At 69.0% G+C, this 56,270-nt stretch carries 63 protein-coding genes (2 of these 63 only partly in view); 12 read left to right on the forward strand and 51 right to left on the reverse strand.

The window, feature by feature from the left end; all coding sequences use genetic code 11:
• The 5 genes in view from IEY88_RS33965 to IEY88_RS33985 are tightly spaced (at most 55 nt apart) and all read right to left on the reverse strand, a layout consistent with a single transcriptional unit that may run on beyond the window.
• On the reverse strand, positions 1-554 hold the start of the coding sequence (locus IEY88_RS33965; protein ID WP_189159008.1) for a phage tail family protein. 2,404 nt of this gene lie to the left of the window's left edge; 554 of the gene's 2,958 nt are visible here — the first part of the coding sequence; the start codon lies at positions 552-554; its stop codon lies beyond the left edge, outside the window.
• Positions 551-856 (reverse strand): hypothetical protein, encoded by a 306-nt coding sequence (locus IEY88_RS33970; RefSeq protein ID WP_189159009.1) that lies wholly within the window; start codon positions 854-856, stop codon positions 551-553. The genes IEY88_RS33965 and IEY88_RS33970 overlap by 4 nt, the downstream gene beginning before the upstream one ends.
• Before the next feature lie 55 nt (positions 857-911).
• Positions 912-2,000 carry an L-cysteine desulfhydrase Cds1 gene (gene cds1 / locus IEY88_RS33975; protein WP_189159010.1) on the reverse strand — a complete coding sequence of 363 codons (1,089 nt, stop codon included), beginning with the start codon at positions 1,998-2,000 and terminating at the stop codon, positions 912-914.
• Between the two features lie 27 nt (positions 2,001-2,027).
• Positions 2,028-2,297: a DUF4229 domain-containing protein gene (locus IEY88_RS33980; protein ID WP_229694027.1), complete on the reverse strand. Its 270-nt coding sequence runs from the start codon at positions 2,295-2,297 to the stop codon at positions 2,028-2,030.
• Between the two features lie 4 nt (positions 2,298-2,301).
• The gene (locus IEY88_RS33985; protein WP_189159011.1) at positions 2,302-2,766 is read right to left on the reverse strand and encodes an Lrp/AsnC family transcriptional regulator; all 465 of its coding nucleotides are present in this window, start codon (positions 2,764-2,766) and stop codon (positions 2,302-2,304) included.
• Positions 2,767-2,928: 162 nt separating this feature from the next.
• Between IEY88_RS33985 and IEY88_RS33990 the strand changes: the two genes are divergently transcribed.
• Both IEY88_RS33990 and IEY88_RS33995 read left to right on the forward strand, forming a co-directional pair.
• Positions 2,929-3,135, forward strand: coding sequence for a BldC family transcriptional regulator (locus IEY88_RS33990; protein WP_089915625.1), 207 nt, complete (start codon positions 2,929-2,931; stop codon positions 3,133-3,135).
• Between the two features lie 57 nt (positions 3,136-3,192).
• On the forward strand, positions 3,193-3,360 hold the full coding sequence (locus IEY88_RS33995) for a hypothetical protein (protein WP_090046371.1): 168 nt from the start codon (positions 3,193-3,195) through the stop codon (positions 3,358-3,360).
• A gap of 54 nt (positions 3,361-3,414) precedes the next feature.
• Here IEY88_RS33995 and IEY88_RS34000 read toward each other — a convergent pair whose 3' ends face one another.
• The 4 genes from IEY88_RS34000 to IEY88_RS34015 all read right to left on the reverse strand — a co-directional run bounded on the left by IEY88_RS34000 (position 3,415) and on the right by IEY88_RS34015 (position 8,063).
• On the reverse strand, positions 3,415-4,749 hold the full coding sequence (locus tag IEY88_RS34000) for a MinD/ParA family ATP-binding protein (protein ID WP_189159012.1): 1,335 nt from the start codon (positions 4,747-4,749) through the stop codon (positions 3,415-3,417).
• A 103-nt stretch (positions 4,750-4,852) separates the two neighbouring features.
• The gene (ccsB, locus tag IEY88_RS34005; RefSeq protein ID WP_189159013.1) at positions 4,853-5,770 is read right to left on the reverse strand and encodes a c-type cytochrome biogenesis protein CcsB; all 918 of its coding nucleotides are present in this window, start codon (positions 5,768-5,770) and stop codon (positions 4,853-4,855) included.
• Positions 5,770-7,245, reverse strand: coding sequence for a cytochrome c biogenesis protein ResB (resB, locus tag IEY88_RS34010; protein ID WP_189159132.1), 1,476 nt, complete (start codon positions 7,243-7,245; stop codon positions 5,770-5,772). Before resB ends, ccsB begins: the two co-directional genes overlap by 1 nt.
• Before the next feature lie 41 nt (positions 7,246-7,286).
• Positions 7,287-8,063, reverse strand: a complete 777-nt coding sequence (locus IEY88_RS34015; RefSeq protein ID WP_189159014.1) for a cytochrome c biogenesis CcdA family protein — start codon at positions 8,061-8,063, stop codon at positions 7,287-7,289.
• Between the two features lie 131 nt (positions 8,064-8,194).
• On the opposite strand from IEY88_RS34015, the gene IEY88_RS34020 reads away from it, so the two are divergent.
• Positions 8,195-9,181, forward strand: coding sequence for a M64 family metallopeptidase (locus IEY88_RS34020; RefSeq protein ID WP_189159015.1), 987 nt, complete (start codon positions 8,195-8,197; stop codon positions 9,179-9,181).
• A 369-nt stretch (positions 9,182-9,550) separates the two neighbouring features.
• Here the strand turns inward: IEY88_RS34020 and IEY88_RS34025 are convergent, their stop codons facing one another.
• The 17 genes from IEY88_RS34025 to IEY88_RS34105 all read right to left on the reverse strand — a co-directional run bounded on the left by IEY88_RS34025 (position 9,551) and on the right by IEY88_RS34105 (position 23,978).
• Complete coding sequence (locus tag IEY88_RS34025) at positions 9,551-10,108, reverse strand: TlpA family protein disulfide reductase (protein ID WP_189159016.1); 558 nt, start codon at positions 10,106-10,108, stop codon at positions 9,551-9,553.
• Positions 10,105-10,734: a histidine phosphatase family protein gene (locus IEY88_RS34030; protein WP_189159017.1), complete on the reverse strand. Its 630-nt coding sequence runs from the start codon at positions 10,732-10,734 to the stop codon at positions 10,105-10,107. The genes IEY88_RS34025 and IEY88_RS34030 overlap by 4 nt, the downstream gene beginning before the upstream one ends.
• Positions 10,731-12,026, reverse strand: a complete 1,296-nt coding sequence (gene hemL, locus IEY88_RS34035; protein WP_189159018.1) for a glutamate-1-semialdehyde 2,1-aminomutase — start codon at positions 12,024-12,026, stop codon at positions 10,731-10,733. The genes IEY88_RS34030 and hemL overlap by 4 nt, the downstream gene beginning before the upstream one ends.
• Positions 12,027-12,037: 11 nt before the next feature.
• Positions 12,038-12,388: a hypothetical protein gene (locus IEY88_RS34040; RefSeq protein ID WP_189159019.1), complete on the reverse strand. Its 351-nt coding sequence runs from the start codon at positions 12,386-12,388 to the stop codon at positions 12,038-12,040.
• Positions 12,389-12,393: 5 nt separating this feature from the next.
• Entirely contained in the window at positions 12,394-12,813 is a 420-nt protein-coding gene (gene mce1N / locus IEY88_RS34045; RefSeq protein WP_229694028.1) for a transport-regulating membrane protein Mce1N, read from the reverse strand.
• Complete coding sequence (locus IEY88_RS34050; RefSeq protein ID WP_189159020.1) at positions 12,813-13,547, reverse strand: hypothetical protein; 735 nt, start codon at positions 13,545-13,547, stop codon at positions 12,813-12,815. Before IEY88_RS34050 ends, mce1N begins: the two co-directional genes overlap by 1 nt.
• Positions 13,544-13,948, reverse strand: a complete 405-nt coding sequence (locus IEY88_RS34055; protein WP_189159021.1) for a hypothetical protein — start codon at positions 13,946-13,948, stop codon at positions 13,544-13,546. The genes IEY88_RS34050 and IEY88_RS34055 overlap by 4 nt, the downstream gene beginning before the upstream one ends.
• On the reverse strand, positions 13,945-14,388 hold the full coding sequence (locus tag IEY88_RS34060; protein ID WP_189159022.1) for a hypothetical protein: 444 nt from the start codon (positions 14,386-14,388) through the stop codon (positions 13,945-13,947). The genes IEY88_RS34055 and IEY88_RS34060 overlap by 4 nt, the downstream gene beginning before the upstream one ends.
• A gap of 10 nt (positions 14,389-14,398) precedes the next feature.
• Positions 14,399-14,905, reverse strand: coding sequence for a hypothetical protein (locus IEY88_RS34065; RefSeq protein ID WP_189159023.1), 507 nt, complete (start codon positions 14,903-14,905; stop codon positions 14,399-14,401).
• Positions 14,890-15,864 (reverse strand): porphobilinogen synthase, encoded by a 975-nt coding sequence (gene hemB / locus IEY88_RS34070; protein ID WP_189159024.1) that lies wholly within the window; start codon positions 15,862-15,864, stop codon positions 14,890-14,892. The genes IEY88_RS34065 and hemB overlap by 16 nt, the downstream gene beginning before the upstream one ends.
• Positions 15,865-15,941: 77 nt before the next feature.
• Entirely contained in the window at positions 15,942-17,474 is a 1,533-nt protein-coding gene (locus tag IEY88_RS34075) for a bifunctional uroporphyrinogen-III C-methyltransferase/uroporphyrinogen-III synthase (RefSeq protein ID WP_189159025.1), read from the reverse strand.
• 18 nt (positions 17,475-17,492) lie between these two features.
• Entirely contained in the window at positions 17,493-18,428 is a 936-nt protein-coding gene (hemC, locus tag IEY88_RS34080; protein WP_189159026.1) for a hydroxymethylbilane synthase, read from the reverse strand.
• Positions 18,425-19,738, reverse strand: coding sequence for a glutamyl-tRNA reductase (locus tag IEY88_RS34085; protein WP_189159027.1), 1,314 nt, complete (start codon positions 19,736-19,738; stop codon positions 18,425-18,427). The genes hemC and IEY88_RS34085 overlap by 4 nt, the downstream gene beginning before the upstream one ends.
• A 37-nt stretch (positions 19,739-19,775) precedes the next feature.
• Entirely contained in the window at positions 19,776-20,531 is a 756-nt protein-coding gene (locus tag IEY88_RS34090) for a redox-sensing transcriptional repressor Rex (protein ID WP_189159028.1), read from the reverse strand.
• Between the two features lie 169 nt (positions 20,532-20,700).
• Positions 20,701-22,170: a molybdopterin-dependent oxidoreductase gene (locus IEY88_RS34095; protein WP_229694029.1), complete on the reverse strand. Its 1,470-nt coding sequence runs from the start codon at positions 22,168-22,170 to the stop codon at positions 20,701-20,703.
• Between the two features lie 88 nt (positions 22,171-22,258).
• Positions 22,259-22,498: a glutaredoxin family protein gene (locus IEY88_RS34100; RefSeq protein ID WP_189159030.1), complete on the reverse strand. Its 240-nt coding sequence runs from the start codon at positions 22,496-22,498 to the stop codon at positions 22,259-22,261.
• Between the two features lie 4 nt (positions 22,499-22,502).
• Positions 22,503-23,978 (reverse strand): AMP-binding protein, encoded by a 1,476-nt coding sequence (locus IEY88_RS34105; protein ID WP_189159031.1) that lies wholly within the window; start codon positions 23,976-23,978, stop codon positions 22,503-22,505.
• A 210-nt stretch (positions 23,979-24,188) separates the two neighbouring features.
• Here IEY88_RS34105 and IEY88_RS34110 point away from each other — a divergent pair, with 210 nt between their 5' ends.
• The gene (locus IEY88_RS34110) at positions 24,189-24,764 is read left to right on the forward strand and encodes a sigma-70 family RNA polymerase sigma factor (RefSeq protein ID WP_229694030.1); all 576 of its coding nucleotides are present in this window, start codon (positions 24,189-24,191) and stop codon (positions 24,762-24,764) included.
• A 138-nt stretch (positions 24,765-24,902) separates the two neighbouring features.
• The gene (locus IEY88_RS34115) at positions 24,903-25,895 is read left to right on the forward strand and encodes a DUF5667 domain-containing protein (protein ID WP_189159033.1); all 993 of its coding nucleotides are present in this window, start codon (positions 24,903-24,905) and stop codon (positions 25,893-25,895) included.
• Here the strand turns inward: IEY88_RS34115 and IEY88_RS34120 are convergent.
• A complete protein-coding gene (locus IEY88_RS34120) occupies positions 25,882-26,454 on the reverse strand; it encodes a GNAT family N-acetyltransferase (RefSeq protein WP_189159034.1) in 573 nt (190 codons plus the stop codon). The two genes, IEY88_RS34115 and IEY88_RS34120, sit on opposite strands and share 14 nt — an antisense overlap.
• Positions 26,451-27,536 (reverse strand): ThiF family adenylyltransferase, encoded by a 1,086-nt coding sequence (locus IEY88_RS34125; protein ID WP_189159134.1) that lies wholly within the window; start codon positions 27,534-27,536, stop codon positions 26,451-26,453. The genes IEY88_RS34120 and IEY88_RS34125 overlap by 4 nt, the downstream gene beginning before the upstream one ends.
• Before the next feature lie 161 nt (positions 27,537-27,697).
• Between IEY88_RS34125 and IEY88_RS34130 the strand changes: the two genes are divergently transcribed.
• Positions 27,698-28,594, forward strand: a complete 897-nt coding sequence (locus IEY88_RS34130; RefSeq protein WP_189159035.1) for an HAD family hydrolase — start codon at positions 27,698-27,700, stop codon at positions 28,592-28,594.
• A gap of 292 nt (positions 28,595-28,886) precedes the next feature.
• Here the strand turns inward: IEY88_RS34130 and IEY88_RS34135 are convergent, their stop codons facing one another.
• Positions 28,887-29,624 (reverse strand): ArsR/SmtB family transcription factor, encoded by a 738-nt coding sequence (locus tag IEY88_RS34135; protein WP_189159036.1) that lies wholly within the window; start codon positions 29,622-29,624, stop codon positions 28,887-28,889.
• A gap of 588 nt (positions 29,625-30,212) precedes the next feature.
• On the opposite strand from IEY88_RS34135, the gene IEY88_RS44580 reads away from it, so the two are divergent.
• Positions 30,213-30,953, forward strand: coding sequence for an isocitrate lyase/PEP mutase family protein (locus IEY88_RS44580; protein WP_229694056.1), 741 nt, complete (start codon positions 30,213-30,215; stop codon positions 30,951-30,953).
• On the opposite strand, the gene IEY88_RS34145 is transcribed toward IEY88_RS44580, so the two are convergent.
• The 19 genes from IEY88_RS34145 to IEY88_RS34235 all read right to left on the reverse strand — a co-directional run bounded on the left by IEY88_RS34145 (position 30,922) and on the right by IEY88_RS34235 (position 49,620).
• Positions 30,922-31,881 (reverse strand): lysophospholipid acyltransferase family protein, encoded by a 960-nt coding sequence (locus tag IEY88_RS34145; RefSeq protein WP_189159038.1) that lies wholly within the window; start codon positions 31,879-31,881, stop codon positions 30,922-30,924. The two genes, IEY88_RS44580 and IEY88_RS34145, sit on opposite strands and share 32 nt — an antisense overlap.
• A 15-nt stretch (positions 31,882-31,896) precedes the next feature.
• A complete protein-coding gene (locus IEY88_RS34150; RefSeq protein ID WP_189159039.1) occupies positions 31,897-32,934 on the reverse strand; it encodes an NAD-dependent epimerase/dehydratase family protein in 1,038 nt (345 codons plus the stop codon).
• Between the two features lie 274 nt (positions 32,935-33,208).
• Positions 33,209-33,310 carry a 30S ribosomal protein bS22 gene (locus IEY88_RS34155; protein WP_015105422.1) on the reverse strand — a complete coding sequence of 34 codons (102 nt, stop codon included), beginning with the start codon at positions 33,308-33,310 and terminating at the stop codon, positions 33,209-33,211.
• A 120-nt stretch (positions 33,311-33,430) separates the two neighbouring features.
• Positions 33,431-33,643, reverse strand: a complete 213-nt coding sequence (locus IEY88_RS34160; protein WP_030477960.1) for a helix-turn-helix domain-containing protein — start codon at positions 33,641-33,643, stop codon at positions 33,431-33,433.
• 137 nt (positions 33,644-33,780) lie between these two features.
• Positions 33,781-34,590, reverse strand: a complete 810-nt coding sequence (gene proC, locus IEY88_RS34165; protein ID WP_189159040.1) for a pyrroline-5-carboxylate reductase — start codon at positions 34,588-34,590, stop codon at positions 33,781-33,783.
• Between the two features lie 10 nt (positions 34,591-34,600).
• Complete coding sequence (locus IEY88_RS34170) at positions 34,601-35,383, reverse strand: thioesterase family protein (RefSeq protein ID WP_189159041.1); 783 nt, start codon at positions 35,381-35,383, stop codon at positions 34,601-34,603.
• On the reverse strand, positions 35,380-36,276 hold the full coding sequence (locus tag IEY88_RS34175; protein ID WP_229694032.1) for a proline dehydrogenase family protein: 897 nt from the start codon (positions 36,274-36,276) through the stop codon (positions 35,380-35,382). The genes IEY88_RS34170 and IEY88_RS34175 overlap by 4 nt, the downstream gene beginning before the upstream one ends.
• A 639-nt stretch (positions 36,277-36,915) precedes the next feature.
• Positions 36,916-37,761, reverse strand: a complete 846-nt coding sequence (locus IEY88_RS34180) for a sugar phosphate isomerase/epimerase family protein (protein ID WP_189159042.1) — start codon at positions 37,759-37,761, stop codon at positions 36,916-36,918.
• On the reverse strand, positions 37,758-39,035 hold the full coding sequence (locus IEY88_RS34185) for an Rv0497 family membrane protein (protein WP_189159043.1): 1,278 nt from the start codon (positions 39,033-39,035) through the stop codon (positions 37,758-37,760). Before IEY88_RS34185 ends, IEY88_RS34180 begins: the two co-directional genes overlap by 4 nt.
• Positions 39,035-40,015 carry a Ppx/GppA family phosphatase gene (locus IEY88_RS34190; RefSeq protein ID WP_189159044.1) on the reverse strand — a complete coding sequence of 327 codons (981 nt, stop codon included), beginning with the start codon at positions 40,013-40,015 and terminating at the stop codon, positions 39,035-39,037. Before IEY88_RS34190 ends, IEY88_RS34185 begins: the two co-directional genes overlap by 1 nt.
• 27 nt (positions 40,016-40,042) lie before the next feature.
• Positions 40,043-40,723, reverse strand: a complete 681-nt coding sequence (locus IEY88_RS34195) for a response regulator (protein WP_030477953.1) — start codon at positions 40,721-40,723, stop codon at positions 40,043-40,045.
• Positions 40,720-41,892, reverse strand: coding sequence for a sensor histidine kinase (locus IEY88_RS34200; RefSeq protein ID WP_189159045.1), 1,173 nt, complete (start codon positions 41,890-41,892; stop codon positions 40,720-40,722). Before IEY88_RS34200 ends, IEY88_RS34195 begins: the two co-directional genes overlap by 4 nt.
• 178 nt (positions 41,893-42,070) lie before the next feature.
• A complete protein-coding gene (locus tag IEY88_RS34205; protein WP_189159046.1) occupies positions 42,071-42,817 on the reverse strand; it encodes a phosphoglyceromutase in 747 nt (248 codons plus the stop codon).
• Between the two features lie 241 nt (positions 42,818-43,058).
• Positions 43,059-44,624 (reverse strand): 4-coumarate--CoA ligase family protein, encoded by a 1,566-nt coding sequence (locus tag IEY88_RS34210; protein ID WP_189159047.1) that lies wholly within the window; start codon positions 44,622-44,624, stop codon positions 43,059-43,061.
• Between the two features lie 401 nt (positions 44,625-45,025).
• Positions 45,026-45,862: a DUF4349 domain-containing protein gene (locus tag IEY88_RS34215; protein ID WP_189159048.1), complete on the reverse strand. Its 837-nt coding sequence runs from the start codon at positions 45,860-45,862 to the stop codon at positions 45,026-45,028.
• Between the two features lie 81 nt (positions 45,863-45,943).
• Positions 45,944-46,423, reverse strand: a complete 480-nt coding sequence (locus IEY88_RS34220; RefSeq protein ID WP_189159136.1) for a type III secretion system chaperone family protein — start codon at positions 46,421-46,423, stop codon at positions 45,944-45,946.
• Between the two features lie 5 nt (positions 46,424-46,428).
• Positions 46,429-47,676, reverse strand: a complete 1,248-nt coding sequence (gene mshA, locus IEY88_RS34225; protein WP_189159049.1) for a D-inositol-3-phosphate glycosyltransferase — start codon at positions 47,674-47,676, stop codon at positions 46,429-46,431.
• Complete coding sequence (locus IEY88_RS34230) at positions 47,673-48,437, reverse strand: alpha/beta fold hydrolase (protein ID WP_229694033.1); 765 nt, start codon at positions 48,435-48,437, stop codon at positions 47,673-47,675. Before IEY88_RS34230 ends, mshA begins: the two co-directional genes overlap by 4 nt.
• A 43-nt stretch (positions 48,438-48,480) precedes the next feature.
• Complete coding sequence (locus IEY88_RS34235) at positions 48,481-49,620, reverse strand: L,D-transpeptidase (protein ID WP_189159050.1); 1,140 nt, start codon at positions 49,618-49,620, stop codon at positions 48,481-48,483.
• A 93-nt stretch (positions 49,621-49,713) separates the two neighbouring features.
• Between IEY88_RS34235 and IEY88_RS34240 the strand changes: the two genes are divergently transcribed.
• Positions 49,714-50,445, forward strand: a complete 732-nt coding sequence (locus tag IEY88_RS34240; RefSeq protein WP_189159051.1) for an SDR family oxidoreductase — start codon at positions 49,714-49,716, stop codon at positions 50,443-50,445.
• Here the strand turns inward: IEY88_RS34240 and IEY88_RS34245 are convergent.
• Positions 50,399-51,412, reverse strand: a complete 1,014-nt coding sequence (locus IEY88_RS34245; protein WP_229694034.1) for a chymotrypsin family serine protease — start codon at positions 51,410-51,412, stop codon at positions 50,399-50,401. The two genes, IEY88_RS34240 and IEY88_RS34245, sit on opposite strands and share 47 nt — an antisense overlap.
• A gap of 103 nt (positions 51,413-51,515) precedes the next feature.
• On the reverse strand, positions 51,516-52,616 hold the full coding sequence (locus IEY88_RS34250; protein ID WP_229694035.1) for a UDP-N-acetylmuramate dehydrogenase: 1,101 nt from the start codon (positions 52,614-52,616) through the stop codon (positions 51,516-51,518).
• Between IEY88_RS34250 and IEY88_RS34255 the strand changes: the two genes are divergently transcribed.
• Genes IEY88_RS34255 through purU form a run of 4 tightly spaced genes read left to right on the forward strand, consistent with a single transcriptional unit; the run spans position 52,615 to position 55,513 of the window.
• Positions 52,615-53,103 (forward strand): DUF2505 domain-containing protein, encoded by a 489-nt coding sequence (locus IEY88_RS34255; protein WP_189159053.1) that lies wholly within the window; start codon positions 52,615-52,617, stop codon positions 53,101-53,103. The genes IEY88_RS34250 and IEY88_RS34255 overlap by 2 nt on opposite strands.
• Positions 53,082-53,888, forward strand: coding sequence for a class I SAM-dependent methyltransferase (locus IEY88_RS34260; RefSeq protein WP_189159054.1), 807 nt, complete (start codon positions 53,082-53,084; stop codon positions 53,886-53,888). The genes IEY88_RS34255 and IEY88_RS34260 overlap by 22 nt, the downstream gene beginning before the upstream one ends.
• 10 nt (positions 53,889-53,898) lie before the next feature.
• Positions 53,899-54,624, forward strand: coding sequence for a maleylpyruvate isomerase family mycothiol-dependent enzyme (locus tag IEY88_RS34265; RefSeq protein WP_229694036.1), 726 nt, complete (start codon positions 53,899-53,901; stop codon positions 54,622-54,624).
• Between the two features lie 37 nt (positions 54,625-54,661).
• Positions 54,662-55,513: a formyltetrahydrofolate deformylase gene (purU, locus tag IEY88_RS34270; protein WP_308426034.1), complete on the forward strand. Its 852-nt coding sequence runs from the start codon at positions 54,662-54,664 to the stop codon at positions 55,511-55,513.
• Between the two features lie 45 nt (positions 55,514-55,558).
• Here purU and IEY88_RS34275 read toward each other — a convergent pair whose 3' ends face one another.
• Positions 55,559-56,270, reverse strand: the 3' portion of a protein-coding gene (locus IEY88_RS34275; protein WP_189159056.1) for an aminotransferase class III-fold pyridoxal phosphate-dependent enzyme. Its footprint extends 263 nt past the window's final position; only the last 712 of its 975 coding nucleotides appear in the window; the start codon falls outside the window, past its right edge — the gene reads right to left on this strand; the stop codon is at positions 55,559-55,561.

A 56,270-nucleotide genomic window follows, 5' to 3' on the forward strand; every position in this document is an offset into this window, starting at 1 on the left:
TAGATCTGGTAGGCGTTCCAGACCATCTCGGCGGCCTTGATCCAGCCCGCGACCGGGATCCAGACGGTGGCGGCGGCTTCCAGCAGCTTGTTGACCAGGTAGTCGAGCAGGCGCGCGGCCTGCTTGCCCAGGGCCTCGGCGCCGGACGCGACGGTGTCGAAGCCCTTCGCGATCAGCTGGGCCACGCCCATCTCGGCGAGCAGGCCCGCCTTCCAGCCCAGGGCGATGTACTTCTCGTGGGCCTTGGCCGCGTCGCCGTCCCAGTGGCCTCGGACCTTGCCCACGGCGTCGGTGAGGTTGTACGAGACGTCGTTCATGGCGTTGCCGACCATGCGCCACGCGTCGCCGTCGGCGCGGATCTTCGACCAGTCGCCGGTGATCGGCGTGATGATCGTGGACACCAGCGACTCGCCGGTCACGGCCTCGAACACCCAGTTGACCGCCTGGACGCCCCAGCCCTGGTCGCGCAGGACGTCGTTCAACGACGCCGTGTCGACGTCGGGCTGCTTCAGCGACGCGCTGACCGGACGCGCCGCGTGGTACGCCGTCGTCACTTCAGCAGCCCGTCGAAGATCCGCCGCTGAGCGGCGTCGATGTCCTCGTAGACCTTCGCCGACGCGTCCACCGCCGACGCCGCGCCCTCGAGCTTCGACGTGCCGAAGTCGAGGGTCTCGTCGAACAACGCCCGCACGACGTCCACACCCGGCTGCAGCAACGCGAGCAGGCCCGTGAAGCCCGCCTTGTCGCACGCCGTGGCGTGGACGTACTTGCGGATCGTGTCGAACTCTTTGGCCTCGGTGCGCAGGTACTCGGCGTACGCGCGCAGTTCGGCCGCGTCGGTGAACAGCGACGTCACAGCGTCCCCCCTGCGGACTCAGGTGCTCAGGTCACGCTGTGACGCACGGCTCCCGTCACCAGTTCCCCGAGCGGTGGAAGTTGTTCAGCCGTTCAAGGCACGGGTCGAGGTGCATGCCCTGCGCGGCTACCCATGTGTCGTCGTAGTAGGTGTTCGCGTAACGCTCGCCGCCGTCGCACAGCAGAGTGACCACGCTCCCGCGCGCACGAGACTGCCGCATCTCGGCCACGATCTGGAACGCTCCCCAGAGGTTCGTCCCGGTGGACCCGCCGACCCGCCGCCCGAGCAGGTCCTCCACGTACCGGATCGTCGCGATGGACGCCGCGTCCGGCACCTTCATCATCCGGTCGATGACCTCGCCGATGAACGACGGCTCCACGCGCGGCCGTCCGATGCCCTCGATGCCCGAGCCGCGCGTCGCCACCAGGTCGCGGTTGCCGTCGCGCCACGCGTCGAAGAAGACCGAGTGCTCGGGATCGACGACGGCGAGGCGCGTGTTCAGCTTCTGGTAGTGGATGTAGCGGCCGATCGTGGCCGACGTGCCACCGGTCCCGGCGCCGACGACGATCCAGTCCGGCGTGGGCGACGGCTCCAGCTTCATCTGCTCGAAGATCGACTCGGCGATGTTGTTGTTGCCCCGCCAGTCCGTCGCGCGCTCGGCGTGCGTGAACTGGTCCATGAAGTGGCCGCCGAGCTCGGCCGCCAGCCGCCGCGACTCGTCGTAGAGCGCCGACGGCTCGTCGATGAAGTGGCACTTGCCGCCCTGGCGCTCGATCAGCGCGACCTTCTCCGCCGAGGTCGAGCGGGGCATCACCGCGATGAACGGCAGCCCCAGCAGCCGCGCGAAGTAGGCCTCGGACACCGCCGTCGACCCGGAGGAGGCCTCGATCACGGGCGTGCCACCGGTGATCCAGCCGTTGCAGATCGCGTAGAGGAACAACGAGCGCGCCAACCGGTGCTTCAACGACCCGGTCGGGTGCGTCGACTCGTCCTTCAGGTAGAGGTCGATGCCCCATTCGAGCGGCAACGGGTAGCGCAGGAGGTGCGTGTCAGCGCTGCGGTTCGCGTCCGCCTCGATGATCCCGACGGCCTCGCACACCCAGTGCCTGGTCCTGCTGCAAACGCGGTCAACGGAGGTACTCACAGCCCGCACGATAACCGGGCAGACGTCCTATGCCTGGGTGAGAGGACCTTCGTCACCACGCAGTTCGGAGCGCAGCTTGTCGCGCTCGGCCCTGCGCGTCGCCTGGTGGGCGTCCAGGCCGGTCGCGACCCGCTGCCGCAGCCCCTTGAAGATGAACAACGAGGCCGGCAGCGCCACGACCACGCCGACGGCGAGGGCGGGCAGCAAAGGAACCTTGACCAACATGAGCGCGCCCATCACCACGACCACGAGGCCGAGGCGGGCGAGGACGTAGAGCGTCACATCACGAGCGAGCACCCGTTCAGGTTACGTCGCCTTCTTCGTCTCCGGTGTTCGGGCGCCCCTCGAACCGTGTGGAGAGCACCACTGTCGTGCGCGTGCGTGCCACACCGTGGATGCGTCGCAACCGCCCGAGCGCGCGCTCCAGATCGTCGACCGTCGCCACCCGGACCTTGACGATGAACGACTCGTCGCCCGCGACCCGGTAGCAGGACTCCACCTCGTTGAGCTCGCCCAACGCGACCGCGACCTCGTTGTCGTCCGCGATGTCGGTGGGGTGGATGCCGATCAACGCGGTCACGCCCAGGCCGACGGCGCTGGGGTCCACGACCGCGTGGTACCCGACGATCACACCGCTCGACTCGAGCTTCCCGACCCGCTCGTGCACGGCGGACGCGGACAGGCCGACCTGCCTGCCGAGGTCTGCGTAGGTGGCACGGCCGTTGGCGCGCAGCGCGGCGATGATCTGTCGATCAAGAGCATCCACCCGCGACACCCTATGCCCCACGAGTGCTCGCACGGAGCAACGGTCACATGTCCGGTTCGCCCCGGTCGTCCCTTACTACCTCTTTACCAAAAAACAAGCGTTCGAGTACCTGATGGGTCAGATGCCACGATCAGACCGGAACGTCTGATCTGAGGAGGACGAGTGACTGCAGCCACCGAGCGGCTCTTGACGCCTGGGGAAGTCGCCAATCTGTTCCGGGTCGACCCGAAGACCGTGACCCGATGGGCCACCGCAGGTCGCATCGGGTCGATCCGCACGCCAGGAGGACATCGCAGGTTCCGTGAGACCGAGGTGAAGCAGCTCCTTTCGGAGCTGACGACCGAGGCAACTGAACCCGTCCGCCACTGAAACCGTAGTTACCCCTGTGCCGCGGGTAATCTCGTGGCAAAGGGAGGTGGCGACACGATGATCTACCTGCTGGCGGTGATCGGTGCGCTCACCGTGGCTGTGCTCGTGTGGCGAGCTTTCGCCCCGCAGCACTCGGAGTACACCCCAGGCCGCAAGGTGATCGCACCCGACGACGACCCGGAGTTCCTGCGCAAGCTCGACGAGCAGCGCAAGCGCGAGGAGTGAACGGAAAAGGGGCCCTGATCCCAGGACCCCTTTCCGCCACTGGCCGCCACCCGTTCAGGAGTGCGGGAAGTCGTCCGCGACCACTGCGGCGAGTTCCAGCAAGGCCAGACGGGTCTCCGGCGCGAGCTGGTCCAGCGCGATCTCGGCGCCCTCTTCGAGGTGCGTGTCGAACGGCAGGCGGACCACGGCCCGGCATCGCTGCTGGAAGTGCGCGGCGAGCTTGTCGAGGTCGACCTTGCCCGACTTCGGGCGCACCGAGTTGATCACGCACACGGACTTCGCGACCAGGTCGCGGTAGCCGTGCGCCTCCAGCCAGTCGAGCGTCGCGGCCGAGGTCTGCGCGCCGTCGACCGAGCCGGACGACACGAGGACCAGCGAGTCCGCCTCGTCCAGCACGCCCTTCATGGCGGAGTGCATCAGACCGGTGCCGCAGTCCGTGAGCACGATGTTGTAGAAGTGCTCCAGCAACGCCACCGTGCGCCGGTAGTCCTCCTCGCTGAACGCCTCCGACACGGCCGGGTCCTGCTCGGACGCCAGCACCTCGAGGCGTGCGGGTGACTGCGAGGTGTACGCGCGCACGTCGCTGTACTTCGTGATCCGCGGGGCGTCGCGCAGCAGGTGACGCACGGTCGCCGTGGTCTCGCGCGGGATCTTCAACGCCAGCGTGCCGCGGTCGGGGTTCGCGTCGACGGCGACGACACGGTCACCGCGCAGCGACGAGAACGTCGAACCGAGCGTCGTGGTCGTCGTCGTCTTGCCGACGCCGCCCTTCAGCGACAGCATCGCGATCTTGTAGCACCCGCGCAGCGGCTGGTTGATCCGCGCGATCAGCTCACGCCGGCGCACGTCGGCCGGGCTCTCACCGAGGTTGATCGTGCCACCGGACAGCGAGTGCAGGGACTTGCGCCAGCCGGACGTGGGCGGACGCTTCTCCTTCTTGATCAGCTGCTGCGACGAGACTTCCTGCGCCTGCGAGCGGTACTGCTGCTGCGGGAAGTTGTTCGGGAACTGCTGGCCCGCGAAGTGGCCGTACTGCGCGGTGTTGTCGGTGTTGTGCGGCCCGGACTGGCCTCCGCCCACCGAGTGGGCACCCGACTGACCGCCGCCCACCTGGTACGCGCCGGACTGCGAGCCGGGCACCGGATAGGGGCCGGACGCGGCGCCGGGCACCGGGTACGGACCGGACACGTTGCCAGGCACCTGGTAGGGACCTGAGGCGTTGCCGGGAACCTGGTAGGGCCCTGACTGGCCGGCCAGGTTGTACGGGCCTGATTGGCCGCCGCTGACGTGCTGCGGGCCGGACTGCTGCGGGTCGAGGTAGGCCGCCGCCTGCGGGTCGACGTACTGCGGGCCGGAGCCCTGTTCCTCACCCGGTGGTTGCCATGTCACCGCTGTGGCCCTCCCTGAGCAAGAGGGACCGAGACTTCCCCGACCCCCAGGTTGCGACGGTACGCAACCGGCAACGGTTCCATCGACCTGGGGGCTTAACTCGTTAGAGACCTGCGTACGAATGCAACCCGCTGGTGACCAAGTTGATGAAGAACAGGTTGAACACGTTCAGGGCAAAGCCCGCGATGTTGATCCAAGCGGCCCCACGGCCACGCCATCCGGCCGTCGCCCGCGCGTGCAGGTACGCCGCGTAGACCACCCACGAGACGAACGCGACCGTCTCCTTCGGGTCCCAGCCCCAGAACCGGCCCCACGCCGCCTCCGCCCAGATCGCGCCGAGGATGATCCCGGCCGTGAACAGCGGGAACGCGAGCACGGTGGTCCGGTACGACATGCGGTCGAGCACGTCGGCGGACGGGAGCTTCGGGAAGCGGTCGGAGTTGCCGTCCTTGAGCAGGTAGAGGATCGACGTCACGCCCGGGATCAGCAGCACACCGGACGAGATCGAGATGACCGAGACGTGGATCACCAGCCAGTACGACCGCAGCGCCGGCTGGACGGGCGCGGACTCGGCGTAGAGGACGGTGCCGCCGATGAACAGCAGGACCAGGATCGGCGTGAGCACGAACACGCCGAGGCGGCGGATCGGGAACTTGGCCATCAGCACGATCCACGTCACCACGGCCGCGAGGCACAGCAACGACATGTACTCGTACATGTTGCCCCAGGGCGCGCGCCCGGCCGACAGACCGCGCATGACCAACGAGCCGAGGTGCAGCACCGCACCGAGGACCGTCATCGCGGCACCCATGCGCCCGATGCGCTCGGCACGCGTCAGCTCGGACTTGGGCGCATCCGCGAGGATGTCCGGCCCGCCGGCTCCGACCAGCGCTTCCGCCTTGCGCGGCGCACGGGAGAAGGCCTGCTCCACGCCGTAGAGCAGGATCGCGAAGAAGTAGACGCCCAGCGCACTGCGGTACAACCAGTCGCTGTAGGTCGCAAAGGTCTCGTTGACCGGCATCAGGACTTCTCCTCGTTCAGCACCGCGCGGGCCAGCCGCGTGAACTCCTCGCCGTATCCTGCCTGGTCAGTACGGGCGAGCCCGCCGACCTCGACCAACGTACGCCCGTCTTCCAGACGGGTCGCACGCACCCACACCCTGCGGCGCTTGACGGTCAGCGAGACCCCCAGGCCGAGGATGATCAGGATGGCGAACGCCAGCACGTAACCCTGGGTCGGGTCGTGCGAAACCTGTAGGGACACCCAGTCGTTCACGGCGTCGAACCGCACCTTGGTGCCGTCGTCGAGCGCGATCTCCTCGCCCAGCGCGAGGTTCTTGCGCGCGACCTTCTGCAACCGGCCCTGGTCGACCATCTTCTGGTCGATCGAGAAGATCGACTGGCCACGCCCGTCGTCCACCCCGAGGTCGCCGCGGTACACGTCGACGGCGACCATCGGGTCGTTGAGCGCCGGGAACTTCGAGTTCAGGATGTTGCCGTGCAGCAACGGCGTCGGCGCCAGCAGACCCGTCACCGCGATCTGGTTCTTGCGCCGCGTCTCGGAGTCCGTGATGCCGGGCGGGTCGAACTTCGTGGCGCCCTCCGAGGCCAGCGTGAGCTGGTCGGTCGGCAGCCACTGGATGCCCTGCGTGCGCTTCTCGCCGTTGGGGAACGTCACCGTGAACGTCGGCGTGTAGCCGTGGCCGAGCAGGTAGACGCGGTCGCCCTCGGTGCGCAACGGGTGGTTGACCTGCAGCGCGTACGGCCGCCACGTGTTCGACGCGAGGTCGTCGCCCGACTGGTACCGGATGTCGGCCTTGAAGCCGACGGGCTGGCCGTTGTCGAGGTACTCGGCGGAGAACTTGCCGATCTCGACGCAGAACGGCGTGAGGTCGGTGCCGTCGACCCGCAGGCCGGGCCGGAACTGGTCGTAGTTGAAGATGCCGCCGTTGCAGAACTGGCCGCCGTCGGCCTGGACGATGACCTGGCCCTCGTAGTTGAACATCTTGCCCAGCGCGAACGAGACCAGCAGCCCCAGCAGCGCGAAGTGGAAGACCAGGTTGCCGGTCTCGCGCAGGAACCCGCGCTCGGCGCTGACCGTGCCCTCGCCGGTCTCCATCCGCCAGCCGCGCATGGCCTTCTGAGCCTTGGCGACGGCCTCGTCCGGCGTGATGTCGAGCTCGGCCTGCGCGTGGTGCGGCATCCGCGAGAGATTGCGCGGCGTCAACACGGGCTTCGCGCGCATCTGCTTGAAGTACTCCCACGTGCGGGGCAGCAGACACCCGACGAGGGACGTGAACAGCAGCAGGTAGATCGCGGCGAACCAAGGCGTGGCGTACACCTCGAAGAACCCGAGCTTGAGCAGCAACTGCCCCCACCACCCGCGCTGGGCGACGTACTCGTCGACCTTGGCCGCGTTCAGCGACAGCTGCGGCAGCAACGCACCGGGCATCGCCGCGAGCGCGAGCAGGAACAGCAGTGTCAGCGCGGTCCTCATCGAGGTGAGCCCGCGCCACGTGTTGCGGAGGAAGGCGATCACTAGAGCGGCAGCCTCACGACGTCGACGAACGAGTAGCGCAGCCACCCGACGAACTCACCCCAGAGCCCGGTGACCAGCGCGATCCCGACCAGAATCAGCAGCACGCCACCGAAGACCTGCACCTGCCGAGCGTGCGTGCGCAGCCACTTCGTCACACCCAGCGCCCACCGAGCCCCGAGCGCCAGCACCACGAACGGCAACCCGAGACCCAAGCAGTAGGCAAGCACCAACACGGCCCCACGAGCCGTGGACGACCCAACCTCAGTACTACGCGCAACAGCAAGCACCCCGGCCAACGTCGGCCCAAGACAAGGCGTCCACCCCAACGCGAACACAGCCCCGAGCACGGGCGCCCCGAACAGCCCAGCGTTGGGCTTGGTGTGGAACCGCACGTCCTTCTGCAGCGCCGGAACAAGCCCGAGGAACACCAGCCCCATCAGGATCGTGACGACCCCACCGATGCGCTGGAACAGATCAGCGTTGAGGAACAACGCGTCCGACGCCCCAAGAATCGCCATGGACGCCAACGCAAAGACAACGGTGAACCCGAGCACGAACAGCAACGACGCACCGGCCACCCGCCACCGCCCACGCTTGGCGGGCTCGTTGGCCTCGACCCGAGGCGCCTCCGCCCCGACCAGCCCAGCGAGGTAGGCCAGGTACCCGGGCACCAGCGGCACCACGCAGGGCGACGCGAAGGAGATGAATCCCGCGAGCAAGGCAACCCCGGTGGCCAGCAGCAAGGGCCCGGAGATCGCCAGATCGGTGGGGTTCACAGCCTTCAGAGTAGGTAGTTGCCCAGATCACGCCACGACCGGCATGGCCTTGGCATCCAACACAACGGTTGGGCCAAAAGTACCGACAATTGCCGCTTGTGGGTGACATCACGCTTGCTTAGCGTCAACACATGCACCGCACCCGGCTGGTCCTCCCAACGCTGACGATGGCAGCGCTGGCACTGTTCGCGCAGGTACCAGCCGGTGGCGCAGCCCCGGCGATGGAGTGGCGCGAGGTCTTCAACGAAGACGGCACCATCACCCAAACCCAAACGCCAAAGGCCCCGCGCGAGAAGTCCACGACCCTCCGCGCCCTCGCAGCAGCAGACGTGATCCCAGTCCAGGTGACCGGCGACTCGTCAGACCGCTTCGACCTGGTCTTCGTAGGCGACGGCTACACCACAGAAGACCTGGAAACCTACACGGCGAACGTGAAGAGCAAGTGGGAAGAGCTCTCAGCGGTAGAGCCCTTCGCCAGCTACAAGGAGTACTTCAACGTCTGGCAGGTCAACGTCATCTCCACGGAGTCAGGCGTGGACCACGACCCGACCAAGGGCCTCCTCAAAAACACGGCCTTGGACATGGGCTTCTGGTGCCAGGGCAGAGACGCGAACACAGAACGCCTCCTCTGCGTGAACGAAACCAAGGCCAAGGAATTCGCAGCCCTGGCCCCGCAATACGACCAGGTGATCGCCCTAGGCAACACCACGAAGTACGGCGGCGCAGGCGGCTCAGTGGCCACCGCCTCCGGCTCGAACGCACAGGCGGGCCAGATCGCAATCCACGAGCTGGGCCACTCGATCGGCGGCCTGGCAGACGAATACGACTACCCGTACCTCAACTACACGGGCGCAGAACCACGAGAAATCAACGTGACCAAGGACCCCACAGGCGCGAAGTGGGGCGAATACCTCGGCCAGCCCTCCCCGGACGGCGGCGTGATCGCCCCAGTGGAGGGCGCCCGCTACTACAAGAGCGGCCTCTACCGCCCCACGGGCAACTCGATCATGCGAACCCTGGGCAAGCAGTTCAACTCGATCGGCAGGGACGCCATGATCAAGGCCTTCAAGGCCAAGATCCCGTCCCTCAACACGCCGGTGACCCCGCCAGCCGAGTAGCAGCCGGTTGGGTTTCGCGATGCCGAAGGCGAGCCGTCTTTAGCAAGCGCACTGGGCGGTGGGGTCCCATCACGAGTCGCGCCATAGCTCTTGCTGCATGCAGGTAGGGGTGTCAACTCGACACGCTTTTCGTCGAGTTGACACCCCTACCTGCATGTGGCCCGCTCTTGGCTCGGCTCGTGATGGGACCCCACCGCCGACGCACCCAAACTACGAAACCGGCAGCCGCTCAAAGCAACAGGCGTGCCATCTACCTACGGGCAGCGCGGGCCCCCTGATCAGATTGCCGGGGGTCTGGGGGCAGAGCCCCCAGGGGAAGCACGCAAGGTGACCGCGCCGCCCGCAACAGCCACCCGCCAAGAGCCGCGACTATTCCCGCCCCAACTCATCCAAAACAGCCTGCAAATCCGCAGCCAACACCGGCACCAAGAACACAGCAGCAACCTTGTGCTCCTTGTCCACCACAAAAGTGGAAGGCACAGCATTGGCCGGCAACCCCCTGAACACGTTGATAAAACTACGCGAAGAGGCATCATAAATAGAAGGATAAGTCAACGACCGATCCTTCATAAAATCCCGAGGATGATCCTTCGACGTCTCCTTGACATCAACCCCAAGCACCTGAGTCCCACCATCAAACAATTTCTGCATCTCAGGAGCTTCAGTCCGACAGGGCCCACACCAGGCCCCCCAAATGTTGACGACAACAGGCTTGCCGGCGTAATCGGACAGCCGGACAACAGCACCCTCTTCAAGCAGGGACTCCCCCTCGAGCCCCTTCAACAACTTCCGCTCACCAGCCGCATACCGGATCTCGACCTGCCCCCCAGGAGCAACGAGATAAAAATCCCCAGCCCCAACCGAAGCAGCATCCTTCCCAGTGGTACACCCAGCCAACAACAACACCAAAACCAGGAACCGCTTCATGCCCCAGTCACCCGAGGATCAGTAGCCCCAACCGGCTCGGAGTAAGCAATCCGAACAAGCTGCTCCCCCTCGAAAATCAACGACGTCAAAGACGCCAAAGAACACTCCCGACGGCGAGGGTCGTGCCACATCCGCTTCCCCTCGAGAAACCGCCGCACAGTCCAAATAGGCAACTGATGCGAAACGCACACAGCCTCGTGCCCCTCAGCAGCAGCCCGAGCCTTCTGCACCGCCCCGAACATCCGATGAGCGATCTCGAGGTACGGCTCCCCCCAAGACGGCCGGAACGGGTTCACGAGCTTCGGCCAGTGCTGCGGCGACCGCAGAGCCCCATCCCCCACAGCGACCTTCAACCCCTCGAACTGGTTGTCGGCCTCGATCAACCGCTCATCGGTAGCCAACTCCAACCGATGCGAGTCGGCTATAGGAGCAGCAGTCTGCTGAGCCCGATCCAACGGCGAGGCGACAACATGCACGATGTCGTGATCAGCGAGGTGCTCAGCCACGGTCAAAGCCTGCTTCTGCCCCCGCTCCGACAGCTTGAAACCAGGCAGCCGCCCGTACAGGATCCCGGTCGGGTTGTGCACCTCACCGTGGCGGAGCAGGTGGACGACGGTGCGGCTCACTTGCGGGCCTCCTTGGCAGCACGGGCCGCATGCGGCAACGCGTCGGCGATCACGGCGAACTCCTCTTCACCCATGGCGGCGTTCACGAACCAGGCTTCGAACGCCGAAGGCGGCGCGTACACGCCTCGCTCCAGCAGTGCGTGGAAGAACGGCGGGAAGCGCCACGTCTCGCACGCCTGCGCACCCGCGTAGTCCTTCACCTCGGAAGAACCGAAGAACACGCTCACCAGGTTCCCGGCGAACTGCACGCGGTGCTCGACACCGGCCTCGGTCAGCGCGGCCGTGAACAGCGCACCCAGACGAGTCGCGTTGCGGTCCAGCGCCCGGTAGACGTCCTCGTCAGCGGCACGCAACGACGCAAGGCCGGCGGCCACCGCGACGGGGTTACCCGACAACGTCCCGGCCTGGTAGACGGGGCCGGACGGCGCCAACCGGGCCATCACGTCCGCACGGCCGCCGAACGCAGCCGCCGGCAGACCGCCGGACATGACCTTGCCGAACGTGTAGAGGTCGCCGCGCACGCGCTCCAGGCCGTACCAACCGCCGCGCGAGACGCGGAAGCCGGTCATGACCTCGTCCATGATCAGCAACGCGCCGTCGGCGTCGCAGATCTCGCGCAGGGCCTCGTTGAAGCCGGCTGACGGCGCGATGGCGCCCATGTTGCCCGCCGCGGCCTCGGTGATGATGCAGGCGATCGTGCCGGGGTTCTCCGCGAACGCCGCGCGCACGGCCTCGACGTCGTTGTACGGCAGGACGATCGTGTCCTCGGCCTGCGCGCCCGTGACACCGGGGGACGAGGGCAGGCCCAGGGTCGCGACGCCGGAGCCCGCTTGAGCGAGCAACGCGTCGACGTGACCGTGGTAGCAGCCGGCGAACTTGATGATCTTGCGGCGCTCGGTGAAGCCGCGGGCGAGGCGGATCGCGCTCATCGTGGCCTCGGTGCCCGAGTTGACCAGGCGGACCTGCCGGACCGGCTCGACGCGGTCGACGAGCTCGGCCGCGAGTTCGATCTCACCCTCGGTCGGCGTGCCGAACGACAGGCCGGACGAGGCGGCCTTCTGCACGGCCTCGACCACGGCGGGGTGGGCGTGCCCGAGGATCATCGGGCCCCACGACGCCACCAGGTCGACGTACCGGTTGCCGTCCGCGTCCCACAGGTGCGGGCCCTCGCCGCGAACCATGAAACGCGGGGTGCCGCCGACGGAGTGGAACGCCCGCACCGGAGAGTTGACCCCGCCGGGGGTCAGCGTCGACGCGCGCTCGAACAGGGCCTGGGATCGACTCGCAGTCACGTACCCCAGTCTCACATGTCGGAGTCGGCGGCTTCCTGCGGCCGGGCGCGCAGGGCCAGCATGATCTGCCTCACCGCGTCCAGCGCGAGGACCACGGCGAGCGTGGCGGCACCGGCGGCGGTGCCCAGCCAGTTGCCGTGCAGGCGGGTGGAGATCAGCGGCTCGCGGCCCTCGACCGGGTACTCGAGGTGCACGACGCCGCGGTTCCAGCACCACACGGCGACGATCACCAGCAGGACGATCGCGACGACCTCGCCCGCGGCGACGAGCCACCGCTTGGGCTGGTGCAGGCCAGGACCGGCAGGCGGGACCTCTTCAGGCTCTTCCACCGCGGTCTCCGGCTCGGTCACGGCCTCGGTCACGCCGCTCACCTTCTCACGACCCGCCGCAACGCCGCGAGGAAGGCTTCCGGATCGCGCGCCCACGCCAGCACCACCGTGCCGTCGACGAGCCGCAACGGCACCGCGGTCGTCCCCTTGGGCACCGACCAGCCGCCACCGAGCACCTTCGCCCCGGTGGGCGCGCCGACGTCCTGGCAGGCCTCGATCATCGCGACCGGGATCTTCTCGCGCCCGAACTGGGCTTCCTCGGCCGTGAGCTCCATGCTGCCGGTCTTGACCCGCAGGTGCACCCACACCACCGCGCAGACCGTCAGCAGAAGTCCGACGATGGCCCACAGCGCCACGGACGCGGGTCCGGTGATGAGCTCGACCAGGTACCCGGCCACCGCGAACGCCGGACCCCACAGCAACGGCCACCAGCTGCTGCCGGACTCGCGGTAGAGCACTAGCGGACGAATCTGTTCGAGGCGGGCAGGAACTGCAGCACGACGGCCGCGACGGTCAGCCCGATCACGACGATGCTGATCGCCACGCTCGGCTGCCAGACCTCCGCGCCGATCGAGACGAAGATGATCGCGAGCATCGTCAGCAGCCCGAGCACGGCGAGGATCGTGAGCAGGATGCGCGCCCAGTTCTGGCCGTTGCGCAGCACGACCGCGAACGCGACGTACGGCGCGGCCGCGACCAGCATCACGAACCCGAAGATCACCGCCATCGCCCGCACACCGAGATCGGCGGCCTGCCGGTCCTCCTCGGTGACGATGCTGTCCTGGGTGACGAAGAAGTCGGCGTTGGCGAGCAACATCACCGGCAGCACGGCGACGGAGAGCACGGCCGCCGCGATCCAGATCCACATCGCGGCGGTGATCGTGGCCGGCCGCGGTGGCGCCAGCTCGTGCGACAACACCGGCGGCAGCGGCTGCACGTAGCCGGCGTTCGCGACCTGGCTGACCTGGTAATGCCCACCGGGCGCCGGAGCCCCTGGGTAGACGCTCGCCGGGTTCTGCCACTGCGCGTGGTCCAGGGGCGGCGCCATCTCCGGCGCGGGCGGCATCGGCAGCCCCATGTTGTTCACGGCGGTCACCTCGTACGTCCCGGCCGTCGAACCTTGGTTGCCCGGAGGCCTCTGCGGGGTCTCGGGGTTCGGCTGCCAGGGGTTCGGGTCCTGCGGGTTGCTCACTGCTCACGCACCTCCGCCAGCCACTGTGCCGTACGCGCCTGCCACGTGAAGACGATTGCGAGGCAGATGAGCAGCAACGTGACCAAACTCGACGCGCTGACGCCCACGAACAGGATCCAGATCATGTGCACGACCGCGATGAACGACAACGCGATCCGCGCCCAGTTCCGGCGCTTCAGGAACAGCCGCGTCAGCCACGCGTAGGCCGCCACGAAGATCACCGCGACCGCCGTCAGCGTGCCCAGGAAGCTCGTGACCTGCCCGGACGTCCACCCGGTCAACCGCTGCACCTCACCGCGCTGGAACCACAGCCCGGCGGTGGTGAAGAGGACGAAGACCGCGGTCGCGAGCCACAGGCCGACCGCGATGCGCACGGTCCGGGGAGTGTCGTCGGTCTTCACGCCGGCTGCTCGCTCTCGGTCAGGTACTCGGTCGACTCCCGGAGGTAGAAGAACGCGAGGCCGACCATCCCCACCAGTGCGCCGACGACGCCCAGCGGGCTGAACGTGAGCTGGTAGAACAGCCCGAGCAGCACGGTGATCATGAGCGAGGTGCGGCTCTTCTTCGCCCCTGCCCTGGCCTTGCGGGCGAACCACACCGCGAGACCACCGATCAGCAGCGAGCCGGCCAGCGCCGAGATCCACGTGAGGTCGACGTCCCTCGTGATCGTGTCCACCGTCCTCGCCGGATCGGTGTTCGCCTGGACGTTGGCGTCGATCACGGCCTGCCTGATCACCAGCACGAACAGCGCGGCCAGGACGGTGAGCACCGAGCCGGCGACGACGAGCCAGTAGCCCGCCGTGATCTTGCCGGGAGGGCCCGATTCCTTCGGAGACGTCACGATCGCGAACTTAGGACGGCACGGACGCGGTGTCCACCGCGCCCCTCTTCCTGAAGTGCGCGGACACCCGGTACATCAGCACGATCGCGGCCGCGTCCAGCACGGTGGTGACCGCCGTGACGGCCAGGTCGACCGGACGCATCTCGACTCCGAGCGAGGCCGCGGCCCCGCTGGCCCAGGCGACCAACCGGAACAGTCCGAACGCGACGGAGGCGCCGCCCAGCACGGTCAACATGATCCGGGCCCAGTTCCGGCCGCGCGCCATCGCGTTCGCCAGCCGCGTGTACGCGACCACCAGCGCCAGGGCGATCAGCAGTCCGAAGAGGACACCACTGTTGACGCTGGCGTCGATCTGATCTTGGCCCATCGAAGGGTTCTGCCGCCGCACCTCGGTGACGAGCATCTCGCGGTCGAGGAGCTGTTCGAGGAACCGCAGCATGCCGACGCACGCGCTGGCGATCCACAGCCAGCGCGCGACGTCGATCAGCTTCGGGGGCGGAGTTACCGGTCCAGCCACCGGGCGGCTTCCACTGCCCAGTACGTGAGCACGATGTCCGCGCCGGCGCGGCGGATGGACGTGAGCGACTCGAGGATCGAGCGCTCGCGGTCGATCCAGCCGTTGCGGGCGGCGGCCTCGATCATCGCGTACTCGCCGGAGATCTGGTACGCCGCAACGGGAACGTCCGAGATCTCGGCGACCGCGCGCAGCACGTCCAGGTACAGCAGGGCGGGCTTGACCATGACCATGTCCGCGCCCTCGGCGAGGTCCAGCTGCACCTCGCGCAACGCCTCGCGGGCGTTCGCCGGGTCCTGCTGGTAGGTCTTGCGGTCGCCCGCGAGCTGCGACTCGACGGCGTCGCGGAACGGGCCGTAGAACGCCGAGGCGTACTTGGCCGCGTACGCGAGGATGCCGGTGTCCTGCAGACCGGCGGCGTCCAGAGCGTTGCGGATGAACGCGATCTGGCCGTCCATCATGCCGCTCGGGCCGACGACGTGGGCACCGGCGCGCGCCTGCGCGACGGCCATCTCGCCGTAGACCTCGAGGGTCGCGTCGTTGTCCACGCTGCCGTCGGCGGCGAGCACGCCGCAGTGGCCGTGGTCGGTGAACTCGTCGAGGCAGCAGTCCGACATGAGAACGGTGCTGTCGCCCAGTTCGGCGCGCAGGTCGGCCAGGGCGGCGTTGAGGATGCCGTCCGGGTCGGTGCCGCCGGAGCCGACGGCGTCGCGCACGGCCGGGACGCCGAACAGCATGATGCCGCCGACCCCTGCCTGCACGGCCTCGACCGCGGCTTTGCGCAGCGAGTCACGGGTGTGCTGGTAGACACCCGGCATGCTGCTGATCTCGGCGGCCTCGGAGGCGCCTTCCTTGACGAACATCGGCAGCACGAGCTGGCGGGGGCGCACCTCGGTCTCGGAGACCAGGCGGCGCATGGCGGGCGTCGTGCGCAGACGCCTCGGCCGGTGAAGTGGGTACATCTTCTGACTCCCTGACGGAAGAGAGTCGAAGGGGCCACCCAAAGGATCTTGAGTGGCCCCGACGGCTTCAGTGTGTTCTAGCTCCTGCGCAGGCGCTTGGTCTTGCGCGGAGGAGGCAGCGCTCCCTCGGCGCGCAACCGGGCGGCGTGGGCGGCCAGCGCGTCGACCAGCGCGGGCACGTTCGCCTCCTCGGGCTGCACGTCGACCCGGAGGCCGAACTCCCGCGCCGTCTCGGCGGTCTGCGGGCCGATGCACGCGACGAGCGTGCGGGCGTGCGGCTTGCCCGCGATGCCGACCAGGTTCCGCACGGTCGACGACGAGGTGAAGCACACCGCGTCGAAGCCACCGGACTTGATCATCTCGCGGGTGTCGGCGGGCGGCGGGGCCGCACGCACGGTGCGGTACGCCGTCACGTCGTCGATCTCCCAGCCACGTTCGCGCAGGCCGGCGGCCAGCGTCTCGGTGGCGATGTCGGCCCGCGGCAGCAGGACGCGGTCGACCGGGTCGAGGATGTCGTCGTAGGGCGGGAAGTCGTTGAGGAGACCCTCGGACGACTGCTCACCGGACGGCACGAGCTCCGGGATGATGCCGAACGAGCGCACCTTCGCGGCCGTGGCCTCACCGACGCAGGCGATCTTCACGCCGGAGAACGCACGGGCGTCCAGGCCGAACTCGCGGAACTTCTCCCACACCGCGCGGACGGCGTTGGTCGAGGTGAAGACGACCCACTGGTAGCGGCCGTCGACGAGACCCTTGACCGAACGTTCCATCTGCGCGGGGCTGCGGGGCGGCTCGACCGAGATCGTCGGCACCTCGACGGCGATCGCGCCGTGCGAGTGCAGGCGCTCGGACATCGCGCCGGCCTGTTCCTTGGTCCGCGGGACCAGCACTCGCCAGCCGTACAGCGCCCGCGACTCCCACCAGGAGAGCTTCAGGCGGTTGGCGGCGGCGGCACCGACGGTGACGACCAGCGGGCCGCCCATCTCACCGGCGTCGGCCGCGACCGCGGCCAGCGTGGTGTCGATGGTGCGCTGCTGGAAGCCGGTTCCCTCGGCGGTCACGGCGACCGGGGTCTGCGGCGCGAGGCCGTTCTCGACCAGGTTCGACGCGGCCTCGGCCAGGTGCGAACCGGTCGCGTGCAGCACCAGCGTGCCGGGCGAGGCCGCGAGGCCCGCCCAGTCCGACACGGCGCGCACGTCGACCTCGGTGTGCACGCCACCGAGAGCGACACCCGCGTACGCCGGAACCGCGGTGCCCGAGGGCACACCGGGAACGACGTCGAACGGGATCGTCGACTTCGCGACGGCCTGCGCCTCCTTCACGACCGAGTCGAGGGTCAGCGGGTCCCCCGCGACCAGGCGGACAACGGTCGCACCGTTCTTCGCCTCGGTCACCAGGTCCTTCGCCACGTCGGCGGCCTCGCCGACAGCGGGGCGGACCTCGACTCCCTCGGGCACGGTCGCGAGGACGTCCGCGGGGACGTCCGGGTCGGTGACCACGAGTTCAGCCCTGGTGAGCAAGTCGTGGGCCCGGACCGTGAGCAGCCCGGTGTCGCCAGGGCCGGAGCCCACGAAGGCGACGCGTCCGGGGGTCTTGCGTGCGCGGGTCATCAGGGCACTCCCCATCGATTACGCCTCTGGACCGCTGAGAACGGCGGCCCCGAGGTCGAGCAACTCGGCGGCCAGCGCACGGCCGAGTCCCTCAGCTTCGGTCAAGTCACCGGTGGCGGACGCACGGAGGAGATCGTTCTCCGGCGTCGCTGCGACCCCGCGCAGGGAAAGTCGGTACACGACCTTCCCGTCGTCATCGAGGTCTTCCACCACATCGGCCAGCGCGCCGACCGGCGCGCTGCAGCCCGCCTCGAGCGCGGCCAGCATGGCGCGCTCAGCGGTCACAGCGGCCCGGCTGGCCGAATCGTCCAAAGTGGACTGGATCAGGTGCTCGGCGTCGACGTCGTCGACCCGGCACTCGACTGCCAACGCACCCTGCGCGGGTGCGGGAAGCATCTGGATGGGCTCCAGGTTCTCGGTGATCTCCGCTGTGCGGCCGAGACGCGAGATGCCGGCGCGAGCCAGCACCACCGCGTCGAGCTCGCCGTTGCGGACCTTGCCGATGCGCGTGTCCACGTTGCCGCGCAACGGAACGATGTTCAGCCCGAGGCCGAGGGCCTCCAGCTGGGCCGCCCGCCGCGGCGAACCGGTGCCCACGGTGGAGCCCGGCGGCAGCTCGCCGAGCGTGAGACCGTCGCGCGCCACCAGGGCGTCGCGCGGGTCTTCGCGCTGGGGCACGGCCGCGAGCGTCAGACGGGGGTCCGGCGCGGTCGGGAGGTCCTTGTACGAGTGGACGGCGACGTCGATCTCGTCGTTCGCGAGCGCGTCACGAAGAGCCGACGTGAAGACGCCGATGCCGATCTGCGCGATGGGCGCGTCGGAGAGGTCGCCCGGCGTCTTGATGACGACGATCTCGACCTGGGCTCCGGCAGCCTTCAGCGACTCGGCCACGGTCCCCGTCTGCGCGAGCGCCAGTGCGCTGCCTCGGGTACCGATCCGTAGGGTGCGGGTCACCGCGTTTCACCATCCACAGAAGACTTGGTCTGACTGACAACCCCAGGCGACTGGGGGTCGAGCCCGAACAGTTCGCGGAGAGCCTCCGCGTAGCCGGTACCACCAGGGGCGGAGGCGAGCTCCTTCACCCTGACGGTCGGCGTGTGCAGGAGCTTGTCTACAACGCGGCGCACCGTCTTGGCCAATTCACCGCGTGTCGCGGGGTCCAGTTCGGGAAGTCGCGAATCAAGACGGAGCAGTTCGGCGTCGACCACCTCGGCCGCCCGCTTGCGCAGGGCCGTGACGGTCGGCGTGACCTCGGCGGACCGCTGGCCCGCGAGGTAGGCCTTCACCTCGCCGGCGACGAGCTGGACGGCCAGGCGCGTGTCCTGGCCCGCGGGCGCGTCGGAGAGGCGGCGCTGCAGCGTTTCCAGGTCCACCACACGAACGTTCGGCAGAGCGGCGGCAGCCGGGTCGACGTCCTTGGGCAGGCCCAGGTCGCACACGACCAGCGGCCGCGAGCGCTTGCTGATCATGTCGGCGCGGACGACCGTGTCGACCGACCCGGTGCACGCGAAGACGATGTCCGCGAGGTCGATCTCGACGGCCAGCGCGCTCAGGTCGACGGCCGTCGCGGGGACGCCCTCGGCCTTCAGCGACGTGGCGAGACGCACACCGTTGGCCTGCGTCCGGTTCGCGATGACGACCTCTCCGACGCCCGCCCGGCGCAGGTGGGCGGCGGCCAGGCCACCCATGGCACCGGCGCCGACGATCAGCGCGCGCCTGCCGACCAGCGTGCCGAGGTGGGCCTCCGCGTCGCCGAGGGCCTCGGACACGACCGACGCACCCGCGTGGTCGATGCCCGTCTCGGCGTGCACACGCTTGCCGACGCGCAGGGCGTTCTGGGTGAGTTCGTGGACGGTCCTGCCGACGGTGCCCGCCTCGTCCGCCGCCGCGTACGCACCGCGCAGCTGGCCGAGGATCTGGGACTCGCCGACGACCATCGAGTCGAGGCCGGCCGCGACGGAGAACAGGTGCTCGACGGCAGCGGCGGCGTAGTGCACGTAGAAGTGCTCGTAGAGCGACTGGGGCTCGATCTGCGCGTGCTGCGCGAGAACCTCGACGACCTCGGACATACCGCCGTGGAACGACTCGACGACGGCGTAGACCTCGACCCTGTTGCAGGTCGACAGGACCATCGCCTCGGAGACGCTGGGGGCGGCGAGCAGCTGGCCGAGGACCTTGGGCAGGTCCGGCTCGGCCACGGTGACGCGTTCCAGGACCGGGACGGGGGCGGTGCGGTGCGACAGACCGACTACGAGCACGCTCATGCACTCACCACGTCTGCCGGAGCCGCCTGGCTCACGTTCACGGGCGAATCACCATCCCGTCCACACCGAGTCCGTTGTTGCCGACCGAGACGCTGGCAGCCTCGTCCGCACGTCGAGCGACGTGGAACGACAGGATCTGCATCTCGACCGCCAAGTCAACCTTGCGCACCTCGACGTTGTCTGGAACCTGAAGGACAACTGGTGCAAAGTTCAGAATGCACTGGACGCCCGCAGATACCAAACGGTCGCAAACCGACTGAGCGGCGGGCGGCGGCGTCGCGATGACACCGATCGACACCTCGCGCTCGCGGCAGATCGCGGTGATCTCGTCGATGTGGTTGACGGGGATGCCCCCAACAGGGATTCCGACGAGATCGGCGTCCACGTCGAAGAGGGCGGTGACCGGGAAACCACGGCCGGGGAACCCGCCGTAGTTCGCGAGAGCGTGACCAAGGTTACCGATGCCGACGACGGCCACCGAGTGGTTCCGGGTGAGGCCGAGGATGCGCTCGATGTGGCTGACGAGGACCTCGACGTCGTAGCCGACGCCCCTCGTGCCGTAGCTGCCGATGTAGCTCAGGTCCTTGCGGAGCTTCGCCGCGTTGACGCCGGCGGCCTGGCTCAGCTCCTCGCTGGAGACGGCCGTGACGCCGCTCTCGGACATGCCCGACAGCACGCGGAGGTACACGGCGAGCCGGGCCACGGCGGCCTCGGGGATCGCGCGGGCGCGCTCCTTGTCGGCAGCCTCCGCAGGGGTCGTGGTCGTCTCACCTTCGCCCCGCTGTGATGCCACGCTCTCCGACCTCCGGGTGTGCTTCACCGCAGGGACCCCGCGGCGCTGGTGATTACCCACACCGTACCGCTTGTGAACGCATGCACAAAGTCGGTGATCAGGTGTCACAGCGCTGGTGACAGGGCGTGACCAGCGCTTCCTCGGTTCATGATCACTACGGGGTGAGCGCCTACTCGACGGTGAAGGTGACCGAGTGCCATCCCGTCGCACCGTCGGGAACCGGGTCCAGGCGTGCCTGGTCCTGGGTGAACCCGGATTTGTCGGTGGCCCGGCACTCGACCGTGTGACTGCCCTGCGACAGCTCCAGCTCGATCTTCCACATGCGCCACGTGGTGTCGCTGACGTCGGCGGCGAGCTCCGTCTCCCGCCACGGTCCGCCGTCGATGCGGACCTCGACCTTCGCCACGCCCTTCGGCTGCGCCCACGCCGTGCCCGCGATGACGGCCTTGCCCTGGACCTTGCCCATCCGCTGGGGCCGGTCGATCCGCGAGGACGTCTTGATCGGCGCGCGCGTCGCCCAGCCGCGCGGGATCCAGTAGCCCTGGTCCTTGGCGAACGTGGTGACGTTGAGGTCGGTGACCCACTTGGTCGCGGAGACGTAGCCGTAGAGGCCGGGCACCACGAGTCGTGCCGGGAACCCGTGCTCGGCGGGCAGCGGCTCGCCGTTCATGCCGATCGCGATCAGCCCGCGTTCCAGCACGTAGTCGAGCGGGCTGCCGGCCGTGAACCCGTCGTCGCTGGTGCTGAACAGCTGGTCCGCGCCGGCCTTAACGCCGGCTTCCCGCAGCACGTCACCGATCCTCACGCCGATGAAATTGGCCGTGGAGATGTAAGGCCCGCCCACCTCGTTGGAGACGCAGGTCAGCGTGACGGTCTCCTCGACCAGGTCCCTGCTGCGGATCTCCTCGAACGTGAGCACGCTCGGCCGCTCGACCATGCCGTGCACCCGCAACGCCCATTCCTCCGCCCGGATCCGCGGCACGCTCAGCGCCGTGTCGATCCGGTAGAAGTCCTTGCCGCTGGTGATGAAGCTCGGACTGCCGTCCTTGACGAAGTCGGCGTTGAACGGGATCTCCGGCGCCTTGACCTTCGGCGTGAGGTCGCCGACGGCCTGCCTGCTGCCCTCGACGTCCGTCCGAGCGCCGAACAGCTGCCCCGCGACCCCGGCGAAGACCGACAGCCCGGCGGTGATCAGGAAACCGCGCCGGCTCTCGCTCTCCTCGGCCTCCTTGTGCAGGTAGCGGAACACGTAGACGCCCGCGGCGGTGCTGGCCACGGGCGCGAGGACGGCGAGCTGGCCGACGTCCGGCCTGGTCACGACGGCCGCGACCCCCACGAACCCGAGCAGCACGGCGACCAGCGTTCCCGGCGCGGGACTGTTCCTGCTGGCGAGCCCGGCTCCGACCCCGATGGCCGCGAGCACGATCCCCATGCCGATCAGCAGCACGAGCTTGTCGTAGGTGCCGAACGTGGTGACCGCGAAGTCCTTCAGCCACGACGGCGTGAGGTCGATCGCGGCGTTGCCCACGGCGAGGTACGGCGAGGCGCTCAGGCCCACGAAGGCGGCCACCAGGTGCCCGGCCGCGAGGGCGGCGACGAGCGCGAGCAGTCCGGCGAGGGCGGCCTTGGCGGGCTTCATGCTTCCCATTCGACACCCGCCGGGCCCTGGTTCGCTCAGGTCGTAAGCCCCCGGTAATCACCTTCCCGGCAGGAACTCGGCCGCGGGGTCACCCGGCGAGGGCCGCCCGCAGGCGGTCCTCCTCCACCTTCCAGTACCCGTGCTCGGCCCCGTCGACCAGGAACACCGGCACCCGGTCCCCGTACTCGGCCCGCAGCTCCGGATCGCTGTCCACGTCCTCGACGGACCAGGTCGCGCCCAGGTCCGCGCAGATCCGTTCGATCTCCACGGCCGCCTCCTCGCAGGAGTGGCAGGAGACCCGGCTCATCAACGTCACGTGGTGGGACATGCGTTCATGCTCCCAAAGGCCTGCGCAGCACGGCGCGGGCCAGCTTGCCGGTGGCCGAGTGCGGCAGGGTCTGGGCGAACTCCACCACCGTCGGCACCTTGAACTTGGCCAGGCGGGCGGCGCAGTGGGCCACGACCTGGTCGCTCGACAGCTCCTGGCCGTCGCTCAGGACCACGACGACCTTCACCGACTCGCCGGTCCTCTCGTCGGGCACGCCGACGGCCGCGGCCTCCAGGACCTCGGACATCTCGCCGACGACCTGCTCGACCTCGTGCGGGTAGACGTTGAAGCCGTTGACGATGATCAGGTCGCCGGCGCGGTCGACCAGGTGCAGGTCGCCGTCGGCGTCGATGAACCCGACGTCGCCCGTGCGGAACCAGCCGGACGAGTCCGGGCCGTGCGCGCCGTCGGGCCAGTAGCCGCTGAAGAGGTTGTCGCCCTTCGCGGACACCAGGCCGGTGCCGGGTTCGTCCTCGTCGATGTCGAGCACCGAGCCGTCCGTGTCGACCAGGCGGATCTCGACGCCGGGCAGCGCCTGACCGACCGAGCCGGGCTTCGGCGTGCCGCCGACCAGCGTGGACGTGAGCACCGGGCCCGTCTCGGTCAGGCCGTAGCCCTCGAAGATCGGGATGCCGATCGCGCCGCGCATCTCCGCGATGACGCCCGCGGGCAGCGGGGCCGCGCCGGACGTGAACAACCTGACCGTCGCCAGCTTCTCGCGCAGCACCTCGACGGGGTGGGCGAGCAGCGCCCGGTACATGGGCGGCACGCCGACCATGGTGGTGACGCGGTGCTCCTCGATGACGTCCAGGACGTTGGAGGGCTCGAAGCGCTCCAGCAGGACCGCCGTGGCACCGGCGCCCGCGACCTGCAGCAGGCCGGGGCCGAGGCCGTAGACGTGGAACAACGGCAGCGCGAGCAGCACCCGGTCGCCCGCCGTCACGGGGGCGGGGCGCAGCGAGGCGCACTGCGAGACGTTCGCGAGCAGCGCGCGGTGGGACAGCATCGCTCCGCGCGGCACCCCGGACGTGCCCGAGGTGTAGCCGAGCACCGCCAGGTCCTCACCGCCCCGGACGGCCTCGAAGGGCTCGGCCGTCGCGGTGACGTCCGGCACCTCGACCACCTGGGCGTCGGAACCCTCGCCGTCGCCCACGAGCAACGCGGCCCCGGAGTCGGCCAGGATCCGCTGGAGCTCGCGCGGCGGGTTGCCGGGGCCGGTGGGCACCACGACGCCGCCCGCGCGGAGAATTCCGAACACGGCCACCGCGAACTCGGGGCTCGTGGGCAGCCGTACCGCCACTCGGTCGCCCGGTTCGAGTCCGGAATCGGCCAAACGGCGGGCGAAAGCATCGGTCGCACGGTCGATGGTTTCCCACGTGAGGCTCTTACCGCTCGCTACGTCGACCAGGGCGACGTGGCTGGGTCCCCGCTGTGCCGAAGCACGGACCAGATCTGACACATTGCGAGCGGAAGTCAACATGGCCTCCTCATGAACAACTGGGCGCTGCGAGCAGTCTTCCACGCGTGACGAGCGTCATGAAGTCGCGGTTGGCACGTCTTCACATCAGGACCCGTCCGCTACCTACTACGGAGTAACCACACGTATGCTGCCGCCACGGCGACTCTGTGGAGGTGCCGCGAGCCGATGACCGCGCGGGCACGACCGAACACGATCAGGACCACCCGAACCATGACGGGGGGTCAGCACGACAACGCCGCAGACGAGCCGTGGCAGCTCGTCAAGGCCGCCCAAGAGGGTGACACCGAGGCGTTCGGAGTGCTCTACGACCAGTACGTCGACATGGTCTTCCGCTATGTCCTCTTCCGGGTGGGCGGCGATCGCGCGTTCGCCGAGGACGTGACCAGCGAGACGTTCCTGCGCGCGCTGCGCAGCATCGGTTCGGTCAGCTACCAGGGCCGCGACGTGGGGGCGTGGTTCGTCACGATCGCCCGCAACATCGTGTACGACCACGTGAAGTCGAGCCGCTACCGGCTCGAGGTCACGACCGCCGAACTGCAGGACAACCGCGAGGAGACGAGCGGACCCGAGCAGGAGGTCATGACCGAGGCGACCAACGCGGAGCTGCTCCGGTGCGTCTCACAGTTGGGTGACGACCAGCGCGACTGCATCGTGCTGAGGTTCATCGAAGGCAAGTCGGTGTCCGAGGTCGCACAGATCATGGACCGCAACGAGGGCGCCGTGAAGGCACTCCAACACCGGGCCGTGAGGCGGCTCGCACAGATCCTCCCGTCCTGGTTGCGGTGATCGCGATCGCAGGGGCGTAACCCAAAGCAGATCAACTTCGTTACTCGGGCTGAGATGGACGGCAAGGGAAGAACACCGCGGTGGCGGCAGACGGAGCACGAGCGATTCGCCCGTGCCGTTGAAGGCGGCCCACAGCCGGTGGGGAACGACGACCTCGCTGAGGACCTCGCGATCGTCGAACTCCTCCGGCGGGTGGACGTCGGCCCGGACGCGGAGACGCGCGAACGGATGAAACAGCGCGTGCTCACGGCGCCCCCACCCGAGAAGCCGCTGGTGCTCCCGTCGGTAAGACGGGTGGGAGCGCGCGCACGAGTGGCAGTCGCAGCGGCCGCGGTCCTCTGCTTGCTGCTGTCCCTCGCCGGTATGAGCGTGCTGCTCAGCCGTGACGCGCTCCCGGGAGACCCGCTCTACGGCATCAAGCGCACCACCGAAAGCGCCTCGCTCGGCCTGACGTTCGACGACGAGGACCGAGCCCTCAAGCACCTCGAGTTCGCCGCGTCCAGGGTCACCGAGATGGAGACCCTGGCCGACCGCGAGTCGGACTCGGCGGCCCAGCTCACGGCACTGACCGACCTCGACGCCGACGCGGTCGAGGGCGCCCGCCAGCTCACCGAGTACGCCACGTCGTCGGACCGGACGGCGCTGCCGGCCCTCAACGAGTGGGCGCTGGCCCAGTACGTGAAGCTCGGCACCCTGCGCACCCGCCTGCCCGACGACGCACGAGCCCACGCCGACACCACGATGTGGCTGCTCGCGAGCATCGCCCAGCGGGCCCACGACCTGGCCGCCAGGGTGGACTGCGACGCCGTGACCAGCGGTTCCTCCGACCCGCTCGGCCCGCTGCCCGCCAGGGACGAGTGCGCCGCGGTGGTCACCGACCCGAGCACGCCACCGGGCAGCAGGCCGTCCGCGGTGCAGCCGAGCACCTCGAACCCGCCCGCACCGACCGGTTCGGCGAACCCGTCCGTGCAGCCCACCCAGTCGGTGGCACCGGGCACGTCGACCGCGCCGTCGGCGAAGCCGGGCACCTCGACCCCGCCCACGTCCGGCAAGCCGGGAATCACGATCCCCCTGCCCCTGCCGCTGCCGAGCATCTCGCTGCCGCTGCTGCCCGGCATCAGCTTCGGCTGAGCACGGCTCCGCGCATGATCGCGAGCTCCTCCGGTGACGCCTGCTCGCGCCACCGGTGCTCGACGGCCGCGTAGGTCGTGACGTCGTGCCACCGGCCCTGCGTGTGGAACAACTCGCGCAGGGTCGCCTCGGGCTCGAGTCCCGCACCTGTCATGACACCGCTCATCAGCCCGTGGTCGGACCGATGACCGGCCCACACGCGGTGGATGCCGAGCTGCCCGAACGCGTGCGCGAACAGCAGCCGCCCCGCCTCCGACCCGCACCCCTTCAGCGGCGAACCGGGCAGGATCACCAGCCCCGTGCACATGGCGTTGCTGCCGTACTCCTCCAGCAACAGCCCGATCATCCCGGCCATCGTGTCGTCGTCGTGCGACGTGATCGCAAAAACGAGCTTGCGCGGCGAGGGCGTGTAGAACGCGGCGGTGGCCTTCTCCGCCGTCATCCGGTCAACGCCGAGGTACCGCGTGAGCACCGGACTGCCGTAAATCCGCTGGTAAACGGGCAAATCACCCTCTTCGAGGGGACGCAACCGAACGTTCCGCCCGATGAGCACCGTCATGGAGCACCGCCGACAAGACGCTCGAGGTCGACATAAAAGCGCCCGGACGCCTGCGGCTTGCCCAGCAGGATCCGACGCGCAGCATCGGTGACGATCGCCCCGCCAAGCATCGTTCCGGAGGCCAGCTGCGGCCAACTGCTCAACGTCCGCCCGATCTCGGTCATGGCCTGCGTCAACGCAGGGCTGATCTGCGACCCGTCCACCATCCGCACCATCAACCGCACCATCTCGGCCCGGTCGAGCCCGGCAACGTCAGCAGCCGTGATGTCACCAACCCGCCCGTGCAACAACGGCCGGTCAGGCTCCAGGTCAAACCGCTCGACGTCGAGCAGCCCCCGGTCGTTGGTGTCCATCAGCACAGGAATCCCCAGCTCACGCGCCTGCTCCCGCACAGCGACCTTGACCCACGCCGTATCGCACTCCTCCACGACGAGGTCCGCACCATCCAGGAAGCCCGCAAGGTTCTCGCCGGTCAGCCCGTCCCGCCAGATCTCGACGTCCAGGTACGGATCGAGCTCGAACAGCTGCCGAGCACACAACACGGTCTTCTCAACACCGAGCTCGTGCACCCCAGTGCGCAACCGGTTGAGGTTCGAAAGCCCGAGCCGATCAAAATCAGCAAGCCGAAAACTCCCCCCGACCCCCTCCATCGCAGCGGTGAGCGCAGCACTGTTGCCCACCGACAACCCGACCACCGCAACCCGCTTGCCGAGCAGTACCTGCTGCTCCTCACGCGTGATCTTGTTCCGGTTGCGGTCAGTCCGAACAACCCGGAACTCATCACGCGGCAGCACGTGCACCAGCCGCCCACTCCAGGGATAGAACGCCCACGTTCCGTAATCAACAGGATCCCGCCCACCGAGCACCTGGGCCTTGGCGGCAGCCCACTCACCAGGAGTCCGAACGAGACCAGGCTCCCGAGCGGAGACCAACTCCTCGATCTGGGCATCAATCCCGTCGTGCACAGCACCAACCCGCCCACTCACGAGCAGATCGGCGAGCTGCCCCCCGTCCAGGAGCTCAGGCCGCCAGGACTCGCTGTCGAACCGCTCGGCAGGTGCGGATAACGCAGAAACGATCATGTTCACGGCCGGAGTAGATCATCACCGATGGGCCGAACGGAGTACATCAGCCCGTGTCGGACCGAACACACGGAGTGAATGTGGTTGCGGCGCCAAATGGGCACCGCGCGTTCTCCCCCAGCTCTGAGCGGGTTTGGCAGGCTGATCGCTACGCTTGGGACATGGCAGGCAAGCGTGACGTGGAGAGCGACCGGCTGGCCGTACTAGCCGGCGAGGCATCGGCAGAGGCGGCGATCCAGGCCGCCGCCATGGCGCCGGAGTTCGAACAGTCGCTGAACGTCCCGCCGGACCTGACCGCAGCAGCCTTCTTCGACGTGGACAACACGATGATGATGGGCGCGTCGATCTTCCACTTCGCCCGAGGCCTGGCAGCCCGCAAGTACTTCTCGTCCTCAGACCTCGCAGGCTTCGTCTGGCAACAGCTGAAGTTCCGAGTAGGCGGCCGAGAAGACCCGGAGTCGGTAAAGGCCTCCCGCGAACAGGCCCTGTCCTTCGTCTCGGGCCGCAGCGTCGCAGAACTCGTCTCGCTGGGCGAGGAAATCTACGACGAACTGATGGCCGACCGAATCTGGAAGGGCACCCAGGCCCTGGCCCAAATGCACCTGGACGCAGGCCAACGAGTCTGGCTAGTCACCGCCACCCCAGTAGAACTCGCCCAGATCATCGCCCGCCGCCTGGGCCTGACCGGCGCACTGGGCACAGTCTCAGAATCAGAAAACGGCGTGTACACCGGCCGCCTGGTAGGCGACCTCCTGCACGGCAAGGCAAAGGCCCAAGCAGTCCGCTCACTGGCAGCAAAAGAAGGCCTCAACCTACGCCGCTGCACCGCCTACTCGGACTCCTCGAACGACGTCCCCATGCTCTCCGTAGTAGGCACAGCAGTAGCCGTGAACCCGGACTCACAACTACGCGAGGTCTCCCGCCGCAAGGGCTGGGAAATCCGCGACTTCCGAACAGGCCGCAAAGCAGCAAAGATCGGCGTCCCCTCAGTACTGGGCGTAGGCGCCCTGGCAGGAGCAGTAGCAGCCACCATGGCCTACCGCCGCCGAGTGAAGTAACGGCGCCCACCACCCACCCGCGATGCCGAAGGCGAGCCGTCCGTCTTTCGTCCTTAGCAAGCGCACTGGGCGGTGGGGTCCCATCACGAGTCGCGCCATAGCACTTGCTGCACCTGAGGGGTGAGGTCAAGTCGACACGCTTTTCGTCGACTTGACCTCACCCCTCAGGTGTGGCCCGCTCTTGGCTCGGCTCGTGATGGGACCCCACCGCCAACGCAACCCTCGTACGCAACCGGCAGCCGCCCAACCCAACAGGCGTGCCATCTACCTGCGAGTGGCGCTGGCCCCCTGATCAGATTGCCGGGGGTCTGGGGGCAGAGCCCCCAGGGGAACCAAGCAAGGCGACCTGGCCGCCCGCCAGGTGACCACCCGCATCAAGCAGCCCAAGCCCTCGCCACCCCTGCTCCCCCTCAGCAGTGAGCAAAACAGCCCGAGAAGACCCCACCCGACGCACCCACTCGCGTTCCAAAAACGTCCTGCACAAAAACGCCCCAGCCGCCCCACCCAGGTGCGGCACACGCTCGGTCCAATCCAGGCAAGCCCGGCTGACCTGGCGTTTCGAAGGCTCGAACCCAAGCTCCTTCAACCAGACCATCCCCGGTTCGGTAATAGCGAGTTCTGCGCTGAGAACCCCAAGCTCCACCAGCCCACCCCGAAGCGTGACCCCAAGCCGCCCAGCCAAATGGTCATAACAGGTACGCCCCCGAACCAGAGCCTCAGAAACCACAGCCGCCCGCAACGACCGAGGACGCTCAGGCCCACCAAACGCAACCATCGCCTCCAACAACTCGGCAACATGCGGCCCAGCCAACGCGACATACCGATGCCGCCCCTGCCGATGCTCAACCAGCACCCCACCCTCGACCAACCGGGTCAGGTGCTCACTGACGGTGGACGCGGCCACTCCAGCGTGCACGCCCAGCTCCCGAGCAGTCCAAGCCCGCCCATCAAGCAGCGCACCACAAATAGCAGCACGGGTCTTGTCCGCGAGCAGCCCAGCAACCTGGGCAAGTGCTTCCACAGACACCATTCTGCGACCAGAACACTTCGGCCGACACCGAACCGTCCACCCCCTACCGTCGGCGACATGACCGAAGACCTGAACCTCCCAGTCCCCACACCCCCGCCAGGAGAATCCGGCGTCGCCTGGCTCAGGTCGACCGTGGTCAGGTTCAGCAACGGCCCAACCCACACCCGCAGACGCGCCCTGACCACCACCCTCCTGAACGGCGTACAAGCCACCACCCTGGAAGAACTCGCAACAGCCCTGAACCTGCCAGGCTCACTACAAGACATCGCCGAAATCGCCAAGAGCTACCAGCCCCACGAACCGATAACCGCAGCAGCCGACGCAGCGGTAGAACGCCTGGCCAAAACCCACAACGAGGAAACAGCGGCACGAATAGGCCTGCTGGTCCAAGCCTGGTCAGCCACGAACGCCCTAGCGGAGAACCTGCGGACCGGCAACCAGGCCCCACCGGTCCCTGTAACCCGCAGGCAGACCCCGCAGGGCGTCGTAGAGGTGAGCCTCGAACACCACCCGTTCGGCCACGGCCCCCACTCCTGCCCAGGCGGCACCCTCGCCACCCAGATCGCCAAGAACATGGCGTTCAAAGCCATGCACCACCAACCCGACCCGCTGCTCCTCCCCAACGCCTGGGACTACGCCTCAGCCGCAGCCCTGCACCAGGCAGGCTTCACAGCGATCGGCACAACAAGCCTCGGAGTGGCAGCCGCGCACAACATCCCGGACGGCACGGGCCAGGCAGGCGACCAGGCCATCGCCCTGGCAAGGCTCCTGATCACCCTCCCCTGCCCGGTCACCGCCGACCTGGAGTCGGGCTTCGGCAAGTCACCACAAGAAACCGCCGACCTGATCGCCGAACTGGGCGTAGCAGGCGTGAACCTGGAAGACGGCCGCCCGAACGGCCTGGCCACCCCGCAAGAGCAGGCAGACCTGATCACCACGGTCAAACAACGAGCCCCAGGCGTCTTCCTCAACGCCAGGATCGACACCCACTGGCTGGGCATGGCGCACGAAGAAACCGAGTCCCGAGCCCGCCGCTACATCGACGCCGGCGCGGACGGGATCTTCGTAGCAGGCTTGACCGACCCTTACGAGATCGAGAAACTCGCGACCCTGGCTCCGCTCAACGTCCTCGCCCAGCAACGCACGCCAAGAGAACTCGGCAACCTGGGCGTCAAACGCATCAGCACCGGCTCATTGCTGTTCAGAGCAGCCCTGCACCACACCGTCGAAACCGCCAAGGCCGCACGCGACGGCGGAACCGCAGCCGCGTTCACCTACGACGAGGTGCAGCAGATGATCAGCCGAGGAACACGTTCCGACGCTGGGTGAGCAGCCGGTACAGCGTCTGCTGGATCGTCTCCCGCACCTGGTCGGTCAGGTTGAACACGAGCATCGGGTCGTCGGCCGCGTTCTCCCCGAACACGTCGGTGCGGATCGGCTCGCCGAACTCGATGTACCACTTCGAGGGCAGCGGGATGGCGCCCAGCGGCCCGAGCAGCGGGAAGAACGGCGTCACCGGGAAGTACGGGAAGCCCAGCAACCGGGCGAGCGTCTTGATGTCGCCGATCATCGGGTAGATCTCCTCGGCCCCGACGATCGAGACGGGGATGATCGGCACGCCGGTCTTCAGCGCCGCCGACACGAAACCGCCGCGGCCGAAGCGCTGCAGCTTGTAGCGGTCCTTGAACGGCTTGCCGATGCCCTTGAAGCCCTCCGGCCACACGCCGACGAGCTCACCGGACGACAGCAGCCGCTCGGCGTCCGCGTTGCAGGCGAGCGTCTGGCCGCCCTTGCGCGCGAGTGCGCCCAGCACGGGCGTGCGGAACACCAGGTCGGCCCCGAGCCCGCGCAACGGCCGGTGCGCGGGGTGCTCGGACGCGATGCCGTACGCCGTCATCAGGGCGTCGAGCGGCACCGTGCCGGAGTGGTTCGCCACGATCAGCGCGCCGCCGGCCGTCGGGATGTTGTTCAGGCCGATGGTCTCGACCCGGAACCACTTCTCGTACAACGGCTTCAGCGGCGGCATCAGCACGTTCTCGGTGAGGTCGCGGTCGAAGCCGAACTCGTCGATCTGGTAGTCGCCCGCGATCCGCCTGCGCGCGAACGACAGGAGGTCGGTCAGCCTGCGTTCCCAGTCCGGTGTCGCGGACTGCTGCTGCTCGGGTTCGGGAACGACCTCGACGTGGCGCGCTCTGCGCGCGGCGTCGCGTTCCGGGTCGTGCAGCGGGATAACGCGTGCTCCTGCCACTGCGTTCATCTCCTCAAGACAAGATCAGCGGAAACGAGCGGCCGCGTCGAGGATTCCCCGTTCCGCGGCGTCGATCGTCTCCGGGTCGATGAGCGGCTTGAGACCTCGGCCGTTCACGTAGTCGTCGAACGCCTGCTGGGTGGTCCACCGCGGCGTGAACCCGAACTCCTTGCGCAGCAGGGTGGTGTCGATCACGCGCCCCCAGTTGAGGAACCTCATCTGGTCGGGCGAGAAGTCGACGAGCCGGGCGCTCCGGAAGAAGCCTCCGACGGTGGGCACGGCGGCGCTGGGCACCGGCAGGTTCAGCCTGCCTGCCCGCCGGATCGCCTGCGACAGCAGCAGCACGCCATCGCCGCCCACGTTGTAGACACCAGGCAGGTCGTGCAGCGTCGCGCGTTCCAGGACCGCCAGGGCGTCCTCGGAGTGCAGCAGCTGCACACGAGCGTCGTAGCCCAGGACGGTGGGCACGACCGGTAGGGCGAAGTAGCGCGTCAGCACCGTGTCGATGCGCGGGCCGATGAAGTTCGTGAAGCGCAACGTCGTGACGTCCACGTCCGGCCGGCGGCGGCTGAACCCGCGCACGTACCCCTCGACCTCGACCGCGTCCTTGGCGTAGCCGGACGACGGCAGGTCCTTGGGACCCATGTCCTCGGTGAACACCGCCGGGTCGCGGCTGCTGGACCCGTAGACGGCGCTGGTGGACTTCACGACGAGCTTGGTCACCCTGGGCGACTTCTGGCACGCGGCCAGCAGCTGCATGGTGCCGATGACGTTCATCTCCTTCATCACCGTGCGGCCGGTGGGCCCGGCCGGGCTCGCGGTGACGGAGGCGTGCACGACCGTGTCGACGTTCGCGGTGGAGATGACCTTGCTGATCAGCGGGTTGCGGATGTCGGCCCGCACGAACTCGGCCCGGCCCATGCGGCGCAGCAGATCGCGTGGCGGCGGCTCGGTGTCCACACCGAGCACGCGCTCGATGTCCGGGTTCGCGGCGAAGCGCGCGGCGAGGTGGCCGCCGAGGAAGCGGCTGACTCCGGTGACGAGGACGACCTTGGGCGTCATGCGACTCCAAGCACGAAGGGCGTGGCGATTGGTCGATGCTACAGACCGATTCGAGAACCGGAGGGGGCCGGAACGCCGTCTTGACGCAGGTCACGCAGGCTTTACGGGCTAATCACCCGAACGGCGGCCCCCGTTCCCGTGGTTGTGTCGCGCCGTCTCACGCAGTGATATTCCATGTCGGCGCAAGCACCCGAACAGGGCAGAGACCTCGACAAACGCAACCGCCGCCGGCCCCCTGCGAGAGGGGACCGGCGGCGGCAGAGCGCATGCGGGCTTACTTGCCGCGCTTCCTGCGCTGGACCCTGGTCTTGCGCAGCAGCTTGCGGTGCTTCTTCTTCGACATGCGCTTGCGGCGCTTCTTGATGACCGAGCCCATGCGGGTTCCTTAGCTCTAGACGTTGCTTTGACTGGCGCGCCCCAGCCTTGGCCGTGTCAAGCACGGCGCGCCGGTAAGCACGATCGGCCTACCAGTCTACCCGGCGGGGTTCGCCAGCTTTCAGCCAGCGTCGAAGTAGGCGTTCTCCAGGTAGGCGTGCACCGCTTTTTCCGGCACCCGGAACGACTTGCCGACCCGCACAGCGGGCAGCTCACCGGAGTGCACCAGGCGATACACGGTCATCTTGGAGACCCGCATCATCGACGCCACTTCGGCCACCGTCAGGAACTGCACCTGAGCGAGGCCTGTTCGTTCGTTCTCCTTCGCAGGCATGAATCACCGCATCCTTAGACACGTGTCGTGCCGTCGGTCTTCCCCACCGACGGTTCGACACGCACGTGCTGCCCTGAGAGTAGCGGGACTGGTGTGACTCCTGCGACGTCCAAAGTGGGGATGCCCCCTCACTTGGCTCAGTCCTCGTGCTGGCGGCCCAGTTCGACGGAGCGGTCGCGGGCGCTCTCGATGGCCGCGAGCAGGGCCGCGCGAACGCCGTGCCTCTCCAGCTCGCGGATCGCCATGATCGTCGTGCCGGCGGGCGAGGTGACCGCCTCGCGCAGGATCACGGGGTGGCTCGAGCCCTCGTTGAGCATCGTCGCCGCGCCCACCGCGGACTGGATGATGAGCTGCGAGGCCAGGTCGCGCGGGATGCCGAGCAGGATGCCCGCGTCGATCATCGCCTCGACCAGGAAGAAGAAGTACGCGGGCCCGGAGCCCGACAGCGCCGTCACCGCGTCCTGCTGCGACTCCGGCACCACCGCGACCTTGCCGACGGTGGACAACAGCTCCTCGACGACCTTCAGGTGCTCCGGCGTGGCGTTGGAACCGCCGGAGACGGCGCTCATGGCCTCACCGACGACCATCGGCGTGTTCGGCATGACCCGCACCACGGGGGTGCCCGCGGGCAGCCTGCGTTCGTACAGGGCCGTCGGCAGGCCCGCGCAGAGCGAGACGATCAGCGTGCCGTCCCGCAGGACCGGCGCGAGCTCGGTGAGCAACGGCTCGATGTCCTGCGGCTTGACCGCCACGATCAGCACGCCGGCCTTCGCCGCCGCGCCCGCGACCGTGACGGCCTCGAACCCGTACTGCTCGGTCAGTGCCTTGGCGCGGGACTCGTGCTTCTCCGTGAACATCAGATCCGCAGCCGGGCGACCGCCCTGCAGCAGCCCGGACAGCAGCGCCTCACCGATCTTGCCCGCGCCGAGCACCGCGATCTTCGTCATCGGTCAAGTCTCACACAGCAGGCGTCAACGCCAGCTGCCGTGCCTGGCACACCAGCCGCCCGGCCGAGTCGATCACCGTGGCGTCCTCGTCGAACCACTGGCCGTGCACCGCCTGGCAGCTGACGTGGATGCGCAGCCAGCCGGGCGCCGGCCGGGCCCGCAGCAACGCCGTCAGCTGGACCGTCGGCGACCAGCCGAACCGGCCGAGGTTGAACGTCACGGGCATCGACAGGTCCCCCGCGAGCAACGCGAAGTACGGGTCGGGCTGCTCGTCGGTGGGCCGGGCCCAGAGCTTGAGCGTCAGAGGCCCGTCCGTGCGCCGGTCGAGGAATGACGCCGACTCGCGGTCCACCCGCAGGTCGCACAGGGCGCCCACCCGGTAGATCCCGCCGGTCGGGAACGTCGCCATCTCCACCGAGCCGGGCGGAGGCGCCGCGGGCATCGACGGCAGGTTCACGTAGTCGGCCCGCTGCTCGGGGATCCGCCCCGTGGTCACCGACGCCTCGACGCACACCTGGCCGCGCTGCTCCAGCGTCACCGCGATCACCGTGGCCGTCCGCCCCGCCTTGCGCACGTCGGTGCGGACCAGCACGGGCCCGACCTCCGGCGCGCGCAGGAACTGCGCGGACACGGCCAACGGATCACCGTCGGCGACCTGGGCGGCCGCACGGGTCATCACCGCGAGAAGAAAACCACCGTGGGGCTTGGGCCCGACGGTCCACTCGGCGGGCAGGGACGCGGTGAAGGTTCCGTCACCGAGCGACCGCACCGCACTGGACTTCGAGAAGGTCATGAGCGGCTGGCCAGCGACCGCAGGAAAAAGGTCACGTTGGCAGGCCGTTCTGCAAGTCGCCGCATGAGATATCCGTACCACTGCTCGCCGTAGGGGACATAAACGCGAGTGCCGAGACGCCGCTGCTCCTCGGGCCGGATGCCGTACAGCATCTGGTACTCGAAGTCAGTTTTGTCATACCAGCGGGCTCGTTCGCCAATGATTTCGATCAGCCTGGGGTCGTGGGTCGCGAACATGGGGTAGCCCTCTCCAGCGAGGAGAACGTTCAGGCACCGCACGTAGTTCACATCAACCTCGGATGGATCCTGAATCGCAACCTCGGGAGGCTCCGCATAAGCCCCCTTGACCAGCCGAACCCTGCTCCCGGGCCCCGCCAGCCGCTTGCAGTCGTCCAACGTCCGGTGCAGGTACGACTGCAGCACGGCCCCCACCCAGGGCCAGCTCCGCCGCAGCTCGTCCAGGACCCGCAACGTGGAATCCGTGGTGGTGTGGTCCTCCATGTCGAGCGTGACCGTCGTCCCGCACTGCTCGGCGGCGGCACAGATGCGGGAGGCATTCGTCAGGGCGAGCGACTCGTCGAGCGACTGCCCGACCGCGGACAACTTGACGCTCACTTCCGCATTTTCAGCCAGCCCCGCGGCATGCAACGCGTCGAGCAACTCCAGGTAGGCCTGCACGGTCTTCTCGGCCTGGGCCTTGTCCTTCGTGTCCTCGCCGAGGTAGTCCAGCGTCACCGGCAGACCAAGGCCGCGCACGACCTCGACGGCGTCGGCCGTGGTCTCGCCCGCGACGAACCTCTTGACGACATCGCGGCTGATGGGCGCGTTGGCGACCAGATGGCGGACCGTCTCGTTGCGAGACGCGGCCATGATCAACGCTCGCAGCGGGTTCACACCCGGAACCCTAACCCGGAGTCATCGAGCCGGACGCCTCGCAGGCCTGGTGCGCGGTGCCAACCGCACTCGCCAACGCAGGCCGACCTCGGACAGGGTCCGGCGCGCGCCACCACCCGCACCCGCCAACGCAAGCCAACCTCGGACGAGGCCTGGCGCGCGCCACCACCCGCACTCGCCAACGCAAGCCAACCTCGGACAGGGTCCGGCGCGCGGCGCCAACCGGAAGCCGCCAACACAAGCCAACCTCGGACGAGGTCTGGCGCGCGGTGCCAACCGGAAGCTGCAACCGCAGGCCAGCCACCTACGGGGCCTGGCGTGGCGATGCGAAGCGAGCCGTGTGAACCTCGTGCACCTTGGTTGCGGTGGGCCCAGTGAATGGCGATTGGGGCTTTACCTTGAGGGGGCGGGATGCCACCCTCACGGGCACGGCCGGGCGCTTTTCAGCCCGGCCTTTTCCGGCCGTCTACGCATCCCGCCAGAGGCTCAAGGTCAAGCCCCAATCGCGGCCCCTTGATCCGTCATGACCCGCCGGACCACCCTCGCAAGGCAACCGTGCCCCAGGGACGCGACCAACCCCGCTGGAACGCGACCATCCGCCCGCACCAGCACCCGCCCGCACCAGCGACCAGCGATGCGTCAGCGAGTCACCCCAGGCCGAGCCTTCCCCGCCCCACCCTCAACAGCCCAATCCAAGTGCAACCGGGCGAACAGCAACGACTCCGCGAGCATCTCCCGCCGAGCCGCCGCAGACCCGGCCCGCCGCGTGTTGACCTCCAACACGACCTGCCCGTCGAACCCGCCCCGAGCCAGCATCTCGCACAGCTCCGCACAGGGCTGAGTCCCCCGCCCCGGCACCATGTGCTCGTCCTTGGGCGCCCCGGACCCGTCAGCGAGATGGATGTGCCGCAGCCCATCCCCCATCCGCTTGGCCAACTCCAACGCATCCATGTGCGCAGCAGCCGAGTGCGACAGGTCCAACGTGTAGTTGGCATGCCCGACATCGGTCGGGTCCACAGAAGGCTTGAACGCGTTCATCTCGACCGACCGCCCACGCCCAAGAGGACGCTTGACCGGGAACATGTTCTCCACGGCGATGGCGATCCCGCTCGACTCCTCCAGCGAGGCCACCAGCTCGGCGAACCCGTCCGCGTACTTGCGCTGCCACCGGAACGGCGGGTGCAGCACGACGGTCGACGCTCCCAGGTCCCCGGCGGCCTCGACGGCGCGCCGCAGTCGTTCGGACGGGTCCGGTGACCACACGCGCTGCGAGATCAGCAGGCAGGGCGCGTGCACGGCCAGCACCGGCATGCCCCAGCGCGACGACAGGCGGTCGACGGCCCGGATGTCCTGCGACACCGGGTCGGCCCAGACCATCAGCTCGACGCCGTCGTAGCCCAACTCGGAGGCGATCTCGAACGCCGCTCCGGCGGGCTGCGGGTAGACCGACGCCGTGGAAAGCCCGACCGGGATGCGGGAGGTCAACTCTTCACCAGCAGCATCGCCGCTGGTGAGACTGTCACGATGAGGCCCACGAGCACGGCCAGGACGGTGGTCTGCAGATCGTCCGCGCGGCGGATCTTTCGCACCAGCAACACCAGACCCACGGTAACCGCCAGGGCCACCACGAGTGCGGCGGCGGGTACCGAGCGCCACAGGTAGTTGAACGCGAGCCACAGGCCCGCGCCGCCGAGCACGCCCACGGCGAGCTGGCCGATCATGATCAGCCATTCCTTGCCGGCGGAGCGCGGTTCGGCGTCCGCTTCCTCGTCGACCTCGGCGGCGTCGTCGAGGCCCGCGGGGCCGTCGTCCTCGTCGTCCTCCTCGTCGTCCGCGAGGTAGTCGTCCTCGGCGCGGTAGACGGCGTACTCCTGCGAGTCGTCGTCGTCCACGTACGGGCCGGCGTGCGCCGCGGTCGACTCCATCGGTGGCATCGACAGGTCGGTCTTGGCCTGCGGGTCGTCGTCGCCGAACCAGGCGTCGGGGACGTTGCCCGGCAGCGGTTCCGGCAGCCTCGGCGGCGCGGGCGGCACGATCAGCACGGACTCGGTCTCGAGCGCGGCGATCTTGTCGACCGGCGCCTTCGCCGGGATGCGCGGCAGTTGCTCGGTCATCGCCTCGCGCGGCGGGCCCGGGACCGGCATCTGCACCGACGGGGGCACCGGCTTCGGCGGCCGGGTGATGTTCGTGCGCGACGGCGTGGCGGCCGGCGGGTCGAGCCTCGACTCCAGGCGGCCGGGCACGTCGGGGCGCGGCATGCCGGAGTTCGACGGCTGGTCGCGGACCTGCGGCACCTGCCGGGTCTGCTCGGCGGCCGCGGGAGGCGGCGGCACGGGAGCGACCGGCTTGGCGGCGGGCGGCGGTGCGGGCTTCGGCGGCGCGGGTCTGCGGACCTGCGGCGGCTGGGCCGGCGGCACCGGCATCTGCTGCGACGTCTGCGGCTTCGGGGGCGCGACCTGCGGCTTCGGCTGGTACGCCGTGCGCTCGGCGGCAGGCGGCGGTGGGGCCTGCGGTTCCGGGGCGGCGCGACGGCCCGGCTGCGGCGCGTCGTCGTCGCGGATCGCCATCAGGCGACCGCTGTCGGACAGCACCCGCTCGATGATCGTCTGGGGCGCGGTCTCCGGCTGCTGGACCTCGTCCTCTTCGTCGGCAGCCCGGCGGCGTCGCCGACGTGGCGCACTCTCTGCGCTGCCGCCGTACTGGGCGAGCAGCTCAGCGACAGTGCGCTGCGTCTGGTCCGATCCGCTCTCTCGACTCATCAACTCCACCGTGCCCCGGTCTGGCCAGTCCGTCCAGTATCGCTCTGGTCCGTCCCGTCAGTGTGGTCCAGCCGTCGGAGGATGACACCCTCCCGGAGCGCCCAGGGGCAAATCTCCAGCTGGGTGAGTGACAGGGCTCGCATTGTGGCCTCCGCGACCAGTGCGCCCGCGACGAGCTGGTGGGCGCGCGAGGTGCTCACGCCTTCCAGTTCGGCGAGGTCACTGGCCGACATCCGGGAAATGAACGCGATCAGCTGCCGCAGGCCCGCGTCGGTGAGGACGCGTCGTGCCCTGGGCCCGGCAGACGATGGCGCGGCCCCGGTGAGCCGCGCCAGCGTTCGGAAAGTTTTTGAGGTCGCAACCACTCGATCGGGTTCACCCGCGCGTTTCAGCTTCCGCGCCACGGGCGCGAGCTGCTCGGCGAGCCAGTCGGTGGTCTCGCGGACCTCCGAGCGCCGGGGCGGGTCCTTGTGGAACCGGGTCCTGGTGAGCCTTCCCGCGCCGAGCGGCACGGAGAAGGCCAGGTCCGGGTTCTCGTCCCGGCCGATGGCGAGCTCGAGCGAGCCGCCGCCGATGTCGAGGCTGAGCAACTTGCCCGCGGACCAGCCGTACCAGCGGCGGACCGCGAGGAAGGTGAACTTCGCCTCGTCCTCACCGGACAGGACCTTCAGCTCGACCCCGGTCTCGGTGCGCACCCGGTCGAGCACCTCGGCCGAGTTGCCCGCCTCGCGCACCGCCGAGGTCGCGAACGCCATCAGGTCCTCGCAGCCGGACCGCTTGGCCGACGCCTTGGCGGCGGCGACGGCACGAACGAGCTGGTCAGCGCCTACTTTTCGGAGCTGACCCTTGTCGTCGAGCTGCTCGGCGAGACGAAGGATCGTCTTCTCGGACGTCATCGGGATGGGGTGGGCACCACGATGCGCGTCCACCACGAGTAGGTGGACGGTGTTGGAACCCACGTCGAGAACGCCCAGGCGCACGCCGGAAACGGTACCTGGTCGTGTCCGTCAGGACTCGAACTTGTAACCCAGACCCCTGACGGTCACCAGGTGCCGCGGGGCGGACGGGTCGGGTTCGATCTTGGAACGCAGCCGCTTGACGTGCACGTCCAGCGTCTTCGTGTCGCCCACGTAGTCCGCTCCCCACACGCGGTCGATCAGCTGGCCCCTGGTGAGGACCCGGCCGACGTTGCGCAGCAGGTATTCGAGCAGGTCGAACTCCTTGAGCGGCAGGCTGATGTCCTGGCCCGCGACGGTCACGACGTGGCGTTCCACGTCCATCCGCACCGGCCCGGCCTCGAGGATCTGCGGGAGCAGGTCCTCGGACTCGCCGCCGCGGCGCAGCACCGCGCGGATGCGGGCGATGAGCTCGCGCGCCGAGTACGGCTTTGTGACGTAGTCGTCAGCACCGAGCTCGAGGCCGACGACCTTGTCGATCTCGCTGTCCCGGGCCGTCACCATGATCACGGGGACGGCCGAGCGCTGGCGGAGCTGCTTGCACACGTCCGTGCCGCTCATGCCCGGCAGCATCAGGTCGAGCAGCACGATGTCGGCACCGTTGCGGTCGAACTCCTCGAGCGCCTCCTGGCCGGTGGCCGCGAGCGCCGCGGTGAACCCTTCCTTGCGCAGCAGGAAGGCGAGCGGATCGGCGAAGGACTCCTCGTCCTCCACGATGAGCACCCTGGTCACAGCTCTCCTCCTGGCTCACCCGTGCCGACCGGCACGAGAGTCGGATTCGGTTCGGTCGCCGCGGCCGGGAGCCGCAGCGTGAAGGTGGAACCCGTTCCTGGCAGGCTCCAGAGCTTCACCTCACCGCCGTGGTTGGCGGCGACGTGCTTGACGATCGCGAGCCCGAGGCCGGTGCCCCCGGTGGCGCGCGAGCGGGCCTTGTCGACGCGGTAGAACCGCTCGAAGACGCGGATCTGCTGGTCCTCGGCGATGCCGATGCCGCGGTCGGTCACGGCGATCTCGACGTGCCCGTCGACCAGCCTCCGGCTCACGCTGACCGGACTGCCGGGCGGCGAGTACGCGACCGCGTTGTCCAGGAGGTTCGTCAGGGCCGTGACCAGCAACGATCGGTCGCCCGGCACGACGAACCCGCTCGGTTCGTCGACGTTGATCGAGATGTTGACCGACTCGGCGGCGAGCTTGGACCGCGAGAGCGCCTCGTTGATCACGACGTCGATCTCGGTGTCGGCCAGCTCCGGCAGCTTCTCGGCGCCCTGCAGGCGGGACAGCGCGATCAGCTCGGTGACGAGCGCACCGAGGCGGGTGGCCTCCTGCATGATCTTCGCGCTGAACCGTCGGACCTCGTCCTGGTCGTCACTCGCGTCCAGCACGGCCTCCGCGAGCAGCGCCAACGCGCCGACGGGGGTTTTCAGCTCGTGGCTGACGTTCGCCACGAAGTCACGCCGCGTCTTCTCCAGCCGCACGGACTCGGACTCGTCCGTGGCGTCGACCACGATGAAGTCCTCGACGAGCTGCCGGACCTCCGCGTGCACGGCCTCCGGCTGCCGGCCGCCGCGCTGCCCGTCCAGCGGCGAGAGGTCGACGTAGACGACCTCGTTGCTGTTGCGGACCCCTTCGGCGGCCTTGCGGGCCCGGTCGTCGACGCGGTTGTTGCGGACGATCCCGAGCTCTTCGGCGCGGGGGTTGTGCAGCACGACGTCACCGAAGTGGTTGAGCACCACGATGCCGTCGTGGGAGTCGTGGACGATCTGCTGGATCAGGTCACCGACCGTGAGGCCCTCTGGCTTCCGAGGGTGTCTCGGAGCGGTGAAGCGGCCGACGAAGAATGCGGCTATCGCGCCGATGAGCACGAGGCCGATCGACACAGCGAGGTAACCCGTTGTGGTCACGAGGCGAATGGTAAGCAGCTCAGAGGTGTCTTGGCCTAGTGCGGAAGCGTGAACCGTGACACCCGTGACACCTCAGTGGACGGTTGTTCCGTCCCTGGTCAGCCTGTGTTCACCCAACCGTGTCCTAACGCGCGGAAAGGCGCACCCGAACGCCGGGTGCGCCTTTCTCACAACGCTCTCAACGACCCTGGTTCGCGACCGCCGCGATGGCGTCCTTCGCAGCGTCGGGGTCGAGGTACTCGCCACCCGGCTTGATCGGCTTCAGGTCCTCGTCGAGGTCGTAGCGCAGCGGGATGCCGGTCGGGATGTTGAGCCCGGCGATGGCCTCGTCCGAGACGCCGTCGAGGTGCTTCACGAGGGCGCGCAGCGAGTTGCCGTGCGCGGCCACCAGGACCGTCTTGCCGGCGCGCAGGTCCGGCACGATCGCGGAGTCCCAGTACGGGATCATCCGCTTCACCACGTCGAGCAGGCACTCGGTCAGCGGCAGGTCGGGGCCGAGACCCGCGTAGCGCGGGTCGGTGTCCTGGCTGAACTCGCTGCCGGGCTCGATGGGTGGCGGCGGGGTGTCGTAGGACCGGCGCCAGAGCATGAACTGCTCCTCGCCGAACTCCTCCAGCGTCTGCTTCTTGTTCTTGCCCTGCAGCGCGCCGTAGTGGCGCTCGTTGAGGCGCCAGTCGCGCTTGACCGGGATCCAGTGCCGGTCGGCGGCGTCGAGCGCCAGGTTGGCGGTCATGATCGCCCGGCGCATGAGGCTGGTGTGGAGGACCTCCGGCAGGACACCGGCGTCCTTGAGGAGCACACCGCCGCGGCGGGCCTCCTTCTCGCCCTTCTCCGACAGGGGAACGTCCACCCAGCCGGTGAACAGGTTCTCCGCGTTCCACGTGCTCTCGCCGTGGCGGAGCAGGACCAAGGTTCCGACAGACATGGCAGCTAGCCTGCCATGCCGACCCGCCTGCCGTACCCCTGCCGGTCACCGTGATCCACGCCATGGGACTCGTCGGCCGCAGGTTCCGGCGGCACTGACGCGCTACCGGCCCCCGGTCAGCACGTCCGCCGCGTCGTTGCTGCCCGCTTCGGCGAGGCGGCGCAGCTCGTCCAGCTCGCGGCCCCGCTGAACGCCGGAAGGCCCCGGCAGCATCCCGCCGGGGCCTTCCGGGCATCGCGACTCAGGCCTGTTCGCGAGCCCTGAGGTCCTTGCGCAGGATCTTGCCCGCCGCCGACTTCGGGATCGCCTCGATGAACTCCACCACGCGCACCTTCTTGTGCGGCGCCACGTGCGAGGCCACGAACGCCATCACGGCGTCACCGTCCACAGAGGACCCGGGCTGGCGCACGACGAACGCCTTCGGGACCTCCTCGCCGTCCGCGTCGCGCACGCCGATGACCGCCGCGTCGGCGATCTCCTCGTGCGTGAGCAGCACGGCCTCGAGCTCGGCCGGCGGGACCTGGTAGCCCTTGTACTTGATCAGTTCCTTGACGCGGTCGACGATCGAGACGATGCCGTCGGCGTCGATCACGGCCACGTCGCCGGTGTGCAGCCAGCCGTCGTCGTCGATGGTGGCGGCGGTGGCCTCGGGGTTGTTCAGGTAGCCCTTCATGATGTTCGGGCCCTTGCACCAAAGTTCGCCGCGCTCGCCCACGCCGACGTCCTCGCCGGTGGCCGGGTCGACCAGGCGGCACTCGAGGTTCGGGATGATCACGCCGACGGTGCCGACCGAGATGTCGTCGCGGCTGTCCGGGATGGCGTGGCTGACGGGCGACATCTCCGTCATGCCGTAGCCCTGCGAGACGCGGCAGCCCAGGCGCTTGCGGACCGCGGCGGCCAGTTCCACGTCGAGCGGGGCGGCGCCGGAGAACAGCGTCGCCATCGCGGACAGGTCGTAGTTGTCGACGATCGGGTGCTTCGCCAACGCCACCGCGACCGGCGGCGCGATGTAGACGCGGTCGGTCTTGTGCTCGGCGATGACCCTCAGGAATTCCGGCAGTTCGAACTTCGGCAGCGTCACGACGACGCCGCCGATGTACAGGCCGTTGTTCATCAGGACCTGCATGCCGTAGATGTGGAAGAACGGCAGCACCGCAAGAATTCTCGTGTGCGCGCCGACATCCGAAAGAATCGGCTCGCACTGCACGAGATTCGCGACCAAGTTGCGGTGCGTCAGCATCACGCCCTTGGGCAGCGCGGTCGTGCCGGACGAGTACGGCAGCACCGCGACGTCCTCGGCCGGGTTGATCTCCACCTCCGGCACCGGGTGCGTGTTCGCCAGCAGCTCCGGCAGCGACGGGTAGCCCTCGGCGCCGTCGAGCACGACGACGTCGGTCACCCCGGCCTTCGCGGCGCCGGGAGCGGCGTTCGGGAGCAGCACCGAGACCGTGAACAGCATCTTCGCGCCGGCGTCGTGCAGCTGGTGCGCGACCTCGTCGGGCGTGTAGAGCGCGTTGATCGTGGTCGCCGTGGCGCCCGCCCGCAGGATGCCGTGGAACACGACGGCGTAGTACGGCGTGTTCGGGCTCAGGATGCCCACGACATCACCTTTGCCAATACCGCGTGCTGCCAGCGCGGCGGCCATTCGGTCGATGGCCCCGACCAGCTGGCCGTAGGTGAGCGTCGCGCCGGACATGCCGTCGATCAGCGCAACCCGGTCCGCCCGGTCGGCGATGTCGCCGAACAACAGCTGGTGCAGCGACACGTCAGGGATCTCGACATCGGGGAACGGACTGCGAAAGACCATGCGGCGACCTCATTCACTCGCTGTACACCCAGCCTGTGGGGCTCATCGTGAGCCAGCCCACTGGGCAGGTCAAGGACGACTCAATCGCTACAGATGCGTTACTTTGCGCCGCTAAATACACTCGAATGGAGTAATACAAGCACTTGTGATCGCAAGGATGTATCTGAGAAGTTGATACCGCCTCCGCGAGTCGGCTCCCACGCTTACTCGACGAGCGCGAGGCACCTTGCGCGATTCGTCATCCCCCGTCGAATCGCGTGGCCCGCTTGGGATCCGCAGGCACCCCCCGTCCACGGATCCACTGCAGCGGGGACCTTTGACGCGGGACGGCTCGATGCGACTCCCCCTCTCTCCCGAGCCGTTCCGCGCATCATCAAAGGCGCACTCTCAGTAGGACTTGATCACCCTGCTTCGTTCATTCGGGTGACGCGCCTGCGTCGGCGCAGCAGGTAGATCACCACCGCCGCGGGCACTCCGAGCGCCACCAGGAACGGCAGCAGGGCGCCGAAGGCGATCAGGATCCCGTTCAGCACCGCGAGCAACGCGCTCCAGCCGCCCGAGAGTGCGCTCAGGAACCCGGCCTCCTCCGGCTTCGGCGGTGCGATCGGCACGGTCGCGACCTGCACGGTCAGCGTCGCCATCGCCACCTTGCCCTTGAGCGACTCGCCGCGCCGCTGCTGGGACTCGAGCTCGGCCTGCCGCTTGGTCAGCTCCGCCTCTATCTGCGCGATCTCGGCCGTCGTCCCGGCCCGCTCGAACAGCACTCGCAGGCGCTCGACGCTGGCCTTCTGCGTCGCGATGCGCGCCTCGACGTCGACGAGCTGGTCGGTGACGTCCTCACTGCGCACCTCGCTGCGGGTGACCTCCCCGACGCTCGCGAGGTCCTTCACGACCCGGTCCAGCTCGGACGACGGCACCCGCACGGTCACGGAGCCGGACTTCGCGGTCGAGTTCTCCTGCCCCGCGAACCCTCCGACCGCCGTCGCCCGGTCCTTGACCTGCCCGATCGCCTTCAGCACGTCGTCGCTGCGCAGGTCGACGGTCGCCGTGCGCACCAACTGCCGTTCCTGCTGCTGCACCGGCTGCACGGCCTGCCCGGCGTTGTTCTCCTGCTTCTCCTGCTGCGGCGCCTTCTGCTGCGCCGCCTGCGGGGGCGCGGCATCCTGCGCCGCCGTGCCACCGCCGCTCATGTTGCTGCTGCACCCGGCCGTCGCAACGGCCAGCATGGCGATTCCCACCCACACCCCTGGTCTGCGCATGCTCATCGGACGGGCCGGGCCCGACCAGGGGTTGCCGCCTAGGCCGAAACGAGTCGGCGGCTAATCCGAAACGAGATGTTGGAACGCCGCCAGGTTCGCGAGCGACTCCCCGCGCGACACCCGCCACGCCCACTCGCGCCGGATCGCGTCGGCGAACCCGATCTCAAGCAACGGGTTGAAGTCGCCGTCCGCCGCCTCCAGCACCTGCCCGAGCACGCGGTCCAGCTCATCAGGCGTCACGGCGTGCTTGCCGACCCTGCCGACCAGGTAGATGTCACCCTCGGCGTCGATCGTGTAGTGCACGCCGTACAGCCGTGCGTTGCGCCGCAGCAGGAACCGGTACACGTCCTCGAACGACTGGTCCGGCCGCCTGCACACGAAGGCCTCGACGACCAGCGCGTGCGTGGTCTCGACGAGCCACACGTTGGTCTGCAGCTTCTTGGTGCCCGGCAGCGTCACGAAGAACTTGCCCGGCTCGCGCCGGTCGTACTTCAGCTCGCGCTCGTCCAGAAACGCTTTGATCACTGCATCTACTGACAGGTCGCTCAAGCGAAAACCTCCCGGCGGAACACTTCTCCCGCCTCTTGATACCCCGCCAGCAGGGCGTCAGTCGTGCGGTCCCAGGAGAAGCGTCGCGCATGCCCCACGGCGTTGCTCGCCAGGTGCTCCCGCTGCGGCAGGGCCGTCCCGCTGATCGCCGAGGCCCACTCGCCGGGCTCGTGCCCGTGCACCAGCACCCCGGACACGCCGTCGTTGACCGCCACCGGCAGCCCGCCGACGGCCGCCGCGACCACGGGCGTCCCGCAGGCCTGGGCCTCCAGCGCCACCAGCCCGAACGACTCGTTGTAGCTCGGCACGGCGACCAGGTCCGCGGCCCGGTAGACCTCGGCCAGCCTCGGGCCCGGCTGCGGCGGCAGGAAGCGCACCACGTCCGTGATCTGCAGCTGCGCGGCGAGCTCCTCCAGCGCCTTCGGCCGTTCGGTGCCGCTGCCCGACGGCCCGCCGACGATCAGCACGACCAGCCTCGACCGGAGTCCGGGATCCCGCACGAGCATCTCGGCGGCCGCGCGAAGCAGCACGTCAGGGGCCTTCAACGGCTGGATCCGGCCGACGAACGCCAGCACGATCGCGTCCTGCGGGAGGCCGAACGACTTCCGGGCCGCGCACTGGTCACCCGGTGTGAAGCGGTCGAGGTCGACACCGGGCGGCACGACAGCGACCTTGGACGGCTCCGCGTCGTAGAGCTTGATCAGTTCGCTGGCCTCGATGTCGGTGTTCGCCACCAGCCGGTCCGACTCGGCGACGACCTGCTCCTCGCCGATGACCCGCATCCTGGGCTCCGGCGTGTCCCCCTCGGCCAGCGCCAGGTTCTTCACCTTGGCGAGCGTGTGCGCGGTGTAGACGAGAGGCACGCCCCACCGTTCGCGAGCGAGCCAGCCGACCTGACCGGACAGCCAGTAGTGCGAGTGGATCGCGTCGTAGTACCCGGGCTCGTGGCGGGCCTCGGCGCGTAAGACGCCCGCGGTGAACGCGCAGAGCTGGCCGGGCAGCTCCTCCTTGCCCAAGCCCTCGAACGGGCCCGCGGCGACGTGCCGGACCCGCACGCCGGGAGCCAGTTCCGCCACCGGTGGCAGCTCCGACGACGTGGCGCGCGTGAATATCTCCACCTCGACGCCGCGCTGGGCCATCCGCGTGGCCGTCTGCACGATGTAGACGTTCATCCCGCCCGCATCACCCGTGCCCGGCTGCTCGAGCGGCGAGGTGTGCACCGAGAGCACCGCTACGCGCTTCATCGGGCGACTCGCAGGAGATCGGCGGTGAACCGCTCGGGCCGCTCCAGGAAGGGCGCGTGCGCGGTGTCGGGGTACAGGCTCAACTCGGCTCCGGGGATCAGGGCGGCGGAGTACTCGGCGGCGGCAGGGGCGACCACCTCGTCTTGAGTTCCGTGCACGACCAGGGCCGGCACGTCTACGGCCTTCAGCACGTCAGCGCTGCCCACGTCCCTGCGGAACAGCTCACCCCGCACTTTATGGCTCACGGAGGTCGCCGCGGCAGTGAGCTTCGCGACCGTCCCAGCAGGTAGTACGGGTGCCATGGCGCGGCAGAACTCGCTCATCACGGCGTCGTCGGTGATCGCGCCGGGCAGTGCGGCGCGCATCACGGGGCCCGTGGAGCCTCCGGGGCGGCCGCGGCCGATCTCGGTGATCGCGCTCACGAACACCAGCGCATCGATCAGCGCGGTGCCGTGGAAGCGGAGGTAGTCGGTGACGACGAGGCCGCCGTAGGACCACCCGACGACGGTCGCGGGCCCCGTGTGGTCGAGCACGGCCTTCAGGTCCGCGGCCCACCGGGCAGAATCGCGGTAGTCGCCGAAGTCCTCTGACTCGCCGTGTCCTCGCAGGTCGACGGCGTAGGTGTGGAAATCGGGGAGGTCCCAGACCTCACCCGTCTGCGCCCAGCCGTGGATCAGCACCACCGGTGGCGCGCCGTCCGGACCTGATTCACGAACGGCCAGTCGTCCCCCGCCTGCCGCCGTCACGTGTGTCAGATGCACACAAGTACGAACGACCAGGTCGGGGGACGCATTCCCGCCGGCCCTACTTGATGGCCGACTTCTCCTTCCACTGCGCCCACGAGAGCTGCCAGTCGTACCAGTCGAACTGGGCGGGCAGCGTGGTGATGGAGCCGGTGACCTCGACCGGGTCGCCGACCAGGGCCGAGTCGAAGTACGCCTTCGCGTCGGCTTCCAGGAGGTTCGCGCAGCCGTGCGAGGTGTTGTTGGTGCCGATGTTGCCGGCGTTGTCGTTGTTCTCGTGGATGAACTCGCCGTGGTTCGAGAACCGGACGGCCCACTTCTTCACGACGTTGGTGTAGCCGTAGCGCGGGTTGTCGAACGACCACGTGTCGTGCTTCGACATGACCACGAACGTGCCGTTCGGCGTCGTGAGCTCCGGGTCCGCGTCCTTGCCGAGCGACGCCGGGTAGTCCGCGACCTGCGCGCCGTCCCGGAACACCTTGAGCCGGTGCGTCGGGTTGTCGATCTTCACGACCTGGTTGCGACCGATGGTGAAGTCGCTGGTCACGTCGGCCTTGCCGAACGCGCCGCCGCCGTAGTTGACGCCGTAGAGCTTGGCCTCGACCTTGACCGTGGTGTTGGCGGGCCAGTACTTCTCCGGCCGGAAGTGGACCTCCTGGGCGGTGAGCCAGGCCCACGAGCCCTGCACGTTCGCCGAGTTGGTGACCTTGAGGGCCTTCTCGACGGTCGCCTTGTCCTGGACCGGCGCCTCGAACTTGACCATGATCGGCGCCGCGACGCCGACGGTCTGGTTGTCCGACGGCCAGAGGGTCGCGCGGGTCTGCGAGCCCGGCGCGACGGTGGTGAACGAGCCCTTGAGCTCGACGGGCTTGCCGTCGGAGCCGACGGCCTTGCCGGTGTAGCTGTACGTCTTGCCGTAGCCCAGTGGCTCGGCCGTGGTCCAGCCGGACTTGTCCTCGGTGAGGGTGCCCTTGACGTCGGCGCCCTCGGGGGACTTCAGCGAGACGGACTCGATCTTGCCGTCCACCACGGTGACCTGGACCGGGGTCGTGACCTGCACGTCCTTGGTTCCGTCGACCGGGGACAGGGTCACCTTGGCGGACGGCAACGAGCTGTCCGAGCCGGGCGAACCTGCCACGACACTCGAGCAGCCGGTCAGCAGCGTCAGTCCAGCGACCAGCGCGACAAGTGTTCTCTTCACGGTTTCGACCTCCCACCATGGTGGACGTCCAGAACCCCAGGAGGGTGTGAGTGACGTCGGTCACATCCAGGGCGGCGGCCTACGATCGAAGTCGTGAATCGACCTGTCGCAGTTGTGACCGGAGCCAGCGCGGGCATCGGCGAAGCCACCGCCCGGCGGCTCGCCGCCGAGGGCTTCCACGTCGTGCTCGGCGCACGTCGCCTGGACCTCCTCCACGTTATCGCGAAGGAGATCGACGGGACGGCCATCGAGCTGGACGTCACCGACGAAGCCTCCGTCGCCGCCTTCGCGGACCGGGTACCCCAGGCGAACGTGCTCGTGAACAACGCGGGCGGCGCTCGCGGGCTCTCGACCGTGGCCGAGGGGTCCGCGGACGAGTGGCGCTGGATGTGGGAGGCGAACGTCCTCGGCACCCTGCTGGTGACCAAGGCGTTCGTCCCGAAGCTGATCGAGTCCGGGGACGGGCACATCGTGTCCGTGACGTCCATCGCGGCGTACGAGGCCTACGACAACGGTTCGGGCTACACGAGCGCCAAGCACGCCCAGTCGGCGCTGCACCGGACGCTGAGGGGCGAGCTGCTCGGCCAGCCGGTGCGGATCACCGAGATCCAGCCGGGCATGGTCGAGACGGACTTCTCGGCGAACCGGTTCGGCGGCGACACCGAGCGCGCGGCCAAGGTCTACCAGGGCATCACGCCGCTGGTCGCGGACGACGTGGCGGACGTGATCGCGTTCGCCGTCACCCGGCCCTCGCACGTGAACCTCGACACGATCGTGCTCAAGCCGCGGGCCCAGGCCTCCGCGACTCGGGCACACCGGGAGTGAGCAACTCCACGTCGAGCTGACGCAGGACGGGCTCGACGGGGTTCGCGAACCCTGTCGAGCCCGACCCGGCGACGTACAGCCCCACGACGAAGTTGTCGGCGTCGACGAGCACGGCACCGCTGTCCCCGTGGTCGCCGAAGCGTTCGGCCGAGTGGACGCGGATCTGGTCGCGCAACGTCCGCACACCGATGCCGTCGCCGAAGTCGACCCGGATCGTCGCGTCCGCCGACTCGATCACGCCGTAGGTGAGTTCGGTGGTGCGGCCGCGTTTGCGCACGGTCGAGCCGATCGTCGCCCGCGCGCTGCCCCTGACCGCGCCGATGCCGACCACCTCCGCGCGGAACGGCCGGGCGCCCATCCTCAGCGCCGCAGCGGACACCGCGCCCGCGAGCGCCGCCCGGTCCAGCACGCCGATCCCGTCGGCACCGGGCACGCCACCGTCCACTCTGGACGGATGCACGAACTCGTCGCCCACCGCCCACGAGTCGTCGACGCAGCCGACGTGGAACGTGGTGAGCCCCAGCACCTTCCGAGGCTCGTCGCGCGTCACGACGAACGCGCCGAGCGTGCCGGCGATCACGAACTCGCCGGCCCGCTCGACCTCCGGCGGCACCACCCGGAACGACCGGGCGGGGCCGATGCCGATGCCGCCGCGCAGGACCGGATGCCGTTCCACCACACCGGGTCGAGCGTCACTGACGCGCGTCATCCCCGCGCGGTGCAGCACGATCGACTCGGCCACGACGTCGGTCGGCACGCCACGCACCTCGGCCGGGATCTGGTGCGGCTGGCCGGGTCCCTTGGCGCACACGTAGACCACGATCGCGGCCTTGCCCGTCGGGCGTCCGGCGGTGACCTTCTCGCCGATGTCGACGCCGATCACGCCCGGACGGGACAGGAACTCGTCTTCGACCATGCGCTTGACCGGGCGGATGACCGCCCGCACGTTCTCGTCGAGGTAGCTCACAGCGACCTCCGTTCCACACGCGAAGCCCTACCTCAATGAAACACGCGAGGTAGCGGTTCGTCACACGGAGTCACCCGAACAGCGCTAGTCGTGCGGCTCAGAGCTAGAGTTGAACGCCTACGAACACCGGCTCCGGGTGCAGTTCCACGCCGAACGCCGAACGCACGCCGTCCCGCACCTCACGCGCGAGGTCCAGCAGGTCCTCGGTCGACGCGCCACCGCGGTTCGTCAGGGCCAGCGTGTGCTTGCCGGACAACGACACCCGGCCGCCCGGCCCCTGGTGCCCCTTGCGGAAGCCCGCCCGTTCGATCAGCCACGCGGCCGAGAGCTTCTTCTGGCCCGGCCCCGCGGGGTAGCTCGGCACGTCGACGTCCGAACCGAGGCGTTCGGCGATGCGGATCAGCACACCGTTGAACGTCGAGTCGTCGATGATCGGGTTGGTGAAGAACGAGCCGGCGCTCCACGTGTCGTGGTCGGCGGCGTCGAGCACCATGCCCTTGCCGCGGCGCAGTTCCAGCACGGCCTTGCGGGCCTCGTCGGCCGGCACGCGATCACCTTGCGCCACACCGAGAACGCGCGCGAGCTCGCCGTAGCGGATCGGTGCGGACATGCCCCCGGAGGTCAGTGTGAACCTGGTGCGCAGCACGACCGCGTTGTCCGTGCCCTTGAGCGTGCTGGTGCGGTAGCCGAGGCCCAGCTTGGCGGCGGGCACCTGGTGCACCTTGCCGCTGCGGCGGTCCAGCAGGTCCACCGACTGCAGCGCCTGGGAGATCTCGACGCCGTACGCGCCGACGTTCTGCACGGGCGTGGCGCCGTTGAGGCCGGGGATGCCCGAGAGGCACTCGAGGCCGCCGAGGCCCTGCGCGACCGCCTCGGCGACGACCGCGTCCCACTCCTCGCCCGCCTCGACGGTGAACTGGACGATGCCGCCGCCCAGCGGGTCGAGCCGGAAGCCCCTGGTGGCGACGTGCACGACGGTGCCGTCGAAGCCGCCGTCGGAGATCACGAGGTTGGACCCGCCGCCGAGCACGAGGACCTTCTCGTCGGCTGCGGCGTCGGCTGTTCGCACGGCTTCGACCAGCTCAGCGGCGGTCGTGGCGTGGACGAACCGCGCGGCCGGGCCACCGAGTCGGAGCGTGGTGCGCTCGGCCAGAGGTACGGACTGCGTGGTGGTCACAGACGTCAACGGTAGCCTCCGCGACATGGCACGCCGCATCGAGCACCACACCACGTCACCCCATTCGGCGGAGAAGGTCTTCGGCGCGATGGTCGACGAGACCCATCTGCGGGACAGGCTGGCCGCGATCGGCGGCAAGGACGCCGCGCTCGTGTCGTTCGACAAGACCGAAGAGCGCACGTCGTACCAGCTCAAGCAGGGTGTCCCCGCCGAGCACCTGCCGTCGGCGGTCAAGGCCGCGCTCGGCGGCGACCTGGTGATCCAGCGCACGGAGACGTGGGCCGCGGGCGCCGGCACGGTCGAGGTGCTGATCAACGGTGTGCCCGGCCGCCTGGAGGGCTCGTTCACCGTCCTTCCCAACGGCTCCGGCTCCAAGACCACCCTCGCGGGTGAGGTCAAGGTCGGCATCCCGCTCCTGGGCGGCAAGCTCGAGAAGCTGATCGCCGAGCAGGTCGTCGTGCTGCTCGACAAGGAGAGCGAGTTCACGTCCGGATGGCTCGCAAACCGCGGCTAGCGGCCGGCCGGGCCCGTGCGCTCGGCCTGCCGACGCGCGGCACGACCAACCCGAACCGCCTGCGCCGGGTCGACCGGTGGACGACCGGGACGCTGTCCGGCTTCCTGCTGGACGCGGCCGACCCGCTCGTGGTCGACCTCGGGTACGGGGCCACGCCGATCACCACCGTCGAGATGGCGTCTCGCCTGCGTGCGGTGCGGGCTGACGTGCGCGTGCTCGGGCTGGAGATCGACCAGGACCGGGTGGACGCGGGCAAGGCCGTGTCGGACCCGCCGTGGCTCGACTTCCGGCGCGGCGGCTTCGAACTGGCCGGTGCGCGGCCGGTGTTGTTGCGCGCCTTCAACGTGCTGCGCCAGTACACCGAGGAGCAGTCGTTCGAGGCGTGGGACACGATGCTGTCCCGGATGGCGCCCGGCGGACTGGTCGTCGAGGGCACCTGCGACGAGATCGGCCGCCGGTGCACGTGGGTGACGTTGAGCTCGGACGGCCCTCGGACGTTCACGCTGGCCCTGAAGCCGTCCGCGATCGAGGTGCCCTCGGACGTCGCCGAACGGCTGCCCAAGGCGTTGATCCACAAGAACGTGCCGGGCGAGCGCGTGCACGCGTTGCTGGCCGAGCTGGACGCCTGCTGGGCGACCGCGGCCCCGTTCGCCCCGTTCGGTCCTCGGGCGCGCTGGGTGGAGTCGGCGCGGCTGCTGGTGGAACGCGGCTGGCCGGTGCTGGACGACCGGAAGCGGTGGCGGCTCGGCGAAATCACGCTCGATTGGGCCGCCGTCGCCCCCTAGGGTGAGGTGCGTGGACTTCGTCGCGCAGGTCGAGACCCAGGCTTCGCTGATGCGTTCGGCCGCTGTGAAAGCCGGGCCGGACGCTCCCGTTCCCTCATGTCCTGAATGGACAGTGCTCGACCTCGTGCGGCACCAGGCCGAGGTGCACACGTGGGCGGCGGAGGCCGTCGTCACCGCTCCCGAGGCGGGCCGGCCGGCGTGGCCCAAGGCTCCCCGGGACTGGGACGAGGCGCTTGCCTGGTGGGAGAACGGCACTTCCCTGCTCCTCGACCGGCTGCGCTCCACGCCGCCGGACCGTCCGGCGTGGACGTTCCAGGGTCCCTCGCACGCGGGCTTCTGGGCGCGCAGGCAGGCACACGAGACGTCGATCCACCGCTTGGACGCGGAGCTCGCGACCGGCCACGAGCTGCCGTCGCTGGTGTTCGACCCGGAGTTCGCCGCGGACGGCATCGACGAGATGCTCACGATCATGATGCCCCGCCAGCTGGTGCTGGGCCGGGTGATCGAGGTGACCGGCCAGGTCCTCGTGCACGCCGCCGACGCGGGCCGGACGTGGGAGGTCTGGCTCGCGCCCGGTGAGCCGCTGGTCGTGACCGGGGTGCTGGACTCGGCCGTCGACGCCGACGTCAACCTCGCGGGCACCGCCGACGCGGTCTACCGAGCTCTGTGGGGCCGGCCTGGTCACGCGATCGTGACGGGAGACGAGTCGCTGTTGGCGGGTCTGCCCAGGCCGTGAATACTTCTGCGGCGTGTCATCGCCTGAACGTCGCTATGTGATCACCTTCGGCTGCCCGGACCGCACCGGCATCATCGCGAGGATCTCGTCGTTCCTCGCGGACAACGGCGGCTGGATCGTCGAGGCCGCGTACCACACCGACCCGGAGACGGGCTGGTTCTTCACGCGCCAGGAGGTCCGCGCGGACTCCCTGCCGTTCGGCGTGGGCGAACTGCGCGAGCGCTTCGCCGGCGTGGCCACCTCGCTGGGCGCGCAGTCGACGTGGACGGTGACCGACACGGGCTCCCGCAAGCGGGTGGTCATCCTCGTCTCGAAGGAGGGCCACTGCCTCTACGACCTGCTCGCCCGCGTGGCGACCGGCGAGCTGGACGTCGAGGTGTCCGCCGTCATCGGCAACCACCCGGAACTGGGCGACATCACGCGCGCGCACGGCATCCCGTTCCACCACATCCCGTTCCCGGTCAACGACCCCGAGGGCAAGCAGGCGGCGTTCGCGCAGCTGCGCCAGCTGGTCGAGAAGCACGACCCGCACGCCGTGGTGCTGGCCCGCTTCATGCAGATCCTGCCGCCGGAGCTGTGCGCGGCGTGGACCGGTCGCACGATCAACATCCACCACAGCTTCCTGCCGTCGTTCATCGGCGCGCGCCCGTACCACCAGGCGCACCGCCGCGGCGTGAAGCTCGTGGGCGCGACCTGCCACTACGTCACGGCCGACCTGGACGCGGGGCCGATCATCGAGCAGGACGTGATGCGCGTGCACCACGGCGACTCGGTGGCGGACATGGTGCGCAAGGGACGTGACATCGAGAAGGTGGTGCTGGCGCGCGGGTTGCGGTGGCACCTGGAGGACCGCGTGCTGGTGCACGGCAACCAGACGGTGATCTTCTAGCGGAGAACGTGCCTTCTGCCGTGTTCGCGGCAGAAGGCACGGTCGTCAGATCTTGTTGGCGGCCATCCCCACGGCCTCCACGAGCCACCCCGCGTCCGCCGCCGACATCACCGCGGGCGGCGTGAACACGACCTTCCGGCCGCGGAAATCCGCCAGCACCCGCCGTCGCAGCAGCTCACCGGTGAACACGTCGGCGGCCTTCTGGTCCGGCAACTCCACACCGAGCAACAACCCACGCCCGGTCGCGTGCGCCTTGCCCGACACGACGGCACGCAGGCCGTACAGCAGCTCGTCGCCCAGCAGCTTGGCGCGTTCGACCAAGCCCTCGGACGCGGTGACGCGCAGGGTGGCGTTCACAGCCGCGGAGGCCAGCGGCGACACGGCTTCCGAGCCGCGCCACAACGGCACCTCGACGGCGGCCGTGGCCACCACGGCGGCGATGGGGAGCACTCCGCCGGACAGGCCCTCGCCGACCAGCATGATGTCCGGCGTCACGCCGTCGAGGTCGACGCCCCACCACACGCCGAGACGCCCCAGCCCGGACCGCGTCTCGTCCACGACGAGCAGTGCGCCGGACTCGCGGCACACCTCCGCCACGGCGCTCAGGTAGCCCGTGGGCGGGAGCGCGGCGCCGCGGACCGGTTCGACGAGCACGCACGCCGGTGGTCCTGAGGCCAGGGTGGAGCGCAACGAGTCGATGCCGCCGTACGGGACGTCGCCGGTGGTCAACACACGTGGGCGGCCGTTCGCCTGTGCG

This window comes from Lentzea pudingi, from assembly GCF_014646255.1.
Classification (GTDB): domain Bacteria; phylum Actinomycetota; class Actinomycetes; order Mycobacteriales; family Pseudonocardiaceae; genus Lentzea; species Lentzea pudingi.

Excerpts from the sequence above, each read along its gene's own strand:
- IEY88_RS34255 (WP_189159053.1), top strand. The coding sequence starts at position 52,615 with ATGGCACGCCGCATCGAGCACCACACCACGTCACCCCATTCGGCGGAG.
- IEY88_RS34125 (WP_189159134.1), bottom strand. The coding sequence starts at position 27,536 with ATGATCGTTTCTGCGTTATCCGCACCTGCCGAGCGGTTCGACAGCGAG.
- IEY88_RS34130 (WP_189159035.1), top strand. The coding sequence starts at position 27,698 with ATGGCAGGCAAGCGTGACGTGGAGAGCGACCGGCTGGCCGTACTAGCC.
- IEY88_RS34135 (WP_189159036.1), bottom strand. The coding sequence starts at position 29,624 with ATGGTGTCTGTGGAAGCACTTGCCCAGGTTGCTGGGCTGCTCGCGGAC.
- proC (WP_189159040.1), bottom strand. The coding sequence starts at position 34,590 with ATGACGAAGATCGCGGTGCTCGGCGCGGGCAAGATCGGTGAGGCGCTG.
- mshA (WP_189159049.1), bottom strand. The coding sequence starts at position 47,676 with ATGAAGCGCGTAGCGGTGCTCTCGGTGCACACCTCGCCGCTCGAGCAG.
- IEY88_RS34095 (WP_229694029.1), bottom strand. The coding sequence starts at position 22,170 with ATGAAGCCCGCCAAGGCCGCCCTCGCCGGACTGCTCGCGCTCGTCGCC.
- IEY88_RS34210 (WP_189159047.1), bottom strand. The coding sequence starts at position 44,624 with ATGGTCTTTCGCAGTCCGTTCCCCGATGTCGAGATCCCTGACGTGTCG.
- resB (WP_189159132.1), bottom strand. The coding sequence starts at position 7,245 with ATGAGGACCGCGCTGACACTGCTGTTCCTGCTCGCGCTCGCGGCGATG.
- IEY88_RS34160 (WP_030477960.1), bottom strand. The coding sequence starts at position 33,643 with ATGCCTGCGAAGGAGAACGAACGAACAGGCCTCGCTCAGGTGCAGTTC.
- IEY88_RS34085 (WP_189159027.1), bottom strand. The coding sequence starts at position 19,738 with ATGAGCGTGCTCGTAGTCGGTCTGTCGCACCGCACCGCCCCCGTCCCG.
- IEY88_RS34205 (WP_189159046.1), bottom strand. The coding sequence starts at position 42,817 with ATGTCTGTCGGAACCTTGGTCCTGCTCCGCCACGGCGAGAGCACGTGG.
- hemB (WP_189159024.1), bottom strand. The coding sequence starts at position 15,864 with ATGTACCCACTTCACCGGCCGAGGCGTCTGCGCACGACGCCCGCCATG.
- IEY88_RS34250 (WP_229694035.1), bottom strand. The coding sequence starts at position 52,616 with ATGTCGCGGAGGCTACCGTTGACGTCTGTGACCACCACGCAGTCCGTA.
- IEY88_RS34170 (WP_189159041.1), bottom strand. The coding sequence starts at position 35,383 with ATGACCTTCTCGAAGTCCAGTGCGGTGCGGTCGCTCGGTGACGGAACC.
- IEY88_RS34155 (WP_015105422.1), bottom strand. The coding sequence starts at position 33,310 with ATGGGCTCGGTCATCAAGAAGCGCCGCAAGCGCATGTCGAAGAAGAAG.
- IEY88_RS34100 (WP_189159030.1), bottom strand. The coding sequence starts at position 22,498 with ATGTCCCACCACGTGACGTTGATGAGCCGGGTCTCCTGCCACTCCTGC.
- IEY88_RS34260 (WP_189159054.1), top strand. The coding sequence starts at position 53,082 with ATGGCTCGCAAACCGCGGCTAGCGGCCGGCCGGGCCCGTGCGCTCGGC.
- IEY88_RS44580 (WP_229694056.1), top strand. The coding sequence starts at position 30,213 with ATGCACCACCAACCCGACCCGCTGCTCCTCCCCAACGCCTGGGACTAC.
- IEY88_RS34185 (WP_189159043.1), bottom strand. The coding sequence starts at position 39,035 with ATGAGTCGAGAGAGCGGATCGGACCAGACGCAGCGCACTGTCGCTGAG.
- IEY88_RS34025 (WP_189159016.1), bottom strand. The coding sequence starts at position 10,108 with ATGAAGCGGTTCCTGGTTTTGGTGTTGTTGTTGGCTGGGTGTACCACT.
- IEY88_RS34120 (WP_189159034.1), bottom strand. The coding sequence starts at position 26,454 with ATGACGGTGCTCATCGGGCGGAACGTTCGGTTGCGTCCCCTCGAAGAG.
- IEY88_RS34150 (WP_189159039.1), bottom strand. The coding sequence starts at position 32,934 with ATGACGCCCAAGGTCGTCCTCGTCACCGGAGTCAGCCGCTTCCTCGGC.
- IEY88_RS33995 (WP_090046371.1), top strand. The coding sequence starts at position 3,193 with ATGATCTACCTGCTGGCGGTGATCGGTGCGCTCACCGTGGCTGTGCTC.
- IEY88_RS34075 (WP_189159025.1), bottom strand. The coding sequence starts at position 17,474 with ATGACCCGCGCACGCAAGACCCCCGGACGCGTCGCCTTCGTGGGCTCC.
- IEY88_RS34110 (WP_229694030.1), top strand. The coding sequence starts at position 24,189 with ATGACGGGGGGTCAGCACGACAACGCCGCAGACGAGCCGTGGCAGCTC.
- IEY88_RS34145 (WP_189159038.1), bottom strand. The coding sequence starts at position 31,881 with ATGAACGCAGTGGCAGGAGCACGCGTTATCCCGCTGCACGACCCGGAA.
- ccsB (WP_189159013.1), bottom strand. The coding sequence starts at position 5,770 with ATGCCGGTCAACGAGACCTTTGCGACCTACAGCGACTGGTTGTACCGC.
- IEY88_RS34020 (WP_189159015.1), top strand. The coding sequence starts at position 8,195 with ATGCACCGCACCCGGCTGGTCCTCCCAACGCTGACGATGGCAGCGCTG.
- IEY88_RS34105 (WP_189159031.1), bottom strand. The coding sequence starts at position 23,978 with ATGTTGACTTCCGCTCGCAATGTGTCAGATCTGGTCCGTGCTTCGGCA.